The 41,273-nt window shown below is 67.8% G+C and carries 49 protein-coding genes and 1 pseudogene; 4 read left to right on the top strand and 46 right to left on the bottom strand.

Annotated features, from left to right (window positions below):
• From AC2H6A_RS02905 to AC2H6A_RS02845, 13 genes and pseudogenes are all read right to left on the bottom strand, one after another.
• Positions 1-1,115, bottom strand: a 1,115-nt coding sequence (locus AC2H6A_RS02905; protein WP_484271630.1) for a glutamate synthase subunit beta, incomplete at its 3' end; no start/stop codon positions are given.
• Between the two features lie 78 nt (positions 1,116-1,193).
• Positions 1,194-5,969, bottom strand: coding sequence for a glutamate synthase-related protein (locus tag AC2H6A_RS02900; RefSeq protein WP_484271629.1), 4,776 nt, complete (start codon positions 5,967-5,969; stop codon positions 1,194-1,196).
• 286 nt (positions 5,970-6,255) lie between these two features.
• Positions 6,256-6,573, bottom strand: coding sequence for an NIPSNAP family protein (locus AC2H6A_RS02895; protein ID WP_484271628.1), 318 nt, complete (start codon positions 6,571-6,573; stop codon positions 6,256-6,258).
• Positions 6,574-6,601: 28 nt separating this feature from the next.
• Positions 6,602-7,795: an MFS transporter gene (locus tag AC2H6A_RS02890; RefSeq protein WP_484271627.1), complete on the bottom strand. Its 1,194-nt coding sequence runs from the start codon at positions 7,793-7,795 to the stop codon at positions 6,602-6,604.
• Between the two features lie 102 nt (positions 7,796-7,897).
• Positions 7,898-9,004 (bottom strand): annotated as a pseudogene (locus tag AC2H6A_RS02885) (deoxyguanosinetriphosphate triphosphohydrolase); the annotation flags it as partial.
• 21 nt (positions 9,005-9,025) lie between these two features.
• The gene (aroB, locus tag AC2H6A_RS02880; RefSeq protein WP_484271626.1) at positions 9,026-10,096 is read right to left on the bottom strand and encodes a 3-dehydroquinate synthase; all 1,071 of its coding nucleotides are present in this window, start codon (positions 10,094-10,096) and stop codon (positions 9,026-9,028) included.
• Positions 10,093-10,689 carry a shikimate kinase gene (locus tag AC2H6A_RS02875; RefSeq protein ID WP_484271625.1) on the bottom strand — a complete coding sequence of 199 codons (597 nt, stop codon included), beginning with the start codon at positions 10,687-10,689 and terminating at the stop codon, positions 10,093-10,095. The genes aroB and AC2H6A_RS02875 overlap by 4 nt, the downstream gene beginning before the upstream one ends.
• Positions 10,690-10,749: 60 nt before the next feature.
• On the bottom strand, positions 10,750-12,654 hold the full coding sequence (locus AC2H6A_RS02870; protein WP_484271624.1) for an Ig-like domain-containing protein: 1,905 nt from the start codon (positions 12,652-12,654) through the stop codon (positions 10,750-10,752).
• 63 nt (positions 12,655-12,717) lie between these two features.
• Positions 12,718-14,976: a type IV pilus secretin PilQ gene (locus tag AC2H6A_RS02865; RefSeq protein WP_484271623.1), complete on the bottom strand. Its 2,259-nt coding sequence runs from the start codon at positions 14,974-14,976 to the stop codon at positions 12,718-12,720.
• 143 nt (positions 14,977-15,119) lie between these two features.
• Positions 15,120-15,650: a pilus assembly protein PilP gene (locus AC2H6A_RS02860; RefSeq protein WP_484271622.1), complete on the bottom strand. Its 531-nt coding sequence runs from the start codon at positions 15,648-15,650 to the stop codon at positions 15,120-15,122.
• Positions 15,647-16,312, bottom strand: coding sequence for a type IV pilus inner membrane component PilO (locus AC2H6A_RS02855; RefSeq protein WP_484271621.1), 666 nt, complete (start codon positions 16,310-16,312; stop codon positions 15,647-15,649). Before AC2H6A_RS02855 ends, AC2H6A_RS02860 begins: the two co-directional genes overlap by 4 nt.
• A gap of 7 nt (positions 16,313-16,319) precedes the next feature.
• Entirely contained in the window at positions 16,320-16,991 is a 672-nt protein-coding gene (locus tag AC2H6A_RS02850; RefSeq protein WP_484271620.1) for a PilN domain-containing protein, read from the bottom strand.
• Positions 16,988-18,070 (bottom strand): pilus assembly protein PilM, encoded by a 1,083-nt coding sequence (locus AC2H6A_RS02845; protein ID WP_484271619.1) that lies wholly within the window; start codon positions 18,068-18,070, stop codon positions 16,988-16,990. The genes AC2H6A_RS02850 and AC2H6A_RS02845 overlap by 4 nt, the downstream gene beginning before the upstream one ends.
• 418 nt (positions 18,071-18,488) lie before the next feature.
• On the opposite strand from AC2H6A_RS02845, the gene AC2H6A_RS02840 reads away from it, so the two are divergent.
• Complete coding sequence (locus AC2H6A_RS02840) at positions 18,489-20,723, top strand: penicillin-binding protein 1A (RefSeq protein WP_484271618.1); 2,235 nt, start codon at positions 18,489-18,491, stop codon at positions 20,721-20,723.
• Here the strand turns inward: AC2H6A_RS02840 and cyaY are convergent.
• Together cyaY and AC2H6A_RS02830 are read right to left on the bottom strand one after the other, a co-directional pair.
• Positions 20,677-21,000: an iron donor protein CyaY gene (gene cyaY / locus AC2H6A_RS02835; RefSeq protein ID WP_484271617.1), complete on the bottom strand. Its 324-nt coding sequence runs from the start codon at positions 20,998-21,000 to the stop codon at positions 20,677-20,679. The two genes, AC2H6A_RS02840 and cyaY, sit on opposite strands and share 47 nt — an antisense overlap.
• Before the next feature lie 261 nt (positions 21,001-21,261).
• Positions 21,262-21,888 (bottom strand): c-type cytochrome, encoded by a 627-nt coding sequence (locus tag AC2H6A_RS02830; RefSeq protein WP_484271632.1) that lies wholly within the window; start codon positions 21,886-21,888, stop codon positions 21,262-21,264.
• A gap of 174 nt (positions 21,889-22,062) precedes the next feature.
• Between AC2H6A_RS02830 and yihA the strand changes: the two genes are divergently transcribed.
• From yihA to AC2H6A_RS02815, 3 genes are all read left to right on the top strand, one after another.
• On the top strand, positions 22,063-22,719 hold the full coding sequence (gene yihA, locus AC2H6A_RS02825; RefSeq protein WP_484271616.1) for a ribosome biogenesis GTP-binding protein YihA/YsxC: 657 nt from the start codon (positions 22,063-22,065) through the stop codon (positions 22,717-22,719).
• Between the two features lie 69 nt (positions 22,720-22,788).
• On the top strand, positions 22,789-23,808 hold the full coding sequence (gene hemB, locus AC2H6A_RS02820; RefSeq protein WP_484271615.1) for a porphobilinogen synthase: 1,020 nt from the start codon (positions 22,789-22,791) through the stop codon (positions 23,806-23,808).
• 23 nt (positions 23,809-23,831) lie between these two features.
• Positions 23,832-24,947 carry a magnesium transporter CorA family protein gene (locus AC2H6A_RS02815; protein ID WP_484271614.1) on the top strand — a complete coding sequence of 372 codons (1,116 nt, stop codon included), beginning with the start codon at positions 23,832-23,834 and terminating at the stop codon, positions 24,945-24,947.
• On the opposite strand, the gene AC2H6A_RS02810 is transcribed toward AC2H6A_RS02815, so the two are convergent.
• From AC2H6A_RS02810 to AC2H6A_RS02660, 31 genes are all read right to left on the bottom strand, one after another.
• Positions 24,900-25,733, bottom strand: coding sequence for an ABC transporter permease (locus AC2H6A_RS02810; protein ID WP_484271613.1), 834 nt, complete (start codon positions 25,731-25,733; stop codon positions 24,900-24,902). The two genes, AC2H6A_RS02815 and AC2H6A_RS02810, sit on opposite strands and share 48 nt — an antisense overlap.
• A 14-nt stretch (positions 25,734-25,747) precedes the next feature.
• Complete coding sequence (locus AC2H6A_RS02805; protein WP_484271612.1) at positions 25,748-26,713, bottom strand: ATP-binding cassette domain-containing protein; 966 nt, start codon at positions 26,711-26,713, stop codon at positions 25,748-25,750.
• A gap of 56 nt (positions 26,714-26,769) precedes the next feature.
• The gene (gene rplQ / locus AC2H6A_RS02800; RefSeq protein ID WP_484271611.1) at positions 26,770-27,165 is read right to left on the bottom strand and encodes a 50S ribosomal protein L17; all 396 of its coding nucleotides are present in this window, start codon (positions 27,163-27,165) and stop codon (positions 26,770-26,772) included.
• Between the two features lie 38 nt (positions 27,166-27,203).
• On the bottom strand, positions 27,204-28,184 hold the full coding sequence (locus AC2H6A_RS02795; RefSeq protein WP_484271610.1) for a DNA-directed RNA polymerase subunit alpha: 981 nt from the start codon (positions 28,182-28,184) through the stop codon (positions 27,204-27,206).
• 16 nt (positions 28,185-28,200) lie between these two features.
• The gene (gene rpsD / locus AC2H6A_RS02790; RefSeq protein ID WP_484271609.1) at positions 28,201-28,824 is read right to left on the bottom strand and encodes a 30S ribosomal protein S4; all 624 of its coding nucleotides are present in this window, start codon (positions 28,822-28,824) and stop codon (positions 28,201-28,203) included.
• A 188-nt stretch (positions 28,825-29,012) separates the two neighbouring features.
• Positions 29,013-29,429, bottom strand: a complete 417-nt coding sequence (gene rpsK / locus AC2H6A_RS02785) for a 30S ribosomal protein S11 (RefSeq protein WP_484271608.1) — start codon at positions 29,427-29,429, stop codon at positions 29,013-29,015.
• An 18-nt stretch (positions 29,430-29,447) separates the two neighbouring features.
• A complete protein-coding gene (gene rpsM, locus AC2H6A_RS02780; protein WP_484271607.1) occupies positions 29,448-29,813 on the bottom strand; it encodes a 30S ribosomal protein S13 in 366 nt (121 codons plus the stop codon).
• 12 nt (positions 29,814-29,825) lie between these two features.
• Positions 29,826-29,939: a 50S ribosomal protein L36 gene (gene rpmJ, locus AC2H6A_RS02775; protein ID WP_484271606.1), complete on the bottom strand. Its 114-nt coding sequence runs from the start codon at positions 29,937-29,939 to the stop codon at positions 29,826-29,828.
• Between the two features lie 73 nt (positions 29,940-30,012).
• On the bottom strand, positions 30,013-31,341 hold the full coding sequence (gene secY / locus AC2H6A_RS02770; protein WP_484271605.1) for a preprotein translocase subunit SecY: 1,329 nt from the start codon (positions 31,339-31,341) through the stop codon (positions 30,013-30,015).
• A 31-nt stretch (positions 31,342-31,372) separates the two neighbouring features.
• Positions 31,373-31,804: a 50S ribosomal protein L15 gene (gene rplO / locus AC2H6A_RS02765; RefSeq protein ID WP_484271604.1), complete on the bottom strand. Its 432-nt coding sequence runs from the start codon at positions 31,802-31,804 to the stop codon at positions 31,373-31,375.
• 7 nt (positions 31,805-31,811) lie between these two features.
• Positions 31,812-31,991 (bottom strand): 50S ribosomal protein L30, encoded by a 180-nt coding sequence (gene rpmD / locus AC2H6A_RS02760; RefSeq protein WP_484271603.1) that lies wholly within the window; start codon positions 31,989-31,991, stop codon positions 31,812-31,814.
• A 50-nt stretch (positions 31,992-32,041) separates the two neighbouring features.
• Positions 32,042-32,560 carry a 30S ribosomal protein S5 gene (gene rpsE / locus AC2H6A_RS02755; RefSeq protein WP_484271602.1) on the bottom strand — a complete coding sequence of 173 codons (519 nt, stop codon included), beginning with the start codon at positions 32,558-32,560 and terminating at the stop codon, positions 32,042-32,044.
• Positions 32,561-32,576: 16 nt separating this feature from the next.
• Positions 32,577-32,942: a 50S ribosomal protein L18 gene (rplR, locus tag AC2H6A_RS02750; RefSeq protein WP_484271601.1), complete on the bottom strand. Its 366-nt coding sequence runs from the start codon at positions 32,940-32,942 to the stop codon at positions 32,577-32,579.
• A 34-nt stretch (positions 32,943-32,976) separates the two neighbouring features.
• Positions 32,977-33,510 (bottom strand): 50S ribosomal protein L6, encoded by a 534-nt coding sequence (rplF, locus tag AC2H6A_RS02745; protein ID WP_484271600.1) that lies wholly within the window; start codon positions 33,508-33,510, stop codon positions 32,977-32,979.
• Between the two features lie 10 nt (positions 33,511-33,520).
• The gene (rpsH, locus tag AC2H6A_RS02740; protein WP_484271599.1) at positions 33,521-33,916 is read right to left on the bottom strand and encodes a 30S ribosomal protein S8; all 396 of its coding nucleotides are present in this window, start codon (positions 33,914-33,916) and stop codon (positions 33,521-33,523) included.
• A 13-nt stretch (positions 33,917-33,929) separates the two neighbouring features.
• Positions 33,930-34,235 (bottom strand): 30S ribosomal protein S14, encoded by a 306-nt coding sequence (gene rpsN / locus AC2H6A_RS02735; protein ID WP_484271598.1) that lies wholly within the window; start codon positions 34,233-34,235, stop codon positions 33,930-33,932.
• Between the two features lie 10 nt (positions 34,236-34,245).
• Positions 34,246-34,785, bottom strand: coding sequence for a 50S ribosomal protein L5 (gene rplE, locus AC2H6A_RS02730; protein ID WP_484271597.1), 540 nt, complete (start codon positions 34,783-34,785; stop codon positions 34,246-34,248).
• An 11-nt stretch (positions 34,786-34,796) separates the two neighbouring features.
• A complete protein-coding gene (gene rplX / locus AC2H6A_RS02725) occupies positions 34,797-35,114 on the bottom strand; it encodes a 50S ribosomal protein L24 (protein ID WP_484271596.1) in 318 nt (105 codons plus the stop codon).
• An 11-nt stretch (positions 35,115-35,125) separates the two neighbouring features.
• Complete coding sequence (rplN, locus tag AC2H6A_RS02720) at positions 35,126-35,494, bottom strand: 50S ribosomal protein L14 (protein WP_484271595.1); 369 nt, start codon at positions 35,492-35,494, stop codon at positions 35,126-35,128.
• Positions 35,495-35,730: 236 nt separating this feature from the next.
• On the bottom strand, positions 35,731-36,000 hold the full coding sequence (rpsQ, locus tag AC2H6A_RS02715) for a 30S ribosomal protein S17 (RefSeq protein WP_484271594.1): 270 nt from the start codon (positions 35,998-36,000) through the stop codon (positions 35,731-35,733).
• Positions 35,997-36,191 (bottom strand): 50S ribosomal protein L29, encoded by a 195-nt coding sequence (gene rpmC / locus AC2H6A_RS02710; RefSeq protein WP_484271593.1) that lies wholly within the window; start codon positions 36,189-36,191, stop codon positions 35,997-35,999. The genes rpsQ and rpmC overlap by 4 nt, the downstream gene beginning before the upstream one ends.
• A gap of 20 nt (positions 36,192-36,211) precedes the next feature.
• Positions 36,212-36,628 carry a 50S ribosomal protein L16 gene (gene rplP, locus AC2H6A_RS02705; protein ID WP_484271592.1) on the bottom strand — a complete coding sequence of 139 codons (417 nt, stop codon included), beginning with the start codon at positions 36,626-36,628 and terminating at the stop codon, positions 36,212-36,214.
• A 10-nt stretch (positions 36,629-36,638) separates the two neighbouring features.
• Positions 36,639-37,508, bottom strand: coding sequence for a 30S ribosomal protein S3 (rpsC, locus tag AC2H6A_RS02700; RefSeq protein WP_484271591.1), 870 nt, complete (start codon positions 37,506-37,508; stop codon positions 36,639-36,641).
• Positions 37,509-37,527: 19 nt separating this feature from the next.
• Positions 37,528-37,857 (bottom strand): 50S ribosomal protein L22, encoded by a 330-nt coding sequence (rplV, locus tag AC2H6A_RS02695; RefSeq protein WP_484271590.1) that lies wholly within the window; start codon positions 37,855-37,857, stop codon positions 37,528-37,530.
• Positions 37,858-37,867: 10 nt separating this feature from the next.
• The gene (gene rpsS, locus AC2H6A_RS02690; protein ID WP_484271589.1) at positions 37,868-38,149 is read right to left on the bottom strand and encodes a 30S ribosomal protein S19; all 282 of its coding nucleotides are present in this window, start codon (positions 38,147-38,149) and stop codon (positions 37,868-37,870) included.
• 20 nt (positions 38,150-38,169) lie between these two features.
• A complete protein-coding gene (gene rplB, locus AC2H6A_RS02685) occupies positions 38,170-38,988 on the bottom strand; it encodes a 50S ribosomal protein L2 (RefSeq protein ID WP_484271588.1) in 819 nt (272 codons plus the stop codon).
• A complete protein-coding gene (rplW, locus tag AC2H6A_RS02680; protein WP_484271587.1) occupies positions 38,989-39,285 on the bottom strand; it encodes a 50S ribosomal protein L23 in 297 nt (98 codons plus the stop codon).
• Complete coding sequence (gene rplD / locus AC2H6A_RS02675) at positions 39,282-39,902, bottom strand: 50S ribosomal protein L4 (RefSeq protein ID WP_484271586.1); 621 nt, start codon at positions 39,900-39,902, stop codon at positions 39,282-39,284. The genes rplW and rplD overlap by 4 nt, the downstream gene beginning before the upstream one ends.
• Before the next feature lie 11 nt (positions 39,903-39,913).
• Positions 39,914-40,564 (bottom strand): 50S ribosomal protein L3, encoded by a 651-nt coding sequence (gene rplC, locus AC2H6A_RS02670; protein WP_484271585.1) that lies wholly within the window; start codon positions 40,562-40,564, stop codon positions 39,914-39,916.
• Between the two features lie 172 nt (positions 40,565-40,736).
• Positions 40,737-41,048, bottom strand: coding sequence for a 30S ribosomal protein S10 (rpsJ, locus tag AC2H6A_RS02665; RefSeq protein ID WP_484271584.1), 312 nt, complete (start codon positions 41,046-41,048; stop codon positions 40,737-40,739).
• A 76-nt stretch (positions 41,049-41,124) separates the two neighbouring features.
• Positions 41,125-41,273 (bottom strand): EF-Tu C-terminal domain-related protein (locus tag AC2H6A_RS02660; protein ID WP_484271631.1); only part of this gene is annotated, 149 nt, incomplete at its 5' end.

Below are 41,273 nucleotides of genomic sequence, written 5' to 3'. Positions count from 1 at the left end.
GCATCGCCCTTGAAGGCCTTGGTGGTGATCGACCAGTCGCGTTCGCAGCCCTCCTCGTGCGAGGACGAGGTACGCATCTTGGTCGGCCAGTAGGGCCAGGTGAGCGCCTTGTTCTCGGACTCGGGCGGCTGGGGCATGAGCTCGAACTGGGTCACCGAGGCCGCGCCATGGCGGTTGCTGGTGCCCACGCAGTCGGAGCCGGTGTCGCCGCCGCCGATGACCACCACATGCTTGCCGGTGGCCATGATCTGGCCGGGCACGGTGTCACCGGCCACCACCTTGTTCTGCTGCGGCAGGAACTCCATCGCGAAGTGCACGCCGGCGAGCTCGCGGCCCGGCACCGGCAGATCGCGCGGCAGCTCGGCGCCGCCGGTGAGCACCACCGCATCGAATTCGGCCTGGAGTTGGGCCGCGGAGATCCGTTCGCCCGACCCGTCGGTGACCCCGGGCACGAGAGAGCCATCGCCCACCAGCACCCCGGTGCGGAAGCTCACGCCCTCGGCACGCATCTGCGCCACGCGCCGGTCGATGTGCGACTTCTCCATCTTGAAGTCGGGGATGCCGTAGCGCAGCAGGCCGCCGATGCGGTCGTTCTTCTCGAACACCGTCACCGAATGGCCGGCGCGGGCGAGCTGCTGGGCGCAGGACAGGCCGGCCGGGCCCGAACCGACGACCGCCACGCTGCGTCCGGTGCGGGTGGCCGGCGGCTGCGGCAACACCCAGCCCATCTCCCAGCCCTTGTCGATGATCGCGTGCTCGATCGACTTGATGCCGACCGCGTCGTTGTTGATGTTCAGGGTGCAGGCCGCCTCGCAGGGCGCAGGGCAGATGCGGCCGGTGAACTCCGGGAAGTTGTTGGTGGAATGCAGCGTGTCGAGCGCTGCGCGCCACTGGTTGTTGAAGACCAGGTCGTTGAAGTCGGGGATGATGTTGTTGACCGGGCAGCCGCTCTGGCAGAACGGGATGCCGCAGTCCATGCAGCGCGCGCCCTGCTGCTGCGCCTGCTGGTCGCTCAGGTGCATGACGAACTCGCGGTAGTGATTGACGCGAGAGCCGCTGTCTTCGGCGGCTTCCTGCAGCCGCTGGAACTCGATGAATCCGGTGACCTTGCCCATGCTCGTGCCTGTGTGTCTGGTGCGGGTGGTGGGAATGCGCGACGGCGGCGAGGGCAGGCCCGCAGGCCCGCCACCCACTCAGGCGGTCGCCTTCTCCTGCTGCTGCATCGCCTTCTGGCTGGCCGCGTGCATCTCGCCAAGGGCGCGCTTGTACTCGGCCGGGAAGACCTTGACGAAGCGGCCGCGGGCGGCGTCCCAGTCGTCGAGGATCTCGCGGGCCTTGCGGCTGCCGGTGAGCGTGAAGTGCCGCTCGATCAGGCCCTTGAGGATGATCTCGTCGCACTCGCCGCGGTGCCAGGTGGCCGGATCGGTGCTGACCAGCTGCTCGGCCGTGGACAGCACCGGCTCGAGCGCCACCATGGCGAGGTTGCAGCGCTTCTCGAAGGCCCGGTCGGCGTCGTACACGTAGGCGATGCCGCCCGACATGCCGGCCGCGAAGTTGCGCCCGGTCTCGCCGAGCACCACCACCGTGCCGCCAGTCATGTACTCGCAGCCGTGATCACCGGTGCCCTCGACCACTGCGGTGCCGCCGGAGTTGCGCACGCAGAAGCGCTCGCCGGCCACGCCGCTGATGAAGGCCTCGCCCTCGATCGCGCCGTACATCACGGTGTTGCCCACGATGATGTTCTGGTCGGACTGGCCGCGGAAGTCATTGGTGGGCCGCACCACGATGCGGCCGCCCGACAGGCCCTTGCCGACATAGTCGTTGCCCTCGCCCACCAGATCGAGGGTGATGCCGCGGGCGAGGAAGGCGCCGAAGCTTTGCCCCGCCGTGCCGCTGAACTGCACGTGGATGGTGTCCTCGGGCAGGCCCTCGTGGCCGTGCTTGAGCGCGACCTCGCCCGAGAGCATGGTCCCGGCGGTGCGGTTGACGTTGCGGATGGGCAGGATGAACGAGACCTTCTCGCCGCGCTCGAGCGCCGGGCGGGCCAGTTCGATCAGCTTGCGATCGAGGGCATGATCGAGGCCGTGATCCTGCGTGGCCACCTGGCGGCGCGGCGTGTCGGCCGGCACCCGCGGCAGCTGGAACACCCGGGAGAAGTCGAGCCCGCGCGCCTTCCAGTGGGCCACACCGCGACGGGTGTCGAGCAGGTCGGCGCGGCCGATCAGGTCCTGGAAGCGGCGGATGCCCAGACTGGCCATCAGCGTGCGCACCTCCTCGGCGACGAAGAAGAAGTAGTTGACCACATGCTCGGGCTTGCCCTGGAAGCGCTTGCGCAGCACCGGATCCTGGGTGGCCACGCCCACCGGGCAGGTGTTGAGGTGGCACTTGCGCATCATGATGCAGCCCTCGACCACCAGCGGCGCGGTGGCGAAGCCGAACTCGTCGGCGCCGAGCAGCGCGCCGATCAGCACATCACGGCCGGTCTTCATCTGGCCGTCGGCCTGCACCACGATGCGGCCGCGCAGGCCGTTGAGCACCAGGGTCTGCTGGGTCTCGGCGAGGCCCAGTTCCCAGGGCGTGCCGGCATGCTTGATCGACGACAGCGGCGAGGCGCCGGTGCCGCCATCGTGGCCGGCGATGACCACATGGTCGGCCTTGGCCTTGGCCACGCCCGCGGCCACGGTGCCCACGCCCACCTCCGACACCAGCTTCACCGAGATCGAGGCCCGGTGATTGGCATTCTTGAGGTCGTGGATCAGCTGGGCGAGATCCTCGATGGAGTAGATGTCATGGTGCGGCGGCGGCGAGATCAGGCCGACACCCGGCACCGAGTAGCGCAGCATGCCGATGTAATCGGACACCTTGTGGCCCGGCAGCTGGCCGCCCTCGCCGGGCTTGGCGCCCTGGGCCATCTTGATCTGGATCTGGTCGGCGCTGGACAGGTACTCGGCGGTGACGCCGAAGCGGCCCGAGGCCACCTGCTTGATCTTCGAGCGCAGCGAGTCACCGGCCTTGAGCACGATGTCGGACTCGATGCGCGAGGCGCCGATCACCTTGCCCACGGTGTCGCCATCGGCGATGGTGGAGCGGCCGGCGCGCAGCTCGGCCCGGTAACGCATCGCGTCCTCGCCGCCCTCGCCGGTGTTGCTCTTGCCGCCGATGCGGTTCATGGCCACCGCCAGCGTGGTGTGCGCCTCGGTGGAGATCGAGCCGAGCGACATCGCGCCGGTGGCGAAGCGCTTGACGATCTCGGCCGCCGGCTCGACCTCGTCGAGCGGCACCGGCGTGCAGGCGTCGGTGCGCAGGTCGAACAGGCCGCGCAGCGTCATGTGCCGCGCGCTCTGGTCGTTGATCAGCTTGGCGTACTCCTGGTAGGTCGAGAAGCTGCCCGAGCGGGTGCTGTGCTGCAGCTTGGCGATCGCATCGGGCGTCCACATGTGGGCTTCGCCGCGGATGCGGAAGGCGTACTCGCCGCCGGCATCCAGGGCGCCGGCCATCACCGGGTCGTCGCTGAAGGCCGCGCGATGCAGGCGGATCGCCTCCTCGGCCACCTCGAACACGCCGATGCCCTCGACATTGGATGCGGTGCCGGTGAAGTAGCGGTCGACGAGCCGACGCGACAGGCCGATCGCCTCGAAGATCTGCGCGCCGCAGTAGCTCATGTAGGTGGAGATGCCCATCTTGGACATGACCTTGTTCAGGCCCTTGCCCACCGCCTTGATGTAGTTCTTGACCGCCTTGTCGGCGGCCGCCTCGCCACCGCCGGCATTGAGACTGCGCAGGGTCTCGATCGCGAGGTAGGGATGGATCGCCTCGGCGCCGTAGCCGGCGAGCAGGGCGAAGTGATGCACCTCGCGCGCCGAGCCGGTCTCGACCACCAGGCCGGTGCTGGTGCGCAGGCCCTTGTCGACCAGGTGCTGGTGCACCGCGCTCATGGCCAGCAGCGCGGGGATGGCCACGCTCCCGGGCGCCACCTTGCGGTCAGAGACGATCAGGATGTTGTAGCCGGAACGCACCGCGTCCTCGGCCTGCGCGGCTAGCGAGGCGAGCCGCGCCTCGATGCCTTCGGCACCCCAGGCGAGCGGATAGCAGACATCGAGCTCGAAGGCCTTGAACTTGTCGTCGGTGTAATGCTCGATGTGCCGGATCTTGGCCATGTCCTCGGCATCGAGGATGGGCTGCGAGACCTCCAGGCGCATCGGCGGGTTGATGTTGTTCAGGTCGAGCAGGTTGGGCTTGGGACCGATGAACGACACCAGCGACATCACCAGCTGCTCGCGGATCGGGTCGATCGGCGGATTGGTCACCTGCGCGAACAGCTGCTTGAAGTAGTTGTAGAGCGGCTTGTTCTTGTCGGACAGCACCGCCAGCGGCGAGTCGTTGCCCATCGAGCCCACCGCCTCTTCGCCGGCCTGCGCCATCGGGGTCATCAGGAACTTGATGTCCTCCTGGGTGTAGCCGAAGGCCTGCTGGCGATCGAGCAGGGAGGCGAGCGGCCGGTTGGCGGCCTCGTCGACCTGCACATCGCGGCGCTGCGCGTCGAGCTCGTCGAGCTTGATGCGGATGGCCTCGATCCACTCGCGATAGGGCTTGCTGTTGGCGAGCTGATGCTTGAGCTCGGCGTCATCAATGATGCGGCCCTGCTCGAGATCGATCAGGAACATCTTGCCGGGCTGCAGGCGCCACTTCTTGACAATCCGGCTCTCGGGAATGGGCAGCACGCCCGACTCGGAGGCCATGATCACCATGTCGTCGTCGGTCACGCAGTAGCGCGCCGGGCGCAGGCCGTTGCGGTCCAGGGTGGCGCCGATCTGGCGGCCGTCGGTGAAGGCGATGGCCGCCGGGCCGTCCCAGGGCTCCATCATGGCGGCGTGGAACTCGTAGAACGCGCGCCGCTTCTCGTCCATCAGGGCGTGCTGCTCCCAGGCCTCCGGGATCATCATCATCATCGCGTGGGCGATGGGGTAACCGGCCATCACCAGCAGCTCGAGGCAGTTGTCGAAGGTGGCGGTGTCAGACTGCCCCGCGTAGACGATCGGATAGAGCTTGGGCAGGTCTTCGGCCAGCACCGGCGAGCGCATCACGCCCTCGCGGGCCCGGAGCCAGTTGTAGTTGCCCTTGACGGTGTTGATCTCGCCGTTGTGCGCGATCAGCCGGTAGGGGTGGGCCAGCGGCCACTCCGGAAAGGTGTTGGTCGAGAAGCGCTGGTGCACCAGTGCCAGCGCCGACACGAAGCGCGGATCCTGCAGATCGCGGTAGTACTGGCCGACCTGACCGCACAGCAGCAGGCCCTTGTAGACGATGGTGCGCGCCGACATCGACGGCACGAAGTACTCCTTGCCGTACTTCAGGTTCAGCGCCTGGATGGCATGGCTGGCCATCTTGCGGATGACATAGAGCTTGCGTTCCAGGGCGTCGGTGACCATGACATCGGGGCCGCGGCCGATGAAGATCTGGCGGATCACCGGCTCCTTGGCCTTGACCGTGGGCGACATCGCCATGTCGCGGTCGATCGGCACATCGCGCCAGCCCAGCAGCACCTGGCGCTCGGCACGCACCGCCCGCTCGAGCTCCTGCTCGCAGGCCAGCCGCGAGGCATGCTCCTTGGGCAGGAAGACGATGCCCACGCCATACTCGCCCGCGGGCGGCAGCGTCACGCCCTGCGCGGCCATCTCCTCGCGGAAGAACTGGTCGGGAATCTGGGTGAGGATGCCCGCGCCGTCGCCCATGAGCGGATCGGCACCCACCGCGCCGCGGTGATCGAGGTTGCACAGGATCTGCAGACCCTGCTCGATGATGCGATGGCTCTTCTTGCCCTTGATGTGGGCCACGAAGCCCACGCCGCAGGCATCATGCTCGTTGGCGGGGTCGTAGAGGCCCTGCGCCTCGGGAGCGCCGGCAAGCGGCTCGCCGTCGGTGGGAATCTGGCTGCCGACCGGATGAGGGTCGGGGAGGTGCTGGCTGTGCATCTCGGCGCTCCGCGCTGTCGCTGGGTGAACCCGTGCAGGGTCGTCCTGTCGGGGCGTCCCGCAGGGCTGTCCTGCGCTGGCGTCCGGAACACGGCACAAGGGGCGATTGCGGCAGTGCAGCGAACCGAACGCGGACGAACCTTGCACTATACAAGGGCGTCCTCTGGTTTTGAAGCAATCCGAGTGCCAGGGTAGGACAGTGCGGCCTGGCGCCGCAGGCGGCAGCCGCCCCCGGCGCGGCGCGGGAAAGGCCGTCGACCGCCCCCCGGCCGCGCCAGCGCGACCCTCAGGGGTGCGGCCCCCAGGGCGCGGGCATCAGCAGCTTGTTGTCCTGCTCGCGCAGCAGCGGGCGCAGCTTGCGGGCGAAGGCCATGAAGGCTTCGTCGGCGAACAGCCCGGCCCAGAAGGCGCGCCGGTCGGCATCGTCGTGGAACTTCCAGAGATGGACGAGTTCGTTGAGGGCGCCGATGTCGCCGGTGAAGTAGCCCACCAGGCGGTCGGGATGGCGGGCGATGGCCGGATAACCCTCGGTGCGGTAGAGCTCGATGACCTCAGCCATCTTGCCCACCACCACCTGGTAGGTGCGTTGCTCGTAGATTGCCATGACGGGGTCTCCTGAAGGGTTGCGGGGTTCAGGCCGGGTCGGGCGCGGCCGGCCGCGGCTCGGTCTGACTGGCATCGGGCAGCAACGAGGCGCAGGCCAGCGTGACCACCGCGATCGCGGCCATGAGGAGCAGCAGCCACTGGAAACCCGAGGCCTTGACGATCGGCCCGAGCGCCCAGACCGCGAGGGAGCTCACCCCGAAGGACACGCCGATGCGGATGCCCGACACCCGCGAGCGCATGCGGTCATCGACATAGCGCACGACCATGGCGTCGGTGAACGGGATGGCGCCGAAGATCGACACCATGATGGCCACCTGCAGGATGAACAGCCACCAGCCCTGGGCACTGGCCGCGGCCAGCAGCAGCGGCGCCTGCAGCATGACCACCCCGACATAGATGCGCTTGAGCGGATAGCGGTCGATGAGCCGGCCGACCACGATCTGGGCGAGCGAGGCCACCGCATACACCGAGGCGAGCAGCAGGCCGAGCGTGGCCGGGTCTTCGATGATGCCGGCGAAGCGCTCGCGCAGCAGCTGGCCGTTGCCGTTGGTGGTGAAGTTGAAGAGCAGGCTGCCGGTGATCGCGGTGATGGTCATGATCAGCACGATGCGCAGCATCACCGCGCGCGGCAGCGACACCACCTTGGCCGTGCGCCGGGCCGGCGGCTCGGTCTCGCGCGGGGCGACCACGGCAAAGGCCACCCCGGCCGCGATCGAGGCCAGCCCGGGCAGCGCGAAGGCCATGCGCCAGCCGAAGTGCTTGACCAGCAGCCCGGTGACCAGGGCCGCGATCGCGATGCCGAGGTTGCCGACCAGGCCGTTGAAACCGATGGTGATGCCCGGGTTGCGGGCGCCCTGCACCAGCATGGGAATGCCCACCGGGTGATAGATGGAGGAGAACGCGCCGAGCAGGGTGAGCGCCGCGGCCATCGACCAGGGCCCCTGGGTGCAGGCCACCAGCAGCGCCGAGGCGCCCATGCCGAAGAAGAACAGCACCATCATGGCCCGCCGGCCCCAGAGATCGCCCAGGCGCCCGGCCGGCAGCGAGCCCAGCCCGAAGAGCAGGAAGGCCCCGGCGCTGTAGGGCATGAGGTCTTCCCAGCGCTGCACGCCGAACTCGGCGGCGATGGTGGTCACCGCCGTGGCGAAGATCAGCAGGAACATGTGGTCGATGGCATGGCCCAGGTTGAGCAGGGCCGCCACGCCGCGTGAGGGAACCATGGGATGCCTCCCGGGTCAGGCCGCGGGCTCACGGCGCGCGGCGAGCGCGCCAGCGGCCAGCGGGGAGTTCAGCAGGGCCTGCGCCGCCGGACCGTCACCGGCCAGCCGCAGGAACTCCCGGATCGCGAAGCGATCGGTCATGCCGGCAATATAGTCGGCCACTGCCCGCGGGCCAATCGCCGCATTCCGGATCCGGTGCTCGGCCGGCAGCAGGGCCGGATCGGCCAGGAAGCGCTCGAACAGGCCGCTCACCACCTTGCGCGCCTCGTCCATCACGGCCACCACCTGGGCGTGCCGGTAGAGCCGGTTGCGCAGCAGCCGCTTCAGCGGCCGCACCCGCGAGAGCATGCCGGGCGAGAAGCCCGCCAGGGCCGGCGCGCGGCGCACCGCCTCGGCGTCGGCCGGTGCCACCGACGCAATCCGCCGCCCGGTCTCGGCGAGCAGGTCGCTGATCCGCTCGTCGATCATCCGGCGCAGCACCTCGTGGATGAGACGGCGCTCGGCCAGCCCCGGAAAGCGGGCCCGCACTGCCTCGGCATGCGCGGCGAAGATCGGCACCGAATCGAGTTCGGCCACACCGAGCAGACCCGATCGCAGGCCATCATCGACATCATGGTGGTCATAGGCGATCTCGTCGGCGAGGTTGGCCACCTGCGCCTCCAGGCTGGGCTGGCGCCCGGTGAGGAAGCGCTCGCCGATCTCGCCCAGACCGCGGGCATTGGCCGCGGAGCAGTGCTTGAGAATGCCCTCGCGGGTCTCGAAGCACAGGTTCAGCCCGTCGAACTCGCCATAGCGCTGCTCGAGCTCGTCGACCACGCGCAGCGACTGCAGGTTGTGCTCGAAACCGCCCCACGGCGCCATGCTGGCGGCCAGCGCGTCCTGTCCGGCGTGGCCGAAGGGGGTGTGGCCAAGGTCGTGGGCGAGCGAGATGGCCTCGATCAGGTCCTCGTCCAGCCGCAGCCGGCGCGCGATCGAGCGCGCGATCTGCGCGACCTCGATGGAATGGGTGAGGCGGGTGCGGAACAGGTCGCCCTCGTGGTTGACGAAGACCTGGGTCTTGTATTCCAGCCGGCGGAAGGCGGTGCAGTGGACGATGCGGTCGCGGTCGCGCTGGAACTCGCTGCGCGGCGCGGCCGGCGGCTCGGGATGCCGGCGCCCGCGCGAGGCGGCGGGATCGGCTGCCCAGGGGGCCTGTGCGCCGGTCACCACAGGCCCTCGGGCACCGCCGGCTCAGGCGGCCAGGGTCTGACGCAGTGCCGACTCGGGCACCTTGCGCAGGGCCGCCCGGCCGATGGCCTCGAGCACCACGAAGCGCGGTGCGCCCTGCTCGGCCTTCTTGTCGACGCTCATCAGCTCGATCCAGCGCTCGTAGGGCCAGACCGGCGCGCGCACCGGCAGACCGGCATCGGCGATGACCGCGGTGAGCCGCGCCACCTGCTCGCGGGGGAGATGGCCCAGTCGGCAGGAAAGCTCGGCGGCCTGGACCATGCCCGCGCCCACCGCCTCGCCATGCAGCCAGGTGCCATAGCCGGTGCCGGCCTCGATGGCATGCCCGAAGGTGTGACCGAAGTTGAGGATGGCGCGAAGCCCGCCCTCGCGCTCGTCGCGCGCGACCACATCGGCCTTGATCTCGCAGCTTCGGGCGATCGCCCGCGCCATGGCCTGCGGCTCGCAGGCGCGCAGCGCCGCCATGTCGCGCTCGATGGCGTCCAGATAGGCGGGATCGGCGATGGCGCCGTGCTTGATCACCTCGGCCAGACCGGCGGAGAGCTCGCGCGGCGGCAGTGTGCGCAGGGTGTCGGTGTCGGCGAGCACCAGCCGCGGCTGGTGGAAGGCGCCGATCATGTTCTTGCCCTCGGGGTGGTTGATGGCGGTCTTGCCGCCCACCGAGGAATCGACCTGCGCGAGCAGCGTGGTGGGCACCTGGACGAAATCCACCCCGCGCTGGTACACGGCGGCCGCGAATCCCGCCATGTCGCCGACCACGCCACCCCCCAGGGCGATGATCAGGCAGCCGCGATCGAAGCGGGCGCGCAGCAGGGCATCGAACACACGGTTCAGGCTGTCCCAGGTCTTGTTCGCCTCGCCCGCGGGCAGCGTCACATCGACCACCGCGGCCGGGGCCTGGCCAAGCCCGGCGCGCAGGCGGTTGCGATACAGGGGACCGACCTGGTCATCGGTGACGATGGCCACCTGCCGGCCGCCCGCCAGACGGGTGAGCGCCTCGGCGCCGTCGATCAGGCCGGGGCCGATCAGGATGGGATAGCTGCGCTCGGCGAGCGCGACATCGATGGTTCTCATGGCTGGGGATCGGCGCAGGCAAGCGGTGGCGGCAGGGCCGCGAGGATGTCCTGGGCGGTGCGCTCCACCGGGTGGCGCCCGGTGCGCACCACCCGGTGTGCGGTCTCGCGGTAGAGCGGATCGCGGGCCTCGACCAGCTCGGCGATGCGCGCCCGCGGGTCGGCTGTGCGCAGCAGTGGCCGCACCCGGTCGTTGCGCAGCCGCTGCCAGAGTTCACCCGGCGCGGCGTGCAGATAGATGGTGAAGCAGCGCTGACGCAGCAGCTCCCGGTTGGCGGCCACGGTGACCGCGCCCCCGCCGGTGGCCAGCACGATGCCGGTCATGGTGGTGAGGTCTTCGAGCAGCTGCGACTCGCGGCGGCGGAAGCCGGCTTCGCCCTCGAGTTCGAAGATGGTGGTGATCGGCACGCCGCAGCGGGCCTCGAGTTCGCGATCGGCATCGACGAACCGGCGGCCGAGCAGGCCTGCCACCCGGCGGCCGACCGTGGACTTGCCGCTGCCCATCATGCCGATCAGGCACAGCGGGGCGCCTGGCGGCAGGTCAGGGGACTCCGGTGGCGGCGGCGAGCCCTCGCCGCGGTGTTCTTGCTGCATGGGCCGAGAGCTTATCAGCCCCCGGCCTGGCCGCCCCTGCGGCCTACGGGCGCGCGGCGATCAGTTCGCGCTGGCGCAATTGGCGGTGGTGCCGAAGGGCGATTTCCATCCCGGCGGCGCGACGGTCTGCGCAGAGATGTCCGAGGCCAGCACCGGGAGGGTGATCTGACGCTGCGAGAACACCTCGGTGCCGGCGATCGCGGTGATGGTCACCCGCAGCCGCACGGTCGCCCAGTTGGCGTACTCGCGCGGGTACTCGATCTGCAGGTTGGCAAAGCCGCTCTTGTCGGTGCGGCTGTCGGTGGCCAGCACCCGGGTCACGGCCACATTGGCGGGGTCGAGCAGGTTGTTGCCATTCAGGTCTTCGCCCGGATCGAGCTGCAGGTTGCCGTTGAGGTCTTCGCTTGCGCACTGGAAGGGCGGGCTGCTGATGGTCTCGCCGCTGGCCTGCCAGGCCGTGCCATTCCAGAAGTACTGGCCCTTGAAGAAATTCACGCCCACCAGCTGGGCCTGGACCAGCGCACCCTCCACCGGGTTGCCGGCGCTGTCGGTGACCAGCGCGGTCCAGGGCATCGCGTACTTGGTGCTCTCGGTGGCCTCGAGCTGATTGCCGGTGCCGATGCGCACCACCAGCTCCTGCTTGGAGGCGGTCAGCGTCGCCTGGCTGCTGATCGCGGTGCCGGGCAGCGAGGCCCGGATCACGATCTGGTTGTTGCCGGTGGAATTGGCCCCCGGGAAGAACGCCACCGAGGCCACGCCCGAGCTGTCGGTGGTGGCCACCGCAGGTTCGATGCGGCCGTTGCTCGGGTCGGCCAGGGCCGCGAAGCTGACGATCGAGCCCTTCACCGGGTTGTCGGCGGCATCGCGCACCACCGCGATCAGCTGGCTGGAACTGGTGCCGCTGCTCGAGAGGTTCACGCCGATGTTGGCGGGGCTGGCCTGGAGCGTGATCTTGGCGGGCGTGCGGCTGACGAACTCCACCCGCTGCTGGTTGGAGAGGCTGCCGGCAACCGCGGTGATGGTCGAGATGCCCGCCGTGGAGGCCGTGATGGTCGTCGTGGCCAGACCATTGGCGTCGGTGGCGGCCGTGGCCGGCGTGACCGTGCCGCGCGTGGCCAGGAAGCTCACGCTCTGACCGGCCTGCGGTGCGCCGTTGACCAGATACCGAACCGTGACCGACTGCAGCGTCGACACCGGCACCTCCTGCGAAGGCGCGGGATCGAGGAAGGACAGCAGGGTGCCCGAGACGGTCACCGGCAGGGTGGCACTGGCGTTCAGGGCTGCGGCGCTGGCGGTGAGGGTATCGCTGCCCCCGACCGTGCCGGTCACGGTGAACCGGGCCTGGCCGGCTGCGTCGGTGGTGACCGAGGCCGCCGACAGCGCATTGCTGGCCGCCGACTTGATCGCCACCACGGCGCCGGCAATGGCCGTGCCGGCCGAGTTGCGCAGGCTCACGGTGAATTCATTGGCCGCCTGGGCCACCAGCGTGGCCGGGCCGCTCAGCGAAAGCTGGGTGCCCGTCACCGCCACCGGCACGCTCTTCACCAGGGACCCGGTGGTGGCGGTGACCGTGATGGTGCGATTGGCGGCATCGGAGATCGACAGCGTGGCCGTGGCCGTGCCGCTGGCGTCGGTGCGGGCGTTGACCACCTGCAGCACCGAGCCGGTGTCGGTGGTGGCGAACTTCACATCCTGGTTGGCCATCGACCGGTTCGAGGCATCCTTGACGATCGCGGTGATGGAGGCGGTGGTACGACCGTCCGAACCGATGGAGGGCACACTGGTGGTGACCTGCACGGCTGCCGGGTCTGAGCCGGACGAGCTGCTGCCCGAGAACCCGAAGGGTTGCGCACCCGCGCCGGAGCCGCCACCGCCGCCGCAGGCGGCCAGCGAGACCATCAGCAGCAGCGCCAGCATCGCCGCGATCAGCCGGGACATCAGGCTGGATTCAATCGGTGGTGTCATGTGTCGTTTCTCGGTCGGAATCAATCGGGTCGGGATGACTTGCGTGGTCATGGCAGGCGGGCTTCAGCGCGCCGCCGCGGCCACATCGTTCACCACCCTCGGGGTGAGGAAGACCAGCAGTTCGGTGCGATCGTTGCGCCGCTGTGTGTTCTTGAAGGCATTGCCGATCACCGGCAGGTCGCCCAGCAGCGGCACCTTGCTGGTGAGGTTGCGCTCGATCTGCTCGTAGATGCCGCCGATCACGACGGTGCCGCCGTTCTCCACCAGCACCTGCGTGCGCACCGCGCGGGTGTCGATCGCGAAGCCGGAGGTGGTGAGCTGGCCGACCTGATCGCGGTTGACCGCCACATCGAGGATGACATTGCCCTCGGGCGTGATCTGCGGGGTGACCTCCAGCCGAAGGCTGGCCTTGCGGAAGGAGACCGCGGTCGCGCCGCTGGCGGTGGCCTGCTGGAAGGGCAGCTCGGTACCCTGCTCGATCGAGGCCTTGCTCTGGTCGGCGGTGAGCACCCTCGGACTCGAGATGATCTTGCCGCGCTGGTCGGATTCCAGGGCCGAAAGCTCGAGGTTCAGGAACCGGGTGAGGCTGGAGCCGAACAGGCTGATCGCGAAGCTCGCCGGGCTCGAACCCGAGATCGGCGTGGCCGGCAGGTTCACGAAGTTCGTGTTCTCGAGGGCAGTCAGCCGCCCCAGTCCGGCCGCATTCAGACCCGACAGGTCGGAACCCGCCTGGGAGGACAGATCGTTGACGCCACGCAGGTTGCCCGAGACGGTGCCGAAAGTGCCGCCGACAAGGCTCTGGCCGGCACCGTAGGTCGGCACATTGAGGGCGGTGGGCGTGCCGGTCACCGGGTCAGTGACGCTCACAGTGCGGTAGCGGGTGGACGAGATGTCGTTGAGCCCGAGCTTGACGCCGAGATTGCGCGAGAACTTGTCGTCGGCCTCGACGATCCGGGCCTCGATCAGCACCTGGCGCACCGAGATGTCGACCTGCGAGATCAGCTTGCGTACCGACTCCAGCCGCTGCGCGGTGTCCTGGATGAACAGCTTGTTGGTGCGCGCGTCGAACACCGCGCTGCCGCGCTTGGACAGCACGGGCTGGCGCGGATCGGAGAGCAGCTTGGCGAGGTTCTCGGCCTTCTGGTAGTTGAGCTGGAAGATCTCGGTGCGCACCGGCTCGATGTCGGCGATCTGCTGACGAGCCTCGAGTTCGAGCTTTTCCTTGGCGGCGAGTTCCTCGCGCGGCGCAATCAGGACCACATTGCCGCTCTTGCGCATGTCCAGGCCCTTGGCCTGCAGCACGATGTCCAGCGCCTGATCCCAGGGCACATCCTTCAGCCGCAGGGTGACATTGCCGGTCACCGAGTCGCTGGTGACGATGTTCAGGTTGGTGAAGTCGGCGATCACCTGAAGCAGCGCACGCACATCGACATTCTGGAAGTTCAGCGACAGGCGCTCGCCGCGGTAGCCCTGCGGACCGCCCACCCGGGTCGGGTCCTCGCGCACCGGCCTGACCTCGACCACGAACTGGCTGTCGCTCTGGTAGGCGTTGTGTTCCCACAGACCCTGCGGCTCGATCACCAGCCGGGCGTTTTCGCCCTGCTGGGAGGCGCGCACCGAACGGATCGGCGTGCCGAAGTCATTCACATCGAGCACACGGCGCAGGTTCTCCGGCAGCCGGCTGTTGAGGAAGTCCACGACCAGCGTCTGGCCCTGCTGCCGGATGTCCACGCCGACTCCGGCGCTGGACAGGTCGACCACCACCCGGCCCTCGCCGGCCTTGCCACGCCGGAAGTCGATGTCGCGCAGCGCATGCCGCGCACCCGCCGGCGTGACGGCGGCGGCGCCGACCGCGGGCAAGGGGCTGAAGCGGGTGGCGCTCTCGGCGGCGGGTTCGGCCGCCGCCGGCGCGAGCGCGACCAGCACGGTGCTGCCCTCGATGGTGGTGGTGTAGGCCATCGGCCGCTTGAGGTTGAGCACCACGCGCATGCGACCGCCGGCCTGAACCAGCGCGACGCTGCGCACATCGCCCTGAGCGAGCTCCAGGCTCGACTGGCCCGCCTTGTTCTCGGTATCAGGAAAATCCAGGGCGATCCGCGGCGGCGTGTTGATCGAGAAGCCACCCGGCATGGCGGCCGGCGGATTCTTCAGCCGGATCCGCAAGAGGGTGCCGGAGCCCTGCACCAGAGCCGTCACCGCCTCCACGGCGTTGGGCTGGACCCGGGCCGGGGCGGGGGGAGGCGTCGCGGCCTGGGCCTCGGCGCCACCCGGCGTCTGAACCTGAACCTGGGCCGGCGCCGGTGCATTCACCTGCACCTGCACCTGGATCTGGGCGGGCGCCTGGGTCGCGGCAGGCGCCGATGCCGCCGGCTGGGCGGGAGCCTGGGCATGGGCCGAGGCCGCCAGCCAGAGGCAGCATGCCGTCGCCGTGCGCCATCGCGAAAGCACTGTCTTCGATCTGATCATCACCTGACCCCCTGGAGCCGCAGCGAGTTGTCCCTCTCGGACCAGTCGCCGGAACCGTCCTGCACCCATTCGCGGACCAGCACCTCGGTCTCGGTGATCTTCACCACCTTCCCGAAATTGGTGCCGACATGATTTCCCACCTTCACCTGGTGGACTGTCTTGCCCACCTGCAGCAGCGCGAACTGCTGGCCGCCGCTGGTCAGATGTCCCACCAGCCGGATGGTGTCCAGCGGGAAGCTCTCCAGCGCCTCGCGGCGACGGTTCTGATCCGGTCGCGGACCAGTGCCGCCGCCGCGGGTTGCGATCGGCTCCGCCGACACGGCGATCCTGGCCATCGCGAAGGGCTCGACCAGATCATTCGCCTCGTAGCGGAACGCCACCGGTTTTTTCGGCGGATCGAGCTTTTGCTTGAGCTTGGCCGTCTGTTCGCGCTTCTCGGCCATCCAGGCGGTCAGTTCCGCCTGGTCATCGGCACAGCCAGCCAGCAGACCGGCAAGCAGCAGGACGAGCCCGGCACGCCCGCGGATCATTTGCCACCCCCTGCCTTGGCCTTGGCGCGCTGCGTGCTGCTGACCTCGTCGGGATCGAGGTAGCGGTAGGTCTTGACCACGGCATCCATGGTGAGCGTGGTGTTCCGCTCGCTGGCGGTCACGCTGATGTTGTTGAGGGTGACGATCCGCGCCAGGTTCGCAATGTCGCTCGCAAAGCCCGCCAGCTCGTGATAGCCGCCCGTCATGCGGATGCCGATCGGCAGCTCGGCATAGAACTCGCGCGCCGCAGGCTGGCCCGGCTTGAACAGCACCAGCTCCAGTCCACGGGCATGCCCGGCCTGCGTGATGTCGGACAGCAGCGCGTCCATCTCGGCGCGGTTGGGCAGCTGCTTCTCGAGCTGGGCCACGTACAGCGCCACCTGCCGCTTCTGGCCGCGCAGCACATCCAGGTTGATCGCACTGGACAGCTTCTCGGCGTACTGCTGCTTCAGGACGACTTCACGCTCCTCACCGGATTTCAGATCGGCAATCTGGGTGCTCCAGAACAGGATCGCGGCCAGCACCTGCACGACGAGGAACACGGCGGCAAGCAGGATCGCCCGCGGCAGCGGCGGCCACAGGCCGGGATGGCGGCCCTGCAGGCCCTCGAACTGGCGGCCGACCGCGGCGAGGTCGATCGATGGCATCTTCAGACTGGGCATGGCGGCGTCACTTCTTTGGCGCGGGCGGCGCGCCGGCGGGCGGCACGGCGCCAGCCGCCGCCTTGGTCGCCGCGTCGGCGGCGGCCTTCTTCTCGGCCCGCTCGACATCGGTGCGGGAACGGATGCCGGCGATCATCGAGAACTCGAACACCAGCCGGGCTTCGCGGCCGGGCATCTGGCCGGGCACCGGTTGACCGGCCCTGATCTCGATGAGCTCCGGCCGCTCGAGCCACACCGTGTCGTTGGCCAGGGTCTTGTAGAGCGCCGACACCTGGGCGTTGGACTGCGCCAGACCCGTGAGGAACAGACGCGAACCATCCTGCTTCATCGTGCGCAGGGTCATGCCATTGGGCACCCGCCGGACCAGCTCGTCAAAGAGGTGGACCGGAATGGTGCGATCGCGCTCCAGGCTCTCCACCGCGTTCTGGCGTGCGGTCAGCGCCTCGATCTCCTGGCGCAGCTGGCCGATCTCCTTGATCTCGGCCTCGAGTTTCCGGTTGGCATTCTCGATGAACACATTGCGCGCCCGCTGTCCCTCCTCGAGGGCGGCGATGGCCACCGAAACCGCGGCAGCGCTCACCAGGCCAAGCAGCGCCACCAGAAGGGCCAGGGTGACGAACTCCTTCTTGCGCTTCTCGCGCAGGCGTTCCCGGTGCGGCAGCAGGTTGATGCGGATCACTCGCTGAACCTCCGCAGCGCAAGCCCGCAGGCGGTGACGAGGGCCGGCGCATCGAAGCGCAGCTGCCGCTCGCGGATCGACTCGGCGATCTCCATGCCCTGAAAGGGCGTGAGGATCTCGGCCGGCGCCTGTGCCCGCTCGGCGATCGCCTCCGACAGGCCGGGAACCACGCAGGCGCCGCCAGCCAGGAAGATGCGGTCCACCCGGGTGTACGGGGTGGATGTGTAGAAGAACTGCAGGGCACGCGCAAGGTCGCTCGCGCCCTGCTCCAGGAACGGCGCGAGCACGTCGGCCTGATAGTTGTCCGGCAGTTCGCCGGTTTTCTTCTTGAGCTCGGCCTCCTCCTGGCTCAGGCCGTACAGGCGCATGAGGTCCAGGGTGAGCTGCTGGCCGCCGAAGGCCTGCTCGCGCTCGAACACGGTCTCGCCGTTGAAGACCATGGAAACACGGGTGACCATCTGGCCGATGTCGAAGACCGCCAGGACCATGCCCTGCCCGGCACCGGGCATGAACGCGGTGACATGGTCGAGCGCAGCCCTGGCGGCAAGCGAGTCGACATCGACGATCGTCGGGCGCAGGCCGCACATCTCGGCCACCGCCACGCGGTCCTCGACCTTCTCGCGGCGCGAGGCCGCCAGCATCACATCGACCTCGGAGGGATCGTTCGGCGAAGGACCGACCACCTGAAAGTCGAGGCTCACCTCCTCGATGGCGAAGGGCACGTACTGGCTGGCTTCCGACTCGACCTGGAACTCATACTCTTCATCGCTCAGGCCCGCGGGGAGGCTGATCCGCTTGGTGATCACTGCCGAGGCCGGCATGGCCAGGGCGACATCGCGGGTCCGGGTGTTCATGCGACGGATCGCGCGCGCCAGCGCCTCGGCCACCATGTCGGGGTTTTCGATGTTGCCGTCGGCGATCGCGCCCTCGTCCAGCGGCTCGATCACATAACGCTGCAGGCGGATCGCGGCCTTGCTGCCCGGCACCAGTTCGACCGCCTTGATGCCGGACGAACTGATGTCGATGCCGAGCAGGCCCGGCGACGAGCGGGTGAACAGTGCTGGAAGCTTCAGACCCAATTTGTCCTCTGTGCTGACCCGGGGAAAACCCTTCCGGCAAAAGCAGTTGCGTCATGAACATGAGACGCTGGCTCAAGGCCGATTCCGGGTCTGGACACTCTAGTGGCTTTTGCGCGAGCCACCACGCGCCCCGTCGCCCTTCCGTCGTACGCAGCCGACCATCCGGCGACCTGTGACTTATTCCTCGTTTTCGGCCCCCATGGACGGTCGATCCCGGCGCATCGACGGCGCCGCCGGTCGTCGCGGACAGGCGCACCGCGGCCGGTCCCGACCCGGACCCGGCCCGTATAATCAGCGCGCCTGAAGATGCTTTCCGCAGCATCGCAACCCACCTGAAGGCCCCGCCATCTCCGACGCATCCCCGTCCTCGCGCAAGTCCGCATCGCCCTGGGCACGCGCGATCCTGCTGCTGCTGGGCGTGCCGGTGGCGCTCGCGCTCGCCGGCGCACTCGCGCTGGCGCTGATGGTGATGCTCGCCAGCGATCGGCTGCCCGCGCTCGACGAGCTCACCGACTACCGGCCGAAGGTGCCGCTGCGCATCTACTCGGCGGAGGGCGAGCTGCTCGGCGAATACGGTGACGAGCGGCGCAGCGTGGTGCGCATCGGTCAGGTGCCCGCGCTGATGAAGAACGCGGTGCTTGCCGCCGAGGACTCCCGTTTCTTCGAGCACGGCGGCATCGATTTCAAGGGCATCGCGCGGGCTGCGTTGTCGAACCTGTTCTCGGGCGGCCGCGACCAGGGGGCAAGCACCATCACCCAGCAGGTCGCGCGCAATTTCTATCTGTCGAGCGAGAAGACCTACACCCGCAAGATCTACGAGGCCATGCTGGCCCTTCGCATCGAGGAGAGCCTGACCAAGGAGCAGATCCTCGAGGTCTACATGAACCAGATCTTCCTGGGCAAGCGGGCCTACGGATTCGCCGCGGCGGCGCGCATCTACTTCGGCAAGACCCTCGATCAGCTCACACCCGCCGAGGCCGCGATGCTCGCGGGCCTGCCCAAGGCGCCCTCGCTCTACAACCCGCTGGTCAATCCCAAACGCGCCACCGAGCGCCAGCACTACATCCTCGCGCGCATGCACGAGATCGGTTCGCTGACCGAGGACGAGTATCAGGCGGCGCTGAAGCAGACCCTGCGCTACGCCTCGCCGGCGGGCGAGCTCGCCCAGCAGGCGCCCTACGCCGCCGAACTCGCCCGGCTGCTGGCCTACGACCTCTTCAAGGACGACATCTACACCGCCGGCATCAGCGTGCACACCACCATCCGTGCCGCCGAGCAGCGGGTGGCCACGGCCGCGGTCCGCCAGGGCGTCATCGACTATGACCGCCGCTACGGCTACCGTGGCCCTGAACGCTACATCGACCTGCCCGCCGGTCCGAGCGGCGTCGATGCGCTGATCGAGACCGCCCTCGACGAAACCCCCGATGTCGAGGAGTTCCGGACCGCGGTCGTGCTCGAGGCCGATGCGCGGGCGGTGCGGGTGTCGCGTGGCCGCGGCACCGTGATCACCATCGGCGGCGACGGCCTGAAGTTCGCGGCGTCCGCACTCTCCGAACGCGCACCGGTGGCACGCCGGCTGCGGCGCGGCGCGGTGATCCGGATCGCGGCGCTGAAGTCCGACTGGGAGATCACGCAGCTGCCCGAGGTGCAGGCGGCACTGGTCGCCTGCAGCCCCGAAGACGGCGCGGTACGCGCTCTGGTGGGCGGCTTCGATTTCAGCCGCAACAAGTTCAACCGGGTCACCCAGGCCTGGCGTCAGCCCGGCTCGAGCTTCAAGCCCTTCATCTATTCGGCGTCGCTCGAGAAGGGCTTCACGCCGTCATCGGTGATCGATGATGCGCCCTTCACCGTGAACCCCGCGCTCACCGGCGGGCAGGTCTGGGAGCCCAAGAACTACGACGGCAAGTTCGAGGGGCCGATGCGCATGCGGCAGGCGCTGGCACAGTCCAAGAACATGGTCTCGATCCGCATCCTGCAGGCGATCGGCCCGCGCTACGCGCAGGACTACATCGCCCGTTTCGGATTCGACGAAGACAAGCACCCGGCCTATCTGACCATGGCCCTGGGCGCCGGCTCGGTGACCCCCTGGCAGATGGTCGGAGCCTATTCGGTGTTCGCCAACGGCGGCTACCGCATCGAGCCCTACCTGATCACCCGGATCACCGATGCCTCGGGCCGGGTGCTGGCCCAGTCCAGCCCGGTGAAGGCCGGCGACGAGAACACGCGGGCGATCGATGCCCGCAATGCCTTCATCATGGACAGCATGCTGCGCGGCGTGGTGCGCAATGGCACGGCCCGACGCGCGCTGTCGCTGAACCGCTCCGATCTGGCCGGCAAGACCGGCACCACCAACGACTCCCATGACGCGTGGTTCGCGGGCTACTCGCCCGCGGTGGTGGCCGTCACCTGGGTGGGCCATGACCAGCCGCGCAAGCTCGGCGACCGCGAGACCGGCGGCGGCCTCGCGCTGCCGATCTGGATGACCTACATGGGCAAGGCGCTCGCCGGGGTGCCCGACCAGACGCCCACCCCGCCGGAAGGCATCGTGGAAGTCAACGGCGAGTTCTACTACGCCGAGACGGCGCCGGCGGGCAAGCCCGCGCCGGTCAGCCCGGGTCGCTCAGCCGAACCGGCTGCCCAGACTGGGCGCTGACCAGTCGCGACAGGCTGGCGAAAAGCTCATCGCCGCTGCGTGTGTCGCGCCAGACCGCGCCGTCATGGCGGAAGTGGAAGCCGCCGGAGCGGGCCGCCACCCACATCTCGCGAACCGGCGCGTTGCCGTTCACGATCAGGCGCGAGTCATCCTCGAACTCGATCTCCAGGACAGGGCCGCTGCGACCGCTCTGGACATCGGCGCCGCAGGCATCGAGCGCGTCCTCGATGGCGGTGAGCAGGCGATCGCACTCGGCCTGGAACTCGGGTTCGGTCATGCTAGAGTGCCCTCATGAAATCCGGCCGCGTGGCAGCCATGCTGGGCGCAGGCGCGCTTGCGGCATGCCTGCTCGGTGCCTGCGGCCAGCGCGGCCCGCTGGTGCTGCCCAAGCCGCCGGAACCGCCATCCGCCGGCAAGGCGGGAAAGCCTCGGGCACCTGCCGCCGCGGGCGCACCGGCTGCGTCGCCAGCATCGGCGCCCGAAACCCGCTGAACGCCCACCGGCCGCCCCCAGGGGCGCGGCCGGACGAAAGGCCCGATCAGCGCAGGCCGGCGATGTAGTCGGAGACCGCCTTGATTTCGGCGTCGGAGAGCCGCGCGGCGATCGCGGACATCTGGGCGCTGTTCTTGCGCGCGCCCTGACGGAAGGCAACCAGCTGGGCCTCGGTGTACTCGGCGAACTGGCCGCCCAGGCGCGGATACTGGGCCGGAATGCCGGCGCCGTTCGGACTGTGGCAGCCGGCGCAGGCCGCCACCGACTTGGCGGCAATGCCGCCCCGGTAGATCTTCTGACCGAGCTCGACGGTGTCCTTGTTGCGGGCGGCCGCAGGCTTGAGCTTCTGCGAGGCGAACCAGGCCGAGAGGTTGCGCATGTCCTCATCGGAAAGCGTGGCCGCGAACCCGGCCATCACGGCATTGGCCCGCTCCGCTTCCTTGGCGCCCGGCTGAACCTTGAAGTTGCGCAACTGCTTGGTCAGGTAGTCAGCGTGCTGGGCGGCCAGCTTGGGGTTGGCCGGACTGGCGCTGTTGCCGTCCGCACCGTGGCAGGCGGCGCAGACCTCGGCCGCTTTCTGCTGACCCTTGGCAGGATCGACCTTGGCCGGCGCCTGGGCTTGTGCGTGGGCGCTGCCCGTCAGGACGATCAGGCCGACGGCAAGCCCGGCCATCAGGCGCGCCACATGCAGGCCTGCACGGCCCAGGCCACTGCCGGACCGGATCTCGGGCCGACCACAGGAGGAAAGGAACATCATGCGACGCTCACGAGCAGAGGGTGGGATAGGCGAGTCACGTAAACTCTCGATTCTACCGCAAGCCAAAGGTCGGAGGTCATCCGACGCCTCATGCGCCTCCTGAGCACCGCCCGATTCGCCACCACCGTCGCCCTGCCCCGGCAGATGCCCGCCGAAGGCCCCCCCGAGGTGGCCTTCGTGGGTCGATCCAATTCCGGCAAGTCCACGGCAATCAACACCCTGTGCGAACGGCGCCGGCTCGCCTTCGCCAGTCGTACCCCCGGTCGCACGCAGGCGCTGAACTTCTTCACGCTCGGCGCCGCCGACACGGTGTCGGCGTTCCTGGTCGACACCCCGGGCTACGGCTATGCCAAGGTGCCGCTGGGCGTGAAGTCCGGCTGGGATTCGCTGGCCGGCCCGTATCTGCGCAACCGGCGCTCGCTCAAGGGCGTGGTGGTCATGCTCGACATCCGGCGCGAACTCACGCCCGCCGATGCCGCCATGCTCGACTGGATCGATCCGGCGGTCGGACTGCTGGTGCTGCTCACCAAGAGCGACAAGTTCGGCCATGAGCAGCGGCAGAAGGTCCGCCGCTCGGTGAGCGCGGCGCTCGCTGCCGCCTTCCCGGGCCGCGGCATCGAGGTGATCGTCTTCTCGGCCAACGCCAGGCTCGGCCTCGACGAGACCCGCGCACGGATCGAGGCCTGGCTCGCACCCGACACCGCCGCACAGGGCGCACCAGAAGCTGGCGCAAGACCCCTGGTCTGAGTCGGGTTTCGGGTATAACTGCGGCGATCGGGCCGCAGCCCCCCCATCCCGCGCCAAGGAGCGACCGCCGTGACCGCCGCCAGACCGTCCCTCGAACACCAGTTTCCCGCCATCCGGCCGCGCCGGATGCGTCGCGACGACTTCTCCCGCCGCATGATGCGCGAGACCTCGCTCGCGGCCGACCACTTCATCTATCCGGTGTTCGTGCACGAAGGCAGCGGCAAGCGGCATCCGGTGGGCTCGATGCCCGGCGTGGAGCGTCACAGCATCGACCTGCTCTTCCCGGTGGCCGAACGCTGCCTCGAGCTCGGCGTGCCGGTGCTCGCGCTCTTTCCGGTGATCGATCCCGCGATCAAGACGCCCGACGGCATCGTGGCCACTGACCCCGACGGGCTGATTCCCCGCGCCGCCCGCGAACTCAAGAAACGCTTCCCGGAACTCGGCCTGCTGGCCGATGTGGCGCTCGATCCCTTCACCAGCCACGGCCAGGATGGCGTGCTCGACGACACCGGCTATGTGCTGAACGACGAGACCACCGCCATCCTGGTTCGCCAGGCGGTGGCCCAGGCGCAGGCGGGCATCGACATCGTGGCGCCCTCGGACATGATGGACGGCCGGGTGGGCGCCCTGCGCCATGCCCTCGAGGACGCGCGCCTGATCCACACCCGGATCATGGCCTACAGCGCCAAGTACGCCTCGGGCTTCTACGGCCCGTTCCGCGATGCGGTGGGCTCGGCCAGCAACCTCGGCAAGAGCAACAAGAAGACCTACCAGATGGATCCGGCCAACACCGACGAGGCACTGCGCGAGGTGGCCCTCGACATCCAGGAAGGCGCCGACATGGTCATGGTCAAGCCCGGCCTGCCCTATCTGGACATCGTGCGGCGCGTGAAGGATGCCTTCTCGATGCCCACCTTCGTGTACCAGGTCAGCGGCGAGTACGCGATGATCAAGGCCGCCAGCGCCAACGGCTGGCTCGACGAACGCACGGTGGCGCTCGAGTCACTGCTCGCGATGCGCCGCGCCGGCGCCGACGGCATCCTCACCTACTACGCGCTCGACGCCGCCGGCTGGCTGGCCGAGCGCTGAGCGGCGGCGGTCGCGGCGCGTCCATGAAGGTGCTGCAGTTCGCGCCCGGAGAGGTCCGGGCGCTGCCCGGCATTGCGCGGCACGAGGCTGGCACGGGCTGGCTGTGGGTGGACTGCGAGCACGACGAGGCAGGCCTGTGGCCGGCGCCAGTGTCGGCGCTCACGGGGGTGGCGGTGTTCGAGGATCACCTGGTCGACGCCGGCAACCGCCAGCATCCCTCACACTTCGTGGCCACCCGTGACTACGAGATGATCATCTTTCGCGGGCTGGCCTCCGCGGCCCCTCCGGATGAGGGTGCCGCCATGCTGCGCATCCGCACCCGGCCCACGGTGTTCTTCCTGTTCCCGGGTTGCCTGGTCACCCTGCACGCGCCAGACAGCCGCACCGTGCCGGCCCTGCGCGAAAGACTGCTCGCCGAGCGCGGTCCCCGGCAGCGCCTGCCGGAATCCCCCGAGGAGCTGATGCTGCGGCTGCTCAACGGCATGGTCGACCGCTACCTGGAACTGCGCCAGCCGCTCACCGCGCAGCTCGACCGCTGGCAGCGTCTGCTGCTCGATCCGAGGCGCCCCTTCCAGGACTGGCTCGCGCTGCTCGAGGCCCGCGGCGAGCTGCGCAAGCTCGAGCATCTCTGCGAGGAGCAGCTCGACGCCATCCAGGAGTGGCGCGACGAGCGGCTCGATCAGGCCAGGGCCGATCCCGGCCGTCCGGGCATGGCCCATCCACCGGGCTTCGTGGGCATCACCGATCCGCTCCGGGTGCGCACCGGCGACCTGATCGAGCATGTGAACCGGGTCCTCAACCACACCCGCCGCCTGGAGGCCTCGCTGGAGACGGCGGTGCAGCTGCACTTCTCGTCGACCGCGCATCGCACCAACGAGATCATGCGCACCCTGACCACGCTCACGGCGGTGTTCATGCCGCTCACCCTGATCACCGGGGTCTTCGGCATGAACTTCGAGGTGATCCCGGGTACGCGGTCGCCGGCCGGGTTCTGGTGGGCGATGGCGGCCATGGCGCTGATCGCCGCCGGCATGCTGGGCTATTTCCGGGCCCGCCGCTTCCTCAGTTCACCCGAGCGACTGGCGCGCCGCTCACACCCGAAAGCGTCGACGGGTGAGCACCAGCGCAATGCCGAATGACACCAGCGCAAAGCCGAGCAGCAGGCTGATCCGCCAGGCCGCCTGCGCCGGCCATTGACCCAGCACCAGCGGCCGGGCCAGATCCACTGCCGCCGCCAGCGGCAGCGCCGAGGCGATCGCCGCGAGCCATTCCGGCAGGGTGTCGCGCGGATAGTAGACCCCCGACAGGAAGACCATCGGCGTGATCACCAGGGTGAAGTAGTAGGTGAAGAAGTCATAGCCCCGGGCCAGCGCGTTGAAGCACAGGCCGATGCCCGAGAAGGCCAGGCCGGTGAGCATCACCACCAGCGGCAATGCGAGCAGGGTGGGCTCGCGCGAGAGGCCCAGCGCAAGGATCACCGCGGTGATGGCCAGGCCCGAGAACAGGCCCTTGGTGGCTGCCCAAAGCCACTCGGCGATGAGCACGTCGTCGAGGTCGACAGGCGCATTCATGATCGAGGCCCAGGTCTGCTGCACCTGCATGCGCGAGTAGGCCGAGTAAAGCGATTCGAAGCTCGCCGCCATCGCGGTGCTCATGCAGGCCGAACCCGCCGCGAGGAACACGATGTAGGGCACGCCCTCGACTTCGTTGAGGAGGCGGCCAAGCCCGTAGCCGAAGGCCACCAGCGTGATCAGCGGGTCGGCGATGTTGCCCAGCACGGAGGCCACGGCAAGCTTGCGCCAGACCAGCAGGTTGCGGCGGTAGATCGGCAGGAAACGCAGGCTCGGCCGTGGCAGCCGCAGCAGCGACGGCGCGCGGCCTGTCGGGGACGCGGTCAAGGCGGGAGGGCTGGTTGGGACGGTCATGTCGCAGCTGCGAATCAGTCGCGCAGATCGCGGCCGGTGAGCTTCAGGAACACATCCTCCAGGCTGGCGGGGCGCAGCATCCAGCGCAAGCCGCCATGCGCGGCGAGCGCGGAGGAAAGCGGGCGCGGGTCGGTGCAGTAGGCGAATACCGTCTCGCCCACCGATTCCACGCGGGCGCAGCCTGCCGTGGCCTGCGCAAGGGCTGCCCAGCGGGTCGCATCCTCGGCCACGATCTCGATCACCTCCGGCTCGATCTGCTCGGCGATCAGCGCTTCAGGCGCCGCCTGCGCGATCAGGCGTCCGTGGTCGACGATGGCCAGCCGATCGCACAACCGCTGGGCCTCCTCCATGAAATGGGTGGTGAGCAGGATCGTCTTGCCCCGGCGCAGCAGCTGCTTGAGGCGGTCCCAGATGAGATGCCGCGCCTGCGGATCGAGCCCGGTGGTGGGTTCATCCAGGAACAGCAGTTGCGGGTCGTTGACCAGGGCGCGGGCCAGCGTAAGGCGACGCTTCATGCCACCGGAGAGTTCCCCGATGCGCGCATCGCGCTTGCCGGCCAACCCGGCGAAGTCGAGGAGATCGGGAATGCGTGAGGCGATCAGCGCCCTGGGCAATCCGAAGTAACGGCCGAAGACCATCAGATTCTCGGCGACGGTGAAATCGGGGTCGAGCGCATCGGCCTGCGGCACGACGCCGATCAGGGCGCGCGCCTCGCGAGCGCGCTCGGGAATGGAAAGCCCGAGCAGATCGATACGTCCGGCGTCTGCGCGGGCCAGCCCGATCAGCAGCCGCAATGTCGTGCTCTTGCCGGCCCCGTTGGGGCCGAGCAGCCCGAAGCACTCTCCGGGGCGCACTTCGAACCCCAGGCCGTTGACCGCACGGTGACTGCCGAAGGTCTTGACCAGCCCGTCGACCCGGATGACCGCGTGCGCATCCGACCCGGCGCCGCAAACGACACGGGCGTCCGCGCGCGCTGACACGCCCGGACGCCCGTGGTCGGCCGACCGCCCGGGGCGGCCGGCGGATTCAGCGCTGCTCAGGCCTGCGCCGCCGGCTGCTCGGCCGGGGCCTGCTCGGGCCGGTCCATCAGCTCGATGTAGGCCATGGGCGCGTTGTCGCCGACACGAAAGCCGTACTTCAGAATGCGCAGATAGCCGCCGTTGCGGTTGGCGTAGCGCGGGCCGAGATCATTGAAGATCTTGACCACCATCTCGCGATCGCGCAGACGGTCGAAAGCCAGACGCCGGTTGGCCAGCGACGGCTTCTTGCCGAGGGTGATGAGGGGCTCGACCACCCGGCGCAGCTCCTTGGCCTTGGGCAGGGTGGTCTTGATGACCTCGTGGCGCAGCAGCGAATTGCACATGTTGCGAAGCATGGCCTCGCGGTGGCTGCTGGTGCGATTGAGTTTACGGAGTCCGTGGCGGTGACGCATGGTTCAGTCCTCGTGAGGTGCAGGCAGCGCGAAACGACTCAGGGCCGCTCGAGACCGGCCGGGGGCCAGTTCTCGAGCTTCATGCCCAGGGTCAGGCCGCGTGAGGCGAGCACTTCCTTGATCTCGTTGAGCGACTTGCGGCCCAGGTTCGGGGTCTTGAGCAGCTCGTTCTCGGTGCGCTGGATCAGGTCACCGATGTAGTAGATGTTCTCGGCCTTCAGGCAGTTGGCCGAACGCACCGTGAGCTCCAGGTCATCGACCGGGCGCATCAGGATGGGATCGATCTGCGGCGCACGCGACGAGCCCATCTCGGTCATCGGCTCGGCGCCACCCTCGAGCGCTGCGAACACCGAGAGCTGCTCGACGAGAATGCGCGCCGACTGACGAACCGCCTCTTCGGGGGCGATCACGCCATTGGTCTCGACATCGATGATCAGGCGGTCGAGGTCGGTGCGCTGCTCGACGCGGGCGCTCTCCACCAGATAGCTCACCCGACGCACCGGCGAGAACGAGGCGTCGAGCACGATGCGCCCGATCGACTTGGTCTCACCAAGGTTGCGCATGGTGCCCGGCACGTAGCCACGGCCCCGCTCGACCTTGATCTGCATGTCGATCCGACCACCCTGCGTGAGGCTCGCGATCGCATGCTCGGGATTGATCACCTCGACATCATGCGGGCAATCGATGTCAGCCGCCGTGACCGGACCGGCGCCTTCCTTGCGCAGCGTGAGGAAGACCTCGTCACGGTTGTGCAGCTTGAAGACGATGCCCTTCAGGTTCAGCAGCAGGTCGACGACATCCTCGCGGACACCATCGAGCGTGGAGTATTCATGAACGACGCCCGAGATCTGGACCTCGGTCGGCGCATAGCCGACCATCGAGGACAGCAGCACCCGGCGCAGCGCATTGCCCAGCGTGTGTCCGTAGCCGCGCTCGAACGGCTCCATCACGACGCGGGAATGGGACGGCCCGAGTTGCTCGACCTCGACGATTCGCGGCTTCAGCATGGCGGTCTGCATGGAGGGGTCCCTTCAATTAACGCGAGTACAACTCGACGATCAGGCTCTCGTTGATGTCCGAGTACAGATCGGCGCGGTCGGGCACCGACTTGAAGGTGCCTTCCATCTTGGTCTTGTCGACCGACACCCAACCCGGCATGCCATTCTGCTCGGCCAGCGTCAGCGCATCCTGGATGCGGGCCTGCTTGCGGGACTTCTCGCGCACCGCAACGACATCGGCCGGACGCACCAGCGCCGACGGGATGTTCAGCACCTGGCCGTTGACGGTGATGGCCTTGTGACTCACCAGCTGGCGCGCCTCGGCACGGGTGGTGGCATAGCCCATCCGGTAGACGACATTGTCAAGACGGCTCTCGAGCAGCTTCAGGAGGTTCTCACCGGTGTTGCCACGGCGGCGCTCGGCCTCCTCGAAATAGCGGCGGAACTGCTTCTCGAGCACACCGTACATGCGCTTGACCTTCTGCTTCTCGCGCAGCTGCAGACCGAAGTCGGAGGTGCGGGTGCCGGAGATGCGGCCATGCTGGCCCGGCTTGCTGTCGAGCTTGCACTTGGTGTCGAGCGACCGACGGGCGCTCTTCAGGAAAAGATCGGTGCCTTCACGGCGGGAAAGCTTGGCTTTCGGTCCGGTATAACGTGCCACGGCATGTCCTCGTCAAGTACGCAGACGGCAACCGGGGCCGGTGCTGCGGTTAGTCCGCGCTTTCGGTGACTGGCGCCTTGCGGCGCACAGCGGCGGACGGTGGGCTTCAATCGACGGCAGAACGTCCACCCGAAGATGGCCGGCTGCACGCCGGGAGTTCGCCCGGCCGGAGCCGGGCGGGGTGCCGCTCAGATGCGGCGGCGCTTCGGGGGACGGCAGCCGTTGTGCGGAATCGGCGTGACATCCTGGATCTGGAGAATCTTGATGCCGAGGGCGTTCAGCGCGCGCACCGACGACTCACGGCCAGGGCCGGGGCCGCTGATCTGCACTTCCAGGTTCTTGATGCCGCAGTCCTGGGCCGCACGGCCGGCGGTCTCGGCAGCGACCTGCGCCGCAAACGGCGTGGACTTGCGCGAGCCCTTGAAACCGGCACCACCCGCCGAGGCCCACGACAGCGCGTTGCCCTGACGGTCAGTGATGGTGATGATGGTGTTGTTGAACGAGGCATGCACGTGGGCAATGCCGTCGGACACGTTCTTTTTCGCCTTCTTGCGCACCCGGGAAGCGGCGGCGGCAGCGGCGGCGGATTGAGCCTTGGTAGCCATGGATGATCCTGTGAACGATTATTTCTTCAGGGCCACGCCGGCCTTGCGCGGGCCCTTGCGGGTGCGCGCATTCGTGCGGGTACGCTGACCGCGGACCGGCAGACCACGACGGTGACGGACACCGCGGTAGCAGCCGAGGTCCATCAGCCGCTTGATCGACATCGAGACCTCGCGACGCAGGTCGCCCTCGACCGTCAGGCGCGACACCAGGTCGCGGATGCGCTCGAGTTCGGGATCGCTGAGATCCTTCACTTTCTTCGCGTAGTTCACCCCGGCGGCGTCGCAGATCTGGCGAGCGCGCGTCCGGCCGATGCCATAAATGGCAGTCAGACCGATCTCGGTGTGCTGTCGATCAGGAACATTGATACCCGCAATACGTGCCATGCTTGTTCTCCGTCAACCTTGACGCTGCTTGTGCCGCGGATCGACGCAGATCACGCGGACCACGCCCTTGCGCTTGATGACCTTGCAGTTGCGGCAGATCTTCTTGACCGATGCCAACACTTTCATGATTCCCTCGAGTCTCTCGACGCTCTGTTGACCGGCTGGCAGGCCGATGACGGCCGCTGCCAGCCCGGCAGGTTCACAGTCCCATCCCTTTCGGGTTGGCCTTCTTCAGCAGGCTCTCGTACTGGTGCGACATGACATAGGCCTGCACCTGCGACATGAAGTCGGTGGTCACCACCACGATGATCAGCAGCGAGGTGCCGCCGAAATAGAACGGCACATTCCACTTCAGCACCAGCAGCTCGGGCAGCAGGCAGACCGCGCTGATGTAGATGGCACCGGCGAGCGTGAGCCGCATCAGGATCTTGTCGATGTAGCGTGCGGTCTGCTCGCCAGGACGGATACCGGGCACGAACGCGCCACTCTTCTTGAGGTTTTCCGCCGTGTCGCGGCTGTTGAAGACCAGCGCAGTGTAGAAGAAGCAGAAGAAGATGATGGCGGCTGCATAGAGCAGGATGTAAACCGGCTGGCCGGGCGACAGCGTGGCCGCCACATCCTTGAGCACGCGGACCATGGCGCTGGAGGAATCACCGGAGGTGAACCACTGCGCGATGGTGGCCGGGAAGAGGATGATCGACGACGCGAAGATCGGCGGAATGACGCCCGCCATGTTCAGCTTGAGCGGCAGATGCGACGTCTGCCCGCCGTACACCCGGTTGCCCACCTGACGCTTGGCGTAGTTCACGGTGATCTTGCGCTGCCCGCGCTCGACGAACACCACCGCCGCGGTGACCATCACCACCAGAGCCACGATCACCAGGGCCACCAGCGCGTTCATGGCACCGGTGCGCACCAGTTCTCCCATCCCGGCAAGCGCCGAGGGCAGGCCCGCCGCGATGCCGGCGAAGATGATGATCGAGATGCCATTGCCCAGACCACGCTCGGTGATCTGCTCGCCCAGCCACATCAGGAACATGGTGCCGGTGAGCAGCGAAACCACGGTGGTGAAGCGGAACTGCAGACCAGGATCGATCACCAGACCCGCCTGCGCTTCGAGCGCAATGGCGATGCCGAGCGCCTGAAAGGTGGCCAGACCCACGGTGAACCAGCGGGTGTACTTCGTGATGGTGCGGCGGCCGGTTTCGCCTTCCTTCTTGAGCGCCTCGAGCTGCGGCACCACCACGGTGAGCAGCTGCATGATGATCGATGCCGAGATGTACGGCATGATCCCCAGGGCAAACACCGTGAACCGCGAGAGCGCGCCCCCCGAGAACATGTTGAACATGCCCAGGATGCCGCCCTGCTGTCCCTTGAAGAGCTGAGCCAGCTGGTCGGGATCGATGCCGGGCACCGGAATGTGCGCGCCGATGCGATAGACCACCAGGGCGAACAGCAGGAACCACAGCCGGCGCTTCAGATCAGCGAAGCGGCCGGCGTTGGCGGTGCTGGCGGCGGAGGTGGCCAAGGGTGCGTCCGGTGTCAGTGACGAAAGAAGATCAGGCCAGCGTGCCGCCGGCGGCCTCGATGGCCGCGCGAGCGCCCTTCGTGGCACCGATGCCGGTGAGGGTCACTGCGCGCTCGAGGCTGCCCGAGAGAATGACCTTGGCCGCCTTCGCGCCCTGTGGCACCACGCCGGCCGCCTTGAGGGCGAGCAGATCAATGGCCGGTGCGTCGAGCCGCTGCAGATCCGACAGGCGAACCTCGGCGGTATCGCCGGCGCTCATCGACACGAAGCCGCGCTTGGGCAGACGACGCTGGAGCGGCATCTGGCCGCCCTCGAAGCCGACCTTGTGGAAGCCGCCCGAGCGCGACTTCTGACCCTTGTGACCACGGCCGGCAGTCTTGCCCAGGCCGGAGCCGATACCGCGTCCCACGCGCTTGCGCGCATGCTTGCTGCCCTCGGCGGGTTTCAGCGTGTTCAGTTGCATGGCGATCTCACTCGACGCGAACCAGGTACGAAACCTTGGTGATCATGCCGCGCACGGCCGGAGTGTCCTCGAGCTCGCGCGTCTGGCGGATGCGCTTGAGCCCCAGGCCCAGCACGGTTGCCTTGTGGGTGGAGCGGGTGCCGTTCGGGCTGCGCACCAGCGTCACTTTGAGGGTCTTCTTGGTCATCGGGTTCTCCTGACCGGTGACAGCCCGCAGGGCAGCACCGGCATCGCGCCTCAACCGAGGATTTCCTCGACCGTCTTGCCCCGCTTGGCAGCGATCTCGGCCGGGGTGTTCATGTTCTGCAGCGCGTTGAGCGTGGCGCGGACCATGTTGTAGGGATTGGTGGAGCCGTGGCTCTTGGCCACCACGTTGCCCACACCCATCACTTCGAAGATCGCCCGCATCGGACCGCCGGCGATGATGCCGGTGCCGTCCGGCGCCGGCGCGAGGTAGACGTTGGCAGCGCCATGGCGGCCGTGCACGGTGTGCTGCAGCGTGCTGCCCTTGAGGCTCACCTTGAACATCTTGCGCCGGGCTTCGTCCATGGCCTTCTGCACCGCCACCGGCACCTCACGGGCCTTGCCCTTGCCCATGCCGATGCGGCCATCACCATCGCCCACCACGGTCAGCGCCGCGAAGCCGAGAATCCGACCTCCCTTGACGACCTTGGTCACGCGGTTCACCGCGATCATCTTTTCCTTGAGACCGTCGTCGCGCTCCTCGGAGCCGACCCGTGCCTGAACCTTTGCCATGTTCGTATCCTGTCGATCAGAACTTCAGGCCGGCTTCACGGGCGGCCTCGGCAAGCGCCTTGACCCGGCCGTGGAAGCGGTAGCCCGCGCGGTCGAAAGCCACGCTCTGGATGCCGGCTGCCAGCGCCTTCTCGGCGATGCGCTTGCCGACCACCGTGGCCGCACTGGCGTTGCCGCCCTTGCCGGCCGCACCCGCGAGTGCGGAGCGAACCTCGGCCTCGTTGGTGGACGAGGACACCAGCACCCGGGCGCCATCGGCGTCGATGATGCTCGCGTAGATGTGCTGATTCGTCCGGAAGACGGTGAGCCTGTTGACCCGCAGTTCGCGGATCTTGAGCCGCGTCTGACGGGCACGGCGCAAACGAGCCTGTTTCTTGTCCATCGCCTGTATCCTGTCTTTGGGGCGCGTGCGCCGCTTACTTCTTCTTGACTTCCTTCAGGACCACCTTCTCATCCGCGTAGCGAACACCCTTGCCCTTGTAAGGCTCGGGCGATTTGTACGCGCGGATCTCGGCAGCCACCTGGCCGACCTTCTGACGGTCGGCCCCCTTGATCAGGATGTCGTTCTGGGTAGGCGTCTCGGCCTTGATGCCATCGGGCAGCTTGTAGACCACCGGATGCGAGAACCCGAGCGACAGGTTCAGCGATGCACCCTGAGCCTGTGCCCGGTAGCCGGTACCCACCAGCTGCAGCTTCTTCTCGAAGCCGCGCGTGACGCCCTGGACCATGTTGGCCACCAGCGCGCGGAAGGTGCCGCTCATCGCACCGGCATCGCGGGCCTCGGACATCGGCTTGACCAGCAGCTCGGCACCTTCGCGCACGATGCTGACAAGCGGGTTGATACGCAGGCTGAGGGAGCCCAGCGGGCCCTTGACCGTGATGGCGCCGTCGGCAATCTGCACGTCGACACCGGCCGGCACGGCGACCGGAACCTTGGCAACTCGGGACATAGCCCCTCCCTTACGCCACGTAGGCGATGACTTCGCCGCCCACGCCGGTGGCGCGCGCCTTGCGATCGGTCATGACCCCACGCGAGGTGGTGACGATGGTGACACCCAGGCCATTCATCACCTGGGGCAGCGCATCGCGACCCTTGTAAACCCGCAGACCAGGCTTCGAGACGCGTTCGATGCGCTCGATGACCGGGCGGCCGGCGTAATACTTGAGCTGCACCTGCAGCTCGGACTTCACGCCCTCGGTGCTGACCGAGTAGCCCTCGATGTAGCCCTCGTCCTTCAGGACCTGGGCGATCGCCACCTTCAGCTTGGAAGACGGCATCGAGACCGACTGTTTCTCCACGCGCTGCCCGTTGCGGATGCGCGTGAACATGTCCGCGACCGGATCGCTCATGCTCATGTCGTGTCCTCCGTTACCAGCTGGCCTTGACGATGCCGGGCACTTCGCCCCGCATCGCCGCCTCGCGAAGCTTGTTGCGGCCGAGGCCGAATTTGCTGTAGACACCACGCGAACGACCGGTGATCTCGCAGCGGTTGCGCAGGCGGGTGGGATTGGCGTTGCGCGGCAGCTGCTGCAGCTTGAGCCGGGCCTGGTAACGATCCTCTTCCGAGACCGACTGGTCGTTGATGATCGCCTGGAGCTCGGCGCGCTTTTTCGCGTACTTGCGCACCAGGGCGGCGCGTTTCAGGTCGCGGTTGATCGAAGCGAGTTTGGCCACTTGACGAACCTCAGTTGCGGAATGGGAATCGGTACGCGGTCAGCAGCGCCTTCGCCTCGTCATCAGACTTGGCGGTGGTGGTGATGCTGATGTTCAGGCCACGCAGCGCGTCGACCTTGTCGTAATCGATCTCGGGAAAGATGATCTGTTCCTTGACGCCGATGTTGTAGTTGCCGCGGCCATCGAAGGCTCGACCCGACACGCCACGGAAGTCGCGCACCCGGGGCAGCGCCACGGTGACCAGGCGATCGAGGAATTCATACATGCGTGCGCCGCGCAGGGTGACCATGCAGCCGATCGGGTAGCCGGCGCGGATCTTGAAGCCGGCGATGGCCTTGCGCGCCTTGGTGACCACGGGCCTCTGGCCGGCGATCTTGGTGAGATCGCCCACCGCAGCATCGAGGACCTTCTTGTCAGCCACCGCCTCGGACACACCCATGTTGAGCGTGACCTTGGTGATGCGGGGCACCTGCATGATCGACTGGTAGCCGAACTTCGCCATCAGATCGGGGACGATCTTCTCGCGGTACTGTTGCTGGAAACGAGCCATGGTGTTCCTCTTCAGGCCTTGACCAGTTCGCCGTTGGACTTGAAGAAGCGAACCTTCTTGCCGTCCTCGAGCACGCGGATGCCGACCCGATCGCCCTTGCCGGTGGCCGGATTGAAGAGCATCACGTTCGACTGATCGATCGGCATGGTCTTGTCGACGATGCCGCCGGTCTGGCCCTTCATGGGATTGGGGCGCTGGTGCTTCTTGACGACATTCACGCCGTCGACCAGCAGGTGGGCGGCATCGACCCGGCTGAGCACGCTGCCGCGCTTGCCCTTGTCGCGACCGGCGATGACGATGACTTCGTCACCCTTGCGGATTTTTTCCATCGCGGACTCCCTTACAGGACTTCGGGCGCGAGCGACACGATCTTCATGAAGCGCTCGGTGCGCAGTTCGCGCGTGACCGGGCCGAAGATGCGCGTGCCGATCGGCTCGAGCTTGGCGTTGAGCAGCACCGCTGCGTTGCCGTCGAACTTGACGAGCGAACCGTCCTGGCGGCGCACACCTTTGGCGGTGCGCACGACCACGGCGTTGTAGATCTCGCCCTTCTTGACGCGGCCGCGCGGTTGCGCCTCCTTGACGCTCACCTTGATGACGTCGCCAATGCCGGCATAGCGGCGCTTGGAGCCGCCCAGCACCTTGATACACATGACCGAACGAGCGCCGGTGTTGTCGGCGACGTCCAACGTCGACTGCATCTGAATCATCGCTGTTCCTGTCCCAACTTAATCCACCCTGGCAACAGACGGCGCTCGGGGCTGCTCGGCCCCGACCGCCTCAGGGCAGTCAGTCTTGGTCCCGTGGCACGGGTTGAAAATCGGCTGGCGCAGCGCCGCTGTGGGCTGCGTGCCCTGGGGCACACTGGCGCTGCAAAACCGAAGCCGTCTAGGATAACCTGTTCTCTGTCGCTTTGGCAAGCGGGCTGTGGAACCCGCTCACCAATTCAGTTGACCGACTCGACCACCCGGACCACGACCCAGGCCTTGGTCTTGGAGATCGGACGGCTTTCCTGGATCTCGACGGTGTCGCCTTCATTGATGGCCGCCTCGGTGTGGGCGTGATAGCGCGTGCTCTTCACGATGTACTTCCCGTACATCGCATGCTTGACCTTGCGCTCGACCACCACGGTGACGGTCTTCTGCATCTTGTTGCTGACCACGCGCCCGACCAGGGTGCGCTTGAGCGTGACGGGCGCTTCGACGGCTGCGGTCATTTGGCGGCGGCTTTCTCACGCAGCACGGTGCGCACCCGCGCGATGTCGCGGCGGGTCTTGCCCAGTTGGCTGGTGTTGTTCAGTTGCTGGGTGGCGATCTGCATGCGCAGCGAGAAATGCGCCTTGAGCAGTTCACCGAGTTCCTTGTTCAGCGCCTCGGGATCCTTGGCGCGCAGTTCACTGGCCTTCATGGGGCTCTCCGTTGTGCGGGTCAGGCCCCGACCATCCGGGTCACGAAGACCGTGGAGATCGGCAGCTTGGCGGCGGCAAGCGCAAAGGCCTCGCGGGCGAGGGCTTCATTCACGCCGTCCATCTCGTAGAGCACCTTGCCGGGCTGGATCTCGGCGACGTAGTACTCGGGGTTGCCCTTGCCGTTGCCCATGCGGACCTCGGCAGGTTTGTGCGAGATGGGCTTGTCGGGGAAGATCCGGATCCAGATGCGACCGCCTCGCTTGATGTGCCGGGTCATGGCACGACGGGCAGCCTCGATCTGGCGCGCGGTGAGCCGGCCACGGCCGGTGGCCTTCAGGCCGAACTCACCGAACGAGACAGCGGCGCCCCGGGTAGCCAGGCCCTTGTTGCGGCCCTTCTGTTCCTTGCGGTACTTGCGTCGAGCGGGTTGCAGCATCGCTCACTCCTCATTCGCCGGTCTTGGCGTCAGCGGGCGCACCAGGCGCCTTGCGCACGCGCTTGACCGCAGTCTTGGGGGCATCGGCGGCGCCCGCCTCGGGCGCGCTCTTGGCTTCGGGCTCGCCATCGGGTCGACGACGGGCGCCGGCTCGCGGCGCTGCACCCGGCTTCGGGGGCAGCCGGCGATTGCGGCGATCGTCGCGCTCGGGCGGCGGCGCTTCCTTTTCGGCAGCCGCGGGCGCGTCACCGCGACCGAGGGTGTCACCCTTGTAGACCCAGACCTTCACGCCGATGATGCCGTAGGTGGTCAGGGCCTCCGAGAAGCCGTACTCGATGTCGGCGCGCAGGGTGTGAAGGGGCACGCGACCTTCGCGATACCACTCCACCCGGGCGATCTCGGCGCCGTTGAGGCGGCCCGAGCTCATGATCTTGATGCCCTGGGCACCCAGACGCATGGCGTTCTGCATCGCCCGCTTCATGGCGCGACGGAACATGATGCGCTTCTCGAGCTGCTGGGTGATCGAGTCGGCAATCAGCTGCGCATCGATCTCGGGCTTGCGGATTTCCTCGATGTTCACGTGCACCGGCACGCCCAGCAGTCGCTGGAGGTCGGCCTTGAGAATCTCGATGTCCTCGCCCTTCTTGCCGATGACCACACCCGGGCGTGCCGAGAAAATGGTGATGCGGGCATTCTTGGCCGGCCGCTCGATGAGCACGCGACCGACCGAGGCGCTCTTGAGCTTCTTGCGCAGGTAGGCCCGCACCCGCAGGTCTTCATTGAGCATCTGCGGGAACTGGCGGCTGTTCGCGTACCAGCGCGAGGACCAGTTGCGGGTGACCGAGAGGCGGAACCCGGTCGGATGGATCTTCTGTCCCATGGTGTCCTTCCGGGGGGGCTTAGTTGCCCACCTTCACGAAGATGTGGCAGGTCTGCTTCTCGATCTTGCAGCCGCGGCCCTTGGCGCGGGCCTGGAAGCGCTTGAGCGAGGTGCCCTTCTCGACGTGGATGGTGGTGACCTTGAGCTCGTCGATGTCGGCGCCGTCATTGTGCTCGGCGTTGGCGATCGCCGACTCGAGCACCTTCTTGACGATGCGGGCGGCTTTCTTGGGGGAGAAGGCGAGGATGTTCAGCGCCTGTTCCACCGGCTTGCCGCGGACCAGGTCGGCGACCAGCCGGCCTTTCTGGGCCGAGAGGTGAACACCGCGCAGGATAGCTTGGGTTTCCATGCGTGGCTCCTTAGCGCTTGACCGAGGACTTCTTGTCCGCGGCGTGGCCCTTGAAGGTGCGGGTCAGCGCAAACTCGCCGAGCTTGTGCCCGACCATGTTCTCGTTGACGTACACCGGCACATGCTGCTTGCCGTTGTGCACCGCGATGGTCAGGCCGATGAACTCGGGCACCACCGTGGACCGGCGCGACCAGGTCTTGATCGGTCGCTTGTCCTTGTTGGTGAGCGCGGTATCGACCTTCTTCATCAGATGGGCGTCGACGAAGGGGCCCTTCTTGACTGAACGTGCCATGGCTGTCTGGTCCTTGCCCGTTACTTGCGACCGCGGCGCTGCACGATCATGGTGTCGGTGCGCTTGTTGCGGCGGGTCTTGTAGCCCTTGGTGGGGGTGCCCCAGGGCGACACCGGATGGCCGCCGCCGTTGGAGCGGCCGCCGTGCGGGTGATCAACCGGGTTCATGCAGATGCCGCGCACGGTGGGGCGGATACCGCGCCAGCGATTGGCGCCGGCCTTCCCGATGGTGCGCAGGCTGTGCTCCTCGTTGCCGACCTCACCGATGGTGGCGCGGCACTCGATGTGCACCTTGCGGATCTCACCGGAGCGCAGGCGGACCTGCGCGTAGGTGCCTTCACGGGCCAGCAGGCGGGCGGAGGTGCCGGCCGAGCGGGCGATCTGCGCGCCCTTGCCAGGCAGCATCTCGATGGCGTGGATGGTCGACCCCACCGGGATGTTGCGGATGGGCAGCGCATTGCCAGCGCGGATGGGCGCCTCGGCACCCGACTGCAGCGTGGTGCCCACAGGCACATCACGCGGCGCCAGAATGTAACGGCGCTCGCCGTCGGCATAGCAGAGCAGGGCCAGATTCGCGCTGCGGTTGGGGTCGTACTCGATGCGCTCGACCTTCGCGGGGATGCCGTCCTTGTTGCGACGGAAATCCACCAGACGGTAGTGCTGCTTGTGGCCGCCACCCTTGTGACGGGTGGTGATGTGCCCGAGGTTGTTGCGACCGTTGCCGCGGATCTTGGGCTCGATCAGCGAGGGCACCGGACCGCCCTTGTGCAGGTCCTTGTTGACGACCTTCACCATCGAGCGGCGCCCGGCGGAGGTCGGCTTGGTCTTCATGAGCGGCATTTACACGGCCTCCGCGAAATTGATCTCCTGGCCCGGAGCCAGGCAGACATACGCCTTGCGCACATTGCTGCGCCGGCCCTGGAAACGGCCGAAGCGCTTGGCCTTGCCGGCCTGGTTGAGCACCTGCACCGACTCGACCTGCACCTTGAAGAGCAGCTCGACAGCCGCCTTGACCTCGGCCTTGGTGGCGTCCTGCACCACGCGAAAGGCCACCTGCTGGTGCTTGTCGGCCATCATGGTCGCCTTCTCGGAGACGATCGGGGCCATCAGCACCTTCATCAGACGTTCCTGGTTCATGCCAGCATCTCCTCGACTTTGGCGAGTGCCGGCCGGGTGATCAGCACCCGGTCGAAATGCACCAGCGATACCGGATCGGCCTGCTGGGGCTCGACCACCAGCACATCGGGCAGATTGCGCGAAGCCAGCAGCAGGTTCTCATCGAGGTTGTCGGTGATCACCAGCACCGAGCCGGCACCCATGGCGCGGACCTTGGTAGCGAGCAGCTTGGTCTTGGGAGCCTCGAGCGTGAGACCCTCGATGACCGCGATCCGGCCGTCGCGAGCAAGCTGCGACAGAATGGAGCGCATGCCCGCGCGGTACATCTTCTTGTTCACCTTCTGGGTGAAGTTCTCGTCGGGGCTGTTCGGGAAGATCTTGCCGCCACCGCGCCACAGGGGGCTGGAGCTCATGCCGGCGCGAGCGCGACCGGTACCCTTCTGACGCCACGGCTTCTTGGTGGTGTGCCGGACCTCGCTGCGGTCCTTCTGGGCACGGTTGCCGCTGCGGGCGTTGGCCTGGAAGGCCACGACCACCTGGTGCACCAGCGGCTCGTTGAATTCGCGGCCGAACACGGTGTCGGCGGCGCTGACCGTGGCCGAGGGCTGGCCCTGGTCGTTGAGCAGATTCAGTTCCATCGTCGCTCCCCTCAGGCTTTCACCGGCACGCGGATCGCCGGCGTGACGACGACACTGCCGTTCTTGGCACCCGGGACCGCACCGCGCACCAGCAGCAGCTGGCGTTCGGCATCGACGCGGGCAACGACGAGGTTCTGCACCGTGCGCGCAGCCGCGCCGAGGTGACCTGACATGCGCTTGCCCGGAAACACGCGGCCCGGATCCTGCGCCATGCCGATCGAGCCTGGCACATTGTGCGAACGCGAGTTGCCGTGCGAGGCCCGGTTGGAGGCGAAGTGATGTCGCTTGATCGTGCCGGCGAAGCCCTTGCCGTGGGTGGTGCCGGAGACATCGACCTTCTGGCCGGCCTCGAAGATCTCGGCCTTGACGACCGCGCCGGGCGCGAGCTCACCGGCCTTCTCGGGGCTGACATGGAATTCGCGGGTGACCGTGCCGGCCTCGACGCCGGCCTTCGCGAAGTGACCCGCCTGCGGCTTGGTGACCCGGCTGGCGCGACGCTTGCCGAAGGTGACCTGGACGGCGGTGTAACCGTCGTTCTCGACGGTCTTGATCTGGGTGACGCGGTTGTTCGACACATCGAGCACGGTCACGGGGATGGAGTCACCATCGTCCGAGAAGATGCGCATCATGCCGACCTTGCGTCCCACGAGGCCAAGGCTCATTCTGCTCTCCAGTCCCGGCTGCGATTGGCCGGGTGTGTGTGGTCCTGCCCAGGTGCTGCGCGCGGTGCGCGCAGCCCAGAAGAGCAGCCCCGTTCGGGCGGCTCAACGCAGGAAAGCTTTCGATTCTATCCCGAAGGCACCAGCGCTGGCAAGCACTGGTGCAGCGAGCGGCTTACTGCAGCTTGATCTCGACGTCGACACCGGCCGGCAGATCGAGCTTCATGAGCGCGTCGACGGTCTTGTCGGTGGGCTCGACGATGTCCATGAGACGCAGATGGGTGCGGATCTCGAACTGGTCGCGCGAGGTCTTGTTCACGTGCGGCGAACGCAGGACATCGAAGCGCTCGATACGGGTGGGCAGGGGCACCGGGCCACGCACCACCGCGCCGGTGCGCTTGGCGGTCTCGACGATCTCCGCCGCAGACTGGTCGATCAGCTTGTAATCGAAGGCCTTCAGGCGGATACGGATCTTCTGGTTGTTCATGTCGGTTCCAAAGAGCGAGGGGCGGCGCGCACGCCGCCCGGATTGAATACCCCGGCGGGACGCCGGGGCGGATGCGTCAGACCAGGATCTTGGCGACGACGCCGGCGCCGACGGTGCGGCCGCCCTCGCGGATCGCAAAGCGCAGACCCTGCTCCATCGCGATCGGCGCAATCAGCTGCACCGTCATCTGCACGTTGTCCCCGGGCATCACCATCTCCGTGCCCT

It is taken from the genome of Quisquiliibacterium sp. (assembly GCF_982640115.1).
Note: the sequence above shows the minus strand (reverse complement) of the source record. Positions and strands in the feature narration are given on the sequence as shown.

Bases quoted from the DNA above. Each gene is read 5' to 3' on its own strand.
- rplP (WP_484271592.1), bottom strand. From the start codon at position 36,628: ATGCTGCAACCCGCTCGACGCAAGTACCGCAAGGAACAGAAGGGCCGC.
- rplV (WP_484271590.1), bottom strand. From the start codon at position 37,857: ATGGAAACCCAAGCTATCCTGCGCGGTGTTCACCTCTCGGCCCAGAAA.
- AC2H6A_RS02810 (WP_484271613.1), bottom strand. From the start codon at position 25,733: ATGACCGTCCCAACCAGCCCTCCCGCCTTGACCGCGTCCCCGACAGGC.
- AC2H6A_RS02830 (WP_484271632.1), bottom strand. From the start codon at position 21,888: ATGGCCGGGCTTGCCGTCGGCCTGATCGTCCTGACGGGCAGCGCCCAC.
- rplN (WP_484271595.1), bottom strand. From the start codon at position 35,494: ATGATTCAGATGCAGTCGACGTTGGACGTCGCCGACAACACCGGCGCT.
- rplC (WP_484271585.1), bottom strand. From the start codon at position 40,564: ATGAGCCTTGGCCTCGTGGGACGCAAGGTCGGCATGATGCGCATCTTC.
- AC2H6A_RS02900 (WP_484271629.1), bottom strand. From the start codon at position 5,969: ATGCACAGCCAGCACCTCCCCGACCCTCATCCGGTCGGCAGCCAGATT.
- rpmJ (WP_484271606.1), bottom strand. From the start codon at position 29,939: ATGAAAGTGTTGGCATCGGTCAAGAAGATCTGCCGCAACTGCAAGGTC.
- AC2H6A_RS02875 (WP_484271625.1), bottom strand. From the start codon at position 10,689: ATGCAGCAAGAACACCGCGGCGAGGGCTCGCCGCCGCCACCGGAGTCC.
- rplO (WP_484271604.1), bottom strand. From the start codon at position 31,804: ATGCAACTGAACACGCTGAAACCCGCCGAGGGCAGCAAGCATGCGCGC.
- rplX (WP_484271596.1), bottom strand. From the start codon at position 35,114: ATGGAAAAAATCCGCAAGGGTGACGAAGTCATCGTCATCGCCGGTCGC.
- rplR (WP_484271601.1), bottom strand. From the start codon at position 32,942: ATGGACAAGAAACAGGCTCGTTTGCGCCGTGCCCGTCAGACGCGGCTC.
- AC2H6A_RS02860 (WP_484271622.1), bottom strand. From the start codon at position 15,650: ATGATCCGCGGGCGTGCCGGGCTCGTCCTGCTGCTTGCCGGTCTGCTG.
- rpsC (WP_484271591.1), bottom strand. From the start codon at position 37,508: ATGGGACAGAAGATCCATCCGACCGGGTTCCGCCTCTCGGTCACCCGC.
- rpsK (WP_484271608.1), bottom strand. From the start codon at position 29,429: ATGGCTACCAAGGCTCAATCCGCCGCCGCTGCCGCCGCCGCTTCCCGG.
- AC2H6A_RS02795 (WP_484271610.1), bottom strand. From the start codon at position 28,184: ATGCAGACCGCCATGCTGAAGCCGCGAATCGTCGAGGTCGAGCAACTC.
- cyaY (WP_484271617.1), bottom strand. From the start codon at position 21,000: ATGACCGAACCCGAGTTCCAGGCCGAGTGCGATCGCCTGCTCACCGCC.
- yihA (WP_484271616.1), top strand. From the start codon at position 22,063: ATGCGCCTCCTGAGCACCGCCCGATTCGCCACCACCGTCGCCCTGCCC.
- rpsS (WP_484271589.1), bottom strand. From the start codon at position 38,149: ATGGCACGTTCAGTCAAGAAGGGCCCCTTCGTCGACGCCCATCTGATG.
- AC2H6A_RS02895 (WP_484271628.1), bottom strand. From the start codon at position 6,573: ATGGCAATCTACGAGCAACGCACCTACCAGGTGGTGGTGGGCAAGATG.
- rpsQ (WP_484271594.1), bottom strand. From the start codon at position 36,000: ATGACCGCAGCCGTCGAAGCGCCCGTCACGCTCAAGCGCACCCTGGTC.
- AC2H6A_RS02815 (WP_484271614.1), top strand. From the start codon at position 23,832: ATGAAGGTGCTGCAGTTCGCGCCCGGAGAGGTCCGGGCGCTGCCCGGC.
- rpsE (WP_484271602.1), bottom strand. From the start codon at position 32,560: ATGGCAAAGGTTCAGGCACGGGTCGGCTCCGAGGAGCGCGACGACGGT.
- AC2H6A_RS02870 (WP_484271624.1), bottom strand. From the start codon at position 12,654: ATGACACCACCGATTGAATCCAGCCTGATGTCCCGGCTGATCGCGGCG.
- aroB (WP_484271626.1), bottom strand. From the start codon at position 10,096: ATGAGAACCATCGATGTCGCGCTCGCCGAGCGCAGCTATCCCATCCTG.
- rplQ (WP_484271611.1), bottom strand. From the start codon at position 27,165: ATGCGTCACCGCCACGGACTCCGTAAACTCAATCGCACCAGCAGCCAC.
- AC2H6A_RS02855 (WP_484271621.1), bottom strand. From the start codon at position 16,312: ATGCCCAGTCTGAAGATGCCATCGATCGACCTCGCCGCGGTCGGCCGC.
- rplF (WP_484271600.1), bottom strand. From the start codon at position 33,510: ATGTCCCGAGTTGCCAAGGTTCCGGTCGCCGTGCCGGCCGGTGTCGAC.
- rplB (WP_484271588.1), bottom strand. From the start codon at position 38,988: ATGCCGCTCATGAAGACCAAGCCGACCTCCGCCGGGCGCCGCTCGATG.
- rplE (WP_484271597.1), bottom strand. From the start codon at position 34,785: ATGGCTCGTTTCCAGCAACAGTACCGCGAGAAGATCGTCCCCGATCTG.
- rpsM (WP_484271607.1), bottom strand. From the start codon at position 29,813: ATGGCACGTATTGCGGGTATCAATGTTCCTGATCGACAGCACACCGAG.
- rpsH (WP_484271599.1), bottom strand. From the start codon at position 33,916: ATGAGCATGAGCGATCCGGTCGCGGACATGTTCACGCGCATCCGCAAC.
- rpmC (WP_484271593.1), bottom strand. From the start codon at position 36,191: ATGAAGGCCAGTGAACTGCGCGCCAAGGATCCCGAGGCGCTGAACAAG.
- rplD (WP_484271586.1), bottom strand. From the start codon at position 39,902: ATGGAACTGAATCTGCTCAACGACCAGGGCCAGCCCTCGGCCACGGTC.
- rpsJ (WP_484271584.1), bottom strand. From the start codon at position 41,048: ATGAACAACCAGAAGATCCGTATCCGCCTGAAGGCCTTCGATTACAAG.
- rpmD (WP_484271603.1), bottom strand. From the start codon at position 31,991: ATGACCAAGAAGACCCTCAAAGTGACGCTGGTGCGCAGCCCGAACGGC.
- AC2H6A_RS02890 (WP_484271627.1), bottom strand. From the start codon at position 7,795: ATGGTTCCCTCACGCGGCGTGGCGGCCCTGCTCAACCTGGGCCATGCC.
- rplW (WP_484271587.1), bottom strand. From the start codon at position 39,285: ATGAACCAGGAACGTCTGATGAAGGTGCTGATGGCCCCGATCGTCTCC.